Origin of the sequence: Microbacterium sp. CGR1, assembly GCF_051062835.1 — a bacterium.
Classification (GTDB): domain Bacteria; phylum Actinomycetota; class Actinomycetes; order Actinomycetales; family Microbacteriaceae; genus Microbacterium.
The window spans coordinates 2,208,880-2,264,585 of record NZ_JAOTPG010000001.1 but is presented as its reverse complement, the minus strand read 5'-3'; the positions used below and the strand labels follow the sequence as shown (position 1 = coordinate 2,264,585).

Below are 55,706 nucleotides of genomic sequence, written 5' to 3'. Positions count from 1 at the left end.
CGATCGCCGAGTTCACCTGCCCCAGCAGCATCCGGATGGCGGCCTTGCGGTGCCGCCGGCCCTTCCAGCCGAGCGAGTCCGTGACGGGGATCCACTGCTGGGGGTCGGCGTCGGCTGTCAGTCGCATGCCTCCACGCTAGGGGGTGAGCCTGAGGGATGCCGGTATGCCTCGGCGGCTCGATCAGGGCCCTCGGGTAGAGTGGCCAGCGCCCGATCGGGCTCTTTGGCCGCCGTACCGTAAGGCAGAATGTCCTCCTCTACCTCCGATCCGACGAGTGCTCCCGACGTCGCCCCCGACCCCGGGCAGCGTCCCCTGCGCATCCTGATCGGATGCGACACCTTCGCGCCCGACATCAACGGCGCCGCCCGCTTCGCGGAGCGCCTCGCAGCAGGTCTCGTGCAGCGGGGAGAAGACGTGCACGTGGTCGCCCCGAACGTGGCCTACCGCCGCACCCCCGCGCAGACCGAGGTGATCGAGGGCGAGCCGATGACCATGCATCGCCTTCCGTCGGTGCGCTGGGCGCCCCACGACTGGCTGCGCTTCGTGTGGCCGTGGCGCGTGAAGCACTACGCCCGGAAGATCTTCGACAGCGTGCAGCCCGACGTCGTGCATATCCAGTCGCACATCGTGATCGGTCGTGGCCTCGCCCGGATCGCGCACGAGCGCGGCATCCCCGTGATCGCCACGAACCACGTGATGGCCGAGAACATCCTCGACCACACGACCATGCCCAAGTGGGTCGACGACCTCGTGCTGCGCTGGGCCTGGGGCGATGCGAAGCGCACATTCGCCCTGACTCGCGCGATCACCACCCCGACACGTCGCGCCGCCGACTTCCTCGAGCGCACCGTCGCCGTCGAGAACGTGATCCCCGTCAGCTGCGGCATCGACCGTACGCAGTACACCCCGGTGATCGCTCCTCGCGAGAAGAACCGCATCATCTTCGTCGGACGCCTGACCGCCGAGAAGCAGGTCGAGGTGATCCTCGAGGCCATGACGAAGCTCGACCCGGCGCTCGATGCGACCTTCGACATCGTCGGCGGCGGCGACCAGCGCAAGCAGCTCGAGAGCCTCGCGACCCAGCTGGGTCTCGCCGATCGGGTGACCTTCCACGGCCGCACGACCGACGAGGACCTGCGGGCGCTGCTGTCGCGCGCATCCGTCTTCACGATCGCCTCGATCGCCGAGCTGCAGTCGATCGCCACCATGGAGGCCATGGCCTCGGCACTGCCGATCGTCGCAGCGGATGCCGTCGCCCTGCCGCATCTCGTGCACGACGGCGAGAACGGCTACCTGTTCGAGCCCGGCAACGCCGACGCTCTCGCCGCACGACTGACCGATGTGCTCACCGCATCGCCGGGAGAGTACGCGCGGATGCAGCAGGCATCGCTCGACGGCGTCGCCATCCACGACATCAACCGCACGCTCGACACGTTCGAGGCGCTGTACCGCGACGAGCCGCTGCCCGAGTGACGGCCCGCGCCATGCACATCGTCTTCTTCGGCGATCAGCACCTGGACTCCCTCGGCGGGGCGCAGGTGTCGATGCGGCTGCAGCGCGAGTTCCTCGAGCGCGCAGGCCACACGGTGACCGTCGTCGCCCCGAAGATGCACGGGTCGCGTGCTTCGGACGTCACGGACCCCTCGAACCTCGATCTGCCGTCGGTGCCGATCACCGTCGACCGCGAGTACTCGATGAGCTGGCCGGGGCGGGCGACCGATCGCTTCCTCGATCGCGCGATGACGCGTCGTCCGCCGGTCGACCTCGTACACGTGCAGGCCGACTTCTGGGGCGCGTTCATCGGGCACCGGTACGCCGCGCGCCACGGCATCCCGGTCGTGCACACCCTGCACAATCGGGTCGACGTCGGCATCGCTGCGGTCACTCCTCTGCACCGCCCCGTGCTCGGTGTGTTGAACCTCTGGCGGCGCCGAGCGCTGCGTGATGTCGCGGCGCCGGTGGGTGGGGCCGACGGCTGGGCGTTCCTGCGCGGCATCGCCAGTGGCGCGTCAGCCGTGACCGCACCCTCGACCCATTTCGCTCGCCGCCTCGAAGAGCACGGGGTCTTCAGCCCGGTCGACGTCGTCTGGAACGGCATCGACGACGACGTGCGCGAGGCGACGCTCGCGGCGGCGCCGACAGATCGCGCGCCCGGTCGGCCCCGTTTCGTGTGGCTCGGACGGATGAGCCCCGAGAAGCGACTGCTGCCGTTCCTCGAGGCCTTCGTCGCCTCGGGTGTCGACGCGGATCTCGAGATCATCGGCGGCGGGGCGCAGCGGTCGGCAGCGGAGAAGATCGTCGCAGGCTCGGCGAACGTGCGGTTCGCCGGCAAGCTCAGCTACCCCGACACCCTCGCGCGCATCGCTGGCGCAGACGCTCTCGTGCAGACCTCGATCGGCTTCGAGACCCAGGGCATGACGCCGTTCGAGGCCGCGACCCTGGGCACGCCGTCGGTCATCAGCGATCCTGACATCGCGGCCGAGCTCGGCGGCGGGCTCTGGGCCGTCCCCGGGGCCGCAGGCACCGAGGCGCAGCGCAAGGCGGGTCTCGTCGAGACGCTGCGCCGCGCAGCATCCGACATCGCCGCTGGCACCGCACCGATGCCGATGCGCGAGGTCTCGGAGGCATTCCGCCAGTCGTCGCGCACGGCCGCGATGATCGAGGTCTACGAACGCGTGCTCGCCGGCTGAGGCGCCGCTCTCAGAGCCCGAGCGCTACCGGATTCTGCGCTGCCGACTCTCAGAATCCGAAGTAGTAGAACAGGTTCGACACCCACGAGACGAGCGTGCCGACGACCGTGCTGCCAGCCAGGCCGATCGCGATCGCGGCCAGCAGATGCGGCGCCGGACGGCGCAGGGCGATGATGCCGAGCACCAGTCCTGTTGCGGCGACCGCGAGGACGAGCAGGTTCACGAGGTTCGACAGGACATCGACGACTCCGAAGCCGATGCTCATGTACATGAGCGGGGTCACGAGCTGGAAGAGCAGGCCGATCGCCACCCCGATCACGGCGATGAGGAACGCCGTTCGTCCGAGGGCGCCCGTGCGGGCGGCTCCGCCTGGCGCGTTCGGCTGTGCGGGCGCCCCGTAGGGCTGGCCGGGCTGCGCGTAGGGCTGGGAGTAGGGCTGGCCGGGCTGGGAGTACGGCTGGCCGGGCTGGGAGTACGGCTGGCCCGGCTGGGCCGGATCGGGCTGCTGCGCGGGCTGCTGTGGTTCGCTCATGGAAGGCTCCGGCCGCTCAATAGGACAACGCGTAGAAGAGGTTCGAGACCCACGCGACGAGGATGCTGGTGATCTCGGCCGCGGAGATGCCGATCGCGATGCCTGCGAGCACCTGCTGTCCCGGTCGCCGCACCGACATGAGACCGAGGATGAGAGCCACGATCGCGACGACGAGCACCAGGCCGTTGCCGATCGCTCCGAAGGCGCCGATCGACGACGGGTCGGCGAGAGTGCGGATGATCACCGGGTAGGCGATCGTGACGATGAGCGCGATGCCGAGGGCGCCCAGCGCGACGATGAACGCGAGGCGGCCGAGCGGCGCGCCGGCGGTTGCCTGAGACGGAGAGGAGGAGCCTGGGTGCGGCTGCCCGGCGTACGGCTGTGCCGGGTGCTGCTGCCCCGGATACTGATTGCCCGACGGCTGCTGTGCCGGATAAGGCGAACGCGAGGGCGAACGCGAGGGCGAGGGCGAGGGCGAGGGCGAAGGCGAAGGCGAGGGTGGCGGTGGCGCGGGATGCCCCTGCCCTTGCGGGGGAGTTCCGTACGGCTGCGCGGGAGGCTGCTGCGGCTCGCTCATGGTGTCGAGCGTAGCCGCGGACCCGGCGGGCGGGAAAGCCTCGTACTGAACCCTCCGCCAGAGCTCAGCGGTACGTGTGCCCCGCCTCGGCGCGGTCGAGTGTGTCGTGGTCGGCGACGCGCGACCAGTCGGTGGGTACGTGACGGTATCCGTCGCGACGGAGTTCGACGATGGTGGCGATCAGCGCCCACGCGCCGAGTGCGAGGAGTGCGATGAGAAGGATCATGGCAGAAACGCTACGATCACTCTTGATCTGCCACGAGTGGCAGAATAGACTGCGAGCGTATGAAAACTGCCAACCCGGGGAGAGCGTCATTATGAAGACCGTCGCCTGCGTCGTGCAAGACGGATTCGCGCCGTTCGAGTTCGGCCTCGCCTGCGAGGCCTTCGGTCTCGACCGATCGAACGACGGGGTGCCGAACTTCGACTTCCGGGTCATCGCCCCGCATCCGGGTGTCGTGCAGTCGAAGCTCGGCTTCTCGATCAACGTCGAGCACGACCTGTCGTTCGCCTATGAGGCCGACCTCGTGGTGCTCTGCCCGGTGCCGCGGGAGTACTGGCCGAACATCGATCCGCTGCTCCTCGACGTCGCCCGTGACGCGGTGGCGAGAGGCGCGTGGCTGCTGACGATCTGCAGCGCCTCGTTCATCCTCGGTGCTGCGGGAGTGCTCGACGGTCGCCGTGCGACCACGCACTGGATGTACTCCGACATCATGGCCGAGATGTATCCGCAGATCGACATCGACCCCGATGTGCTCTTCGTGCAGGACGGTCGGATCATCACGAGCGCCGGCACAGCCGCCGGGATCGACGCCTGCCTGCATCTGCTGCGCCAGGAGCTCGGTGCCGAGCTGACTAACCGCATCGCTCGTCGCATGGTGGTGCCTCCGCAGCGCGACGGCGGTCAGGCGCAGTTCATCGACCGCCCGATCCCGGTGGTTCCGAGCGATTCGCTCGCCGGGGTCGCCGACTGGGCCGTCGAGCATCTGCGCGACGATCTGGGCGTCGATCAGCTCGCGGCCAGGGCGCTGATGTCACCCCGCACGTTCGCGCGCCGGTTCAAGGCCGAGTACGGCGCGACCCCCGCGGCTTGGCTCGCCAGGCAGCGGATTCTGCACGCCCAACGACTGCTCGAACGCAGCGACCTGTCGCTCGAGCAGATCGCCGACGAATGCGGCTTCGGGTCGGCGGCGGTGCTGAGGCAGAACTTCTCACGTGTGCTCGACACGACCCCGACCGCCTACCGGGCGCGCTTCTCATGCGTCGACGACGCGGAGACCACCGCGGCCTGATCGACCTGAGCGGCCTGAGGGGTCTCAGTGGTCCCAGTGCCCGGGGCTCGGGAGCGCGCGATAGTCGACGTCGACCCCGTCGGGTGTGACCGACGCGGTGCAGTACAACAGGGACTGGGTCGGATACCCGTGCGGACGGTTGTCGCGGATGATCGCCCGATCGTCCTCGGGGTCGAGTCGGGCGGACGAGGCGAGCAGCGATATCCACTCGCCGGTCCAGTCCGCGCTGGCGGCGGCCGGGCCCAGCGCGCGGAATTCCGGCAGCCAGGCGGCGATCCGCGGGGTATCGGTGTCGTCGAGATCGTCGTGCGCGATCATGTGGACGCCGTCGCTGATCGGCGTCTCGCGCAGCTCGTCGCCGTCCCAGCTCAGCACGCGGGATCCCTCAGGGCGCACCTCGAGCAGATTGAACCCGTGCATGGGCAGCGGCGCGATCGGGGATCTGCCCGCGACGGACTCGAGTGCGAGCGAGCCGCGCGACACAGCGACATCGTCGGCGAGGTCGAGCACGTCGGCGCGGTTGAGCAGCACGGCGAGACGTCGTTCCGCCGGGTTGACTGCGAGCCAGGCGCCGCCGGCTCGCCGGTCGCGGATCCCCGAGACCCCCGGGTGGGCGTCCGGCCACCATTCGCCGAGGGCATCCCACTCGCGTTGCGGATCTTCGTCGCGCACCGCGAGCAGACGCGCGGTGTCGGGGCCGGCCACATCGATCACCACGGTGCACACGCGTTTCAGTCTAGGAGCGGGTCGAGCAGTCTCGGGCCCGTGGCGTCGGATGCTGCGGCAGAATCGAACCGTGAACATCGTCGTCGGAGTTACGGGTGGCATCGCCGCATACAAGACAGTGCACCTGGTGCGGCTGCTGACCAAGGCGGGTCACGATGTGACCGTGGTGCCGACGGAGGACGCACTGCGCTTCGTCGGAACGCCCACGTGGGAGGCGCTCAGCAGGCATCCGGTCACGACGAGCGTGCACGACGACGTCGCCCGCGTCCGCCACGTGGCGCTCGGCCAGGGAGCCGACCTCGTCATCGTCGCGCCCGCGACCGCCAACTCGATCGCGAAGATCACCGCGGGCATCGCCGACGATCTGCTCGGCACCACACTCCTCGCCACGGAGGCGCCCGTCCTCCTCGCGCCCGCCATGCATGCCGAGATGTGGCGCAACGCGGCCACGCAGGCGAACGTCGCGACTCTCGTCTCCCGTGGCATCCACCTGGTCGGTCCCGCGGACGGCGAGCTCGCCGGAGGCGACAGCGGACCGGGGCGCATGTCCGAACCCGAGACGATCTTCGAGGCCGCCGTCGCGCTGCTCGCGCCTCGTGACCTCGATGGGCTGCGCGTCGTGATCTCGGCCGGCGGCACCCGTGAGCCGATCGACCCCGTGCGGTTCCTCGGCAACCGCTCGAGCGGGCGCCAGGGCATCGCGTTGGCCGCCGACGCGGCCGCGCGAGGCGCAGAGGTGACCGTGGTCGCGGCGAACGTCTCGGGTGACGTGCTGGCCGCTGCGCGGCATCCGTCGGTCCGGGTCGTCTCCGTGGGAACGGCCGCCGAGCTCTCGACGGCGATGAAGGATGCCGCCCGGTCGGCCGACATCGTGATCATGGCCGCGGCGGTCGCCGACTACCGACCGGCATCCGTCTCGGCCCAGAAGCTCACGAAGGAGCAGGGACTGCTCACGCATCTCGAGCTCGTCGAGAACGAGGATGTCGTCGCGGCCCTGGCCTCGGCCAGAGCCGATGGTGCAGCACCCGAGGGGCAGGCGATCGTCGCCTTCGCGGCGGAGACCTCGGAGAGTGTGGACGAGCGACGCGACCGCGCTCGCCGCAAGCGCGAGCGCAAGGGCGTCGACCTGCTCGCCGTCAACCTCGCGAACGCGGAGCAGGGTTTCGAGAGGCCCGACAACGCGGTCGAGATCGTCGGGGAGCGCGGCGAGGTCGTGGCCTCCGCCGCAGGTACCAAGCGCGAGGTTGCCCGGGTGATCCTGGACGCCGCGCTGACTCTGAGGTAAACTTGAGTCAAGTCCACTCAACTTTGCGGACTGCATCCACGAGAACGTGACCAGAAGGAGTCTCCCAGGAGGAACACATGCCAGGCCCACAGAGCGCACAGAACGACGACCAGCAGTCCGCCCTCGAGCAGTTCGGGATCAACCTCACCGACCGCGCCCGTCAGGGCAAGCTCGACCCCGTCATCGGACGGGACAGTGAGATCCGGCGCGTCAGCCAGGTGCTCACCCGCCGCACCAAGAACAACCCGGTGCTGATCGGCGAGCCCGGCGTCGGCAAGACCGCCGTCGTCGAAGGACTCGCCCAGCGCATCGTCGCGGGCGACGTCGCCGAGTCCCTCAAGGACAAGGAGCTGGTGTCGCTCGACATCTCGGCGCTCGTGGCCGGTGCGATGTACCGCGGCCAGTTCGAGGAGCGCCTGAAGAGCGTCCTGAAAGAGATCACCGAGTCCGACGGGCAGATCATCACCTTCATCGACGAGCTGCACGTGCTCATGGGTGCCGGTGGCGGCGAAGGCTCGGTGGCGGCGTCGAACATGCTCAAGCCCATGCTCGCCCGCGGCGAGCTGCGCCTGATCGGAGCCACGACGCTCAACGAGTACCGCGAGTTCATCGAGAAGGATGCCGCGCTCGAGCGCCGCTTCCAGCAGGTCTACGTCGGCGAGCCCACGGTCGAGGACACCATCGCGATCCTCCGCGGACTCAAGGGCCGGTATGAGGCGCACCACGGTGTGACGATCTCGGACAGCGCCCTGGTCGCCTCCGCTGCGCTCTCGAACCGCTACCTCCCCGCCCGGCAGCTCCCCGACAAGGCGATCGACCTGATCGACGAGTCGATGTCACGGCTCAAGATGGAGATCGACTCGTCCCCCGTCGAGATCGACCAGCTCAAGCGCCAGGTCGATCGCATGAAGCTCGAAGAGCTCGCCCTCAAGCGCGAGAAGGACGCAGCCTCCAAGGAGCGCCTCGCCGCGCTCCGAGAGCAGCTCGTGGGCATGGAGGCGCAGCTCGCCGACCTCGAGGCACGCTGGGCGCGCGAGCGTCAGGGTCTGAACCGGGTCGGCGACCTGAAGAAGAAGCTCGACGACGCGGTCACGCAGCGCGATCTCGCGATGCGCGAGGCCGACTACACCCGTGCCTCGAAGCTCGAGTACGAGACGATCAAGCGCCTCGAGCGCGAGATCGCCGAGGCCGAACAGGCCGAAGCCGCCGTCTCGAGCGAGGGGCGCATGGTCAACGAGCAGGTCACCGACGAGGACATCGCCGCCGTGATCGCGGCGTGGACCGGCATCCCGGTCGGCCGTCTGCTGCAGGGCGAGAGCGAACGGCTGCTGCACCTCGAGTCCGAGCTCGGCCGTCGTCTGATCGGCCAGAAGGATGCCGTCAAGGCGGTGTCAGACGCCGTGCGGCGTTCGCGTGCGGGCATCAGCGACCCAGGGCGCCCGACCGGCTCGTTCCTGTTCCTCGGGCCGACCGGCGTCGGAAAGACCGAGCTCGCGAAGGCCCTCGCGGACTTCCTGTTCGACGACGAGCGCGCCATGGTGCGCATCGACATGTCGGAGTACGGCGAGAAGCACTCCGTCTCCCGGCTCGTCGGCGCCCCTCCCGGGTACGTCGGCTACGAGCAGGGCGGTCAGCTCACCGAGGCGGTGCGGCGGCGTCCCTACAGCGTCGTGCTGCTCGACGAGGTCGAGAAGGCGCACCCCGAGGTGTTCGACGTGCTGCTCCAGGTGCTCGACGACGGTCGTCTGACCGACGGACAGGGCCGGACGGTCGACTTCTCGAACGTCATCCTGATCCTCACGTCGAACCTCGGCTCGCCGATCCTCATCGACCCGACCCTGTCTCCCGATGAGAAGCGCGAGCAGGTGATGGCGCTCGTGCACCAGGCGTTCCGTCCGGAGTTCCTCAACCGCCTCGACGACATCGTGATGTTCTCGGCGCTCAGCCAGGACGACCTCGCACAGATCGTAGAGCTCTCGATCGACCAGCTGCACAACCGGCTGCGCGATCGGCGGCTCACGCTCGCGGTCACGCCGGACGCGCGGTCGTGGCTCGCCGAGCGCGGATACGACCCGATGTTCGGTGCGCGTCCGCTGCGACGCCTCATCCAGACCGAGGTGCAGAACAAGCTGGCGACGGCTCTGCTCTCGGGTGGGGTGCACGACGGCGACCTGGTGCGCGTCGACGTGGCGGCCGACGGCACGGGCCTCGTGCTCACCTCGACCGCACCGGAGCCGGACTCGGGGACCGAGCCGGACGACGATGACGTGATCGAGGCAGAGCTCCTCGACTAGAGCGAGACGGCGGGTTCCGGCAGGCGAGTGGACACGAAGAGGGGCGGATGCCGCGGCATCCGCCCCTCTTCTCTGTGCGGGATCGTGTCAGCTTCCGGTCGGTCGCCGGATGCCCTTCAGCGCATCGGCTTCGAGTTCGCGGCCGATGATCGAGTGTCGCCGCGAGTACGCGAAGTAGATGATCAGGCCGAGCGCGAGCCAGATCGCGAAGCGCAGCCAGGTCTCGGTGCTCAGGTTGAGCATGAGCCAGAAGCAGGCGAGCGCCGAGATCCACGGCAGCCACGGCGACAACGGCACCGTGAACGGACGCTCGAGGTCGGGGCGGCTCTTGCGCAGGATCGGCACGCCGATGCTCACGAGCACGAACGCCGACAGGGTGCCGATGTTGATCATGTCGCCGAGCACCTGCACATCGGTGAACCCGGCGATGATCGCGATGATCACGCCGACGATCAGCTGGATGCGGATCGGCGTGCCGCGCTTGGCGTCGGTGACGCTCAGTGAACGGGGCAGCAGGCCGTCACGGCTCATCGCGAACACGACGCGGGCGAGGCCCATGAGAAGCACCATGACGACGGTGGTGAGGCCGACGAGGCTGCCGATCGCGATGACCTGGGCAGCCCAGGTGGCCCCGACCAGCTCGAAGGCGCTCGCGAGCGACGGCTCGTCGAGTTTCGCGAGTTCGGTGTACGAGACCATGCCGGTGATGACGATCGCGACCATCACGTAGAGCACGGTGACGATGATCAGACCGAGGATGATGCCGCGGGGCACCGTGCGCTTGGGGTCCTTGGTCTCCTCGGCGCTGGTCGCGACGACGTCGAAGCCGATGAACGCGAAGAACACCAGCGCAGCACCGCTGAGGATGCCGAAGACGCCGTACATCGTCGGGTCGGAGCCCGTCATGAACGAGAAGAGGGACTGCGTCCACGCGCTCTCGGAGGCGGCGCCCGATTCGGCAGGCGGCACGAACGGGGTGTAGTTGGCGCCGTTCACGAAGAAGAAGCCGACCACGATGACGAACAGCACGATCGCGACCTTGATGACCGTGAACACGCTGTTCACACGGCTCGACAGCTGGGTGCCGAGAGCGAGCAGCACCGTGAAGATCGCGACGATGACGACGGGGCCCCAGTCGAACGAGAGGGGCCCGAGCTGCAGGGTCATCGGGATCTCGAGGTCGAACAGCGACACGGCGTCGCCCAGGTACACGCCCCAGTACTTCGCGATCACGGCCGACGCCATCAGCATCTCGAGGATGAGGTCCCAGCCGATGATCCACGCGAGGAACTCGCCGAGCGTCGAGTAGGTGAAGGTGTACGCGGAGCCCGCGACCGGGATGGAGGACGCGAACTCGGCGTAGCAGAGGATCGCGAGGCCGCAGACGGCCGCGGCGATGATGAACGAGATGATCACCGCGGGGCCCGCGTGGCGGGCAGACGCCTCGGCGCCGACCGAGAAGATGCCGGCGCCGACGGCGACCGCGACGCCCATGACCGCGAGGTCCCAGACCCCGAGGGAGCGCTTCAGCGAGCGTTTCTCGTCGTGCGTCTCGGCCATCGACTGCTCGACCGATTTGATCCTTCGCTGAATCGCCATGCGCACGAGTCTAGGTCTGGGCGGCGCACGCACGAAGGGCGCCACCCGGTATATCGGATGGCGCCCTTCGGCGGTGCGGCTGAGCGTCAGGCGCTGAGGATGACCGTCTCGTCGATCGGACGACGCACGCGCGGTGCGGTCTCGCCCTGCTGCAGGCCCTCGGGAAGGCCGGCGGCATCGCCGTACTCGCCGACGGCGATCACGGTGAGGGCCGAGAATCGCGGCGACAGGTCGGCGAACTCGCGGATGACCTCGGGGTCGAAGCCGCTCATCTGGTGCACGAGGAGACCCTCGTGGTGGGCCTGCACCGAGAAGTGCGCGACGGCCTGGCCGAGGTCGTAGACCGCGTGGCTGATGGCCTTGCCCTCTTCGGACTCGGTCTCGGCGATCGCGACGATGAGCGCCGACGCCTTCGAGGCCCAGAGCTGGTTGAACTCGACCAGCGAGTCGACGACCTGGTCGAACAGGGCGGTGCCGCGACGCGCGACGATGAAGCGCCAGGGCTGCAGGTTGTAGGCGGAGGGCGACCAGCGCGCGGCCTCGAGGGCGGCGTTCAGCTTGGCGTCGTCGATCGTGTTCTCCGCGTCGTAGGCGCGGGGGCTCCAGCGCCCGGCGAGGACGTCGAGGACGGGGTGCTCGGTGGGGGCGGTGCGGTCGATCACGGGAGTGCTCACGGAAGTGCCTTTCGGAAAGGAGTCGAATCGGACTCCTTCGTCCGCGTACACGCGTATCAACGGATGTATGTGCGCGCATATTCCCGATGACGCGAGATGACGTCACCCGAACGTTCGTGACGCAGGGGCTGGAGCAGGAGCAGGGGGCTGGCGTCAGTCGAGCAGGTTGCGGGAGGCGGCAGACGCGAGCGCTCGCCGCACCGCGCGAATCGACGGAGCCGCCGCCGACACGCGCCTGGCCGATGAGAAGATCTCCCGCCGCGGCTCGTCGGGGAGCGGGGTGAGTGCGACGGTCGGCGCCTCGCCGGCCCAGACGAGCTCGGGGAGCAGACCGACCGCGAGACCGGCGCGGATCAGGCGCACGTGAGCGGTGAGATCGGCGACCTCGAAGCGCACGTCGGGTTCGAAGCCCGCGGTGCGGCAGAGCTGCTCCGCCCACGCACGGGACGCGGTGCCTGCGGGTTCGAGCACCCATGGCTCATCCCTGGTCGACAACAGTGCGGCTGTGGCGTCGGCGGCCGTGGCATCCGTCGCCTCTTCCGCCCCGGGCTGTCGTGCCAATGCGATCGAGTCGTGCACGAGCACCACGCGGTCGAGGTCGGCGTGGATCGGACGGGTGCGGCCCGGGTACTGTTCGGCGAGGATCAGATCGAAGTCGCGGCTCGAGACGCCCACGAGCCCGGTCTCGGGATCGCTCTCGGTGACCTCGACGCGCAGAGCCGGATGCTGCTCGCGCAGTGTGTTGAGCGCCCCGGGAAGCAGGGAATGCGCCGTCGACTGGAACACGGCGATGTGCACCGTGCCGGTGACCTCGGTGAGCGACTCGGCGACCGCGACCTCGGCGTGCTCGAGCTGATCGAGGATGCCGATCGCCTCGGCCACGAGCACATTCCCCTGCGGCGTGAACTGCACGCCTCGGCCTACGCGGCGCAGCAGCGCGACGCCCACCTCGCGTTCGAGCGCGCTGAGCTGCTGAGACACGGATGCCTTGCTGTACGAGAGTGCGTCGGCGACCGCCGAGAGGGTGCCCCGACGGGACAGTTCGACCAGCATCCGCAGTCGATTGACGTCGAGCATCCGCACTTCTTTCGCACCGGCGAAATCGTTCATCGAAACTGAACAGAAATCACTCGAATCGGTTGATAGACGTAGCCTACTCGCGCGTCTGACAATGATCGAGCCGCACACGTACCCGGGTGTGCGATCCCCTGGAAGGTTCACCCTGATGACTGTCGTCGCCGACACCACCACTCCTGCCGCCGCACCGCGCACCGAAGAGGTCGCGGCCCTCGTGCAGCGCTGGCTCGCCGAGAGCGAGACCCACCCCGTCGAGCCCGCCGCCCAGCGCCTCTCCGAAGTCCTCAAGGACCCGAACGGCCTCGCCTTCACCGTCGGCTTCGTCGACGGAGTGATGCGTCCCGAAGACCTCAGCGTCGCCGGGCGCACCCTCGCCGAGCTGTCGGAGATCACCCCGTCACTGCTTCCCGGCTACCTCCGCGCCGCGATCAGGACCGGTGGGTTCTGGGCTCCCAGGCTGCCCGGCGTCGTCGTGCCGATCTCCCGCCGCGTGCTGCGCGCCATGGTCGGTCACCTCGTGCTCGACGCGACGCCGTCGAAGCTGGGCCCCGCGATCGCCAAGCTGCGCAAGAGCGGCAACCGACTCAACCTCAACCTCCTCGGCGAGGCCGTGCTCGGTGAGCGCGAGGCAGGTCGTCGTCTGCAGGGCACGTACGACTTCCTCGCCCGCAAGGACGTGGACTACGTCTCGATCAAGGTCTCGAGCGTCGTCAGTCAGCTGTCGATGTGGTCGTTCGACGAGGCCGTGGCCGACGTCGTCACCAAGCTCACTCCGCTGTACGAGCTCGCCGCAGCCTCCGAGGCCGCAGGCAAGACCAAGTTCATCAACCTCGACATGGAGGAGTTCCGCGACCTCGACCTCACGATCGCGGCGTTCACCAGCATCCTCGACCAGCCGGGGTTCGAGAATCTCGAAGCCGGCATCGTGCTGCAGGCCTACCTGCCCGACGCGCTCGGCGCGATGCAGCAGCTGCAGGAGTGGGCGACCGCCCGCCGGGCGAAGGGCGGAGCGCCCATCAAGGTGCGCGTCGTCAAGGGCGCCAACCTCGCCATGGAAGAGGTCGACTCGAAGGTGCACGGCTGGCCTCTCGCGACCTACGGCACCAAACAGGACTCCGACACGAACTACAAGCGCGTGCTCGACTGGTCGATGACGCCGGAGCGACTGGATGCCGTGCGCATCGGCGTCGCGGGACACAACCTGTTCGACATCGCCTACACGTGGCTGCTCGCCAAGGCCCGGAACGTGACGGATGCCGTGGAGTACGAGATGCTCCTCGGCATGGCGACCGGCCAGGCCGAGGCCGTCCGCAAGGACGTCGGCCAGCTGCTGCTGTACACACCCGTGGTGAACCCTGCCGAGTTCGACGTCGCGATCGCCTACCTCGTGCGCCGCCTCGAAGAGAACGCCAGCCCCGAGAACTTCATGTCGGCCGTGTTCGAGCTGGCCTCCGACCCCGCGCTCCTGACCCGCGAGCGTGAGCGCTTCGAGCGTTCTCTCGCCGGCCTCGAGGCCGACCGCTCGGTGCCGTCGTCGAACCGCGTGCAGGACCGCGCCGCGGAGGCGGCAGCACAGTCGGATGCCGTGACCACCGGTTTCGAGAACAAGCCGGACAGCGATCCGGCGATCGCCGCGAACCGCGCCTGGGGTCGCGAGATACTGGCGCGCTCGGTGGACTCGACGCTCGGTCTCGACTCGATCGCCCTCGCCAAGGTCGAGACGACCGACGAGCTCGACGGCATCTTCGCCGCCGCATCCGCCGCCGCGTCGACCTGGGCAGCCCTTCCTGCGGCCGAGCGCGCCGCCGTGCTGCACCGCGCGGGAGACGAGCTCGCCGCCCGCCGCGGTCAGCTGATCGAGATCATGGCCCACGAGGCGGGCAAGACGATCGCCGAGGCCGACCCCGAGGTCTCGGAGGCGATCGACTTCGCGCACTACTATGCCGAGCGCGCGCTCGACCTCGAGACCGTCGACGGCGCCGAGTTCGTGCCCTCGAAGGTGACCGTGGTGACGCCGCCGTGGAACTTCCCCGTCGCGATCCCCGCGGGTGGAGTGCTCGCCGGTCTCGCCTCCGGCTCGGGGGTCGTCATCAAGCCCGCCAAGCTGACCCAGCGCTGCGGCGCCGTGATGGTCGAGGCGCTGTGGGCCGCGGGCGTGCCGCGCGACCTGCTCGCGCTCGTCGACCTCGCGAACCGCGACCTCGGCACCCGTCTGGTCGCGAGCCCCGAGGTCGACCGCGTGATCCTCACCGGCGCCTACGAGACGGCGCAGCTGTTCCGGTCGTTCCGCTCCGACCTGCCGCTGCTGGCCGAGACCAGCGGCAAGAACGCGATCATCGTCACGCCGTCGGCCGACCTCGACCTCGCGGCCGCCGACGTCGCCCGCAGCGCCTTCGGTCACGCCGGCCAGAAGTGCTCGGCGGCATCGCTCGCGATCCTGGTCGGCTCCGTGGCCGACTCGAAGCGGTTCGAGCGCCAGTTGGTCGACGCCGTCACCTCGATGCGCGTCGGTCTGCCCGAAGACCCGGCGACGCAGATGGGACCGATCATCGAGCCGGCGAACGGCAAGCTGCTGACCGCGCTGACGACCCTCGAGCGAGGTGAGCGCTGGCTCGTCGAGCCGAAGAAGCTCGATGACGAGGGAAAGCAGTGGACGCCCGGCGTCAAGATCGGCGTCGCACCCGGCTCGACCACCCACCTGACCGAGTTCTTCGGTCCCGTGCTCGGCATCATGCACGCGAAGGACCTCGACGAGGCGATCCGTCTGCAGAACGCGGTGGACTACGGCCTCACCGCCGGCATCCACTCGCTCGACTCCGATGAGGTCGCCACGTGGCTCGAACGGGTCGAGGCCGGCAACCTCTACGTCAACCGCGGCATCACCGGCGCGATCGTGCAGCGCCAGCCGTTCGGCGGCTGGAAGCGGTCGGCCGTGGGAGCGGGCGCGAAGGCCGGTGGACCGAACTACCTGTTCGGCCTCGGCGACTGGGCCCCCGCAGAGCTCCCCGCCTCGGCCCCCGGCGCTGCCGTGATCCCCGCCGTCGACGCCCTGCTCGCCGCCGCCGGCTCCGACCTCGGCGCCGTCGAGATCGAGTGGCTGCACCGTGCGGCCGCCGCGGATGAGCGTGCATGGACCACCGAGTTCGGCACCGTCAGCGACAAGTCCGGTCTCGGCGTCGAGCGCAACGTGTTCCGGTATCGTCCCGTCGCCGCCGACGTGCGCATCGGGGAGACCGCGGCTCTGGCCGACGGCATCCGCGTGATCGCCGCAGCACTGCGCAGCGGCAGCCCGTTCACCGTCTCGGCTCCTGCTCTGCCCTCGCGCGTCGAGAAGGCGCTGCGTGCGCAAGGCATCACGGTGACGCACGAGAAGGATGCGGCGTGGGTCAAGCGCTTCACCAAGGCTGCGGCGAAGGCCGAGCACAGCTGGCAGCGGGTGCGCCTCGTGGGCGGCGACGCCTCCGCTCTGTTCGAGGCCCTCGGCGGAACTCCCGATGTCGCGGTCTGGTCGCACGCCGTCACGGGTGCAGGCCGCGTCGAGATGCTGCCGTTCCTGCACGAGCAGGCCGTGTCGATCACGAACCACCGCTTCGGAAACCCCACGACCCTGTCGGACGGCCTGATCTGACCCTGGACCGATCCCGGGACGACGAGGCCCCGTCCCGCAGATCTCTGCAGGACGGGGCCTCGTCGATGGAGGGTCTCGGCGGTCAGCCGCGCAGCGCCTCGCCGAGCTTCACACGCGAGCCCATGCGCAGCAGCGAGTTCTCGTAGATCTTCGCGCCGACCACGATCGCGGCGACGCAGCTCGCGAGCAGGATCACCAGGCTCAGCAACGGCTCCCACCACTGCGCCTCGCCCACGAACAGCCGCATCGGCATCCCGACCGGAGCCGAGAACGGCACGTACGACATGATCGTCAGCACCAGCGGGTTGTCGTTGAAGATGATCACGAGCACGTACGGCGCCATGATCAGCATCGTGATCGGGGTCGTCGTCGAGCCGATGTCCTCCTGGCGGGAGACCATCGACGCCGCTGCGGCGAAGAGCGCCGCGAGCAGGATGAACCCGAAGAGGAAGAACACCGCGAACCAGATGATCGGGGCTCCGAGCGTCGACAGCACCTCGCGTTGGCCGGTGGCTATCAGCCCGATCGTGGCGACCGCGGCGAGAGCCAGGATCTGACCCATCGCGAGGATCGTATTGCCGATCACCTTGCCCGCGAGCAGCGTGCGCGCCGAGATGGTCGACAGCAGGATCTCAACTACGCGAGTCTGCTTCTCCTCGACAATGCTCTGGGCGATCGTGCCGCCGAAGGTCGCCGCGGCTCCCATGAACACGATGCCGAAGGCGATCGCGATGAAGTACCGCAGCAGCGGGTTGGTCGTCGCAGGTTCCAGGATCTCGACCGTCGGGGCCTGCGACAGCGCCGACACGAGAGAGGTCGGGGCGTCCTTGAGCGCCACGACGGTGACGCCGGTCGGACCGTCGCCCGGCAGGACCGCCGCATCGACCTTCTCATCGCGCAGCAGCTGCTCGGCGGCAGCCTGATCCGACACCTCGGTGATCTCGGTGTCGGGCAGCGCCGACACGAGGGATGCGGTCTCGGAGGTCACGGCCACCGGCATCGCATCGGTGTTCTTGCTCGCGAAGCCACCGATCACGATGCCGGCGAGCGCGATGAGCAGCAGGACGCCGGTCGAGATCAGGAAAGCCTTGCTGCGCAGCTTCGAGCCGATCTCACGCTCGGCGACGAGCCAGATCATCGAGGCCTGCGAGCTCGTGCCGGCGTTTCCGGTGGTGTTCGAGGTGCTCACTGGATGACCTCCTTGAAGATCTGGGCGAGAGAGGGATGCTTGGGGGCGAAGCTCGCCACGTCGCCGCGGTCGACGGCGGTGCGCAGCACGCGCTGGGCGACCTCGGCATCGTCGGCGTCGAACAGGGCGTAGCCGCCCTCGAAGTCGAGCACGGTGACACCCGGTTCGGCGCGCAGCCACCCGGCGTCTCCCGCCGAGACGAGTTCGTAGCGGCTGCCCGCGTGCTGGGCGCGGAGCGCGTCACGGGAGCCCGACGCGCGGATGGTCCCCGCGGCGAGGATCACCAGGTCGTCGCACAGCCGCTCGACGACGTCGAGCTGATGCGAGGAGAAGAGGATCGATGCGCCCTTCGCGGCCGAGGCCTGGAGTACCGACGCGACCACGTCGACCGCGAGCGGGTCGAGGCCCGAGAACGGCTCGTCGAGGATCAGCACCTCGGGGTCGTGCACGAGGGCCGCCGCGATCTGCGCGCGCTGCTGGTTGCCGAGCGAGAGCGACTCGATCGTGTCGCCCAGGCGCTCCTCGAGTCCGAGCTCGGTGAGCAGCGCGGTCGCGCGGGTGGCGGCATCCGTCTTGCTGAAGCCGTGCAGACGGGCGAGGTACACGATCTGCTCGAGCACCTTCATCTTGGGGTACAGGCCCCGCTCCTCCGGCATGTACCCGAAGAGCCGCCGGTCGGCGGAGGTGAGGGTCTTGCCGTCGAGTTCGACGGTTCCGCCGTCGGACCCGAGCAGCCCGAGGACGATCCGCATGGTCGTGGTCTTGCCTGCGCCGTTGCCGCCGACGAACCCGGTGAGACGCCCGGGGGCCACCTCGAACGAGACGTCGTCGAGCACACGCCGCGAGCCGTAGCTCTTGGTGATGCCGCTCAGTACGAGCTTTCCTGTGGTCATGCCCTCACGCTATGGCGGGGCGCGGCACCGCGGCATCCCCCCTGTGGTGGATCTGCACGGATGATCTGCACCGCGCCCGTCTCGCCCGATGGCACGGTCATCCACCGTGCGGGGGAGACCGGTGCCCCAGCGCAGGACCAGGAAAGATCAGTGCCGGAACAGGAAAGGTCAGCGCAGGAACAGGAACGAGAAGATGCCGAGCGCGAACGGGGCCATCGTCACCACGAGCATGACCCCGACGATGATGCCGACGATCACCCACGGGCTTCGGCGCTTGAGGCGCTGACCCGGAGGGGCGACACCGGGAGGAGGAGGGGTGAGCAGACCCTGCGGTGCCGCGAACGGCAGTGCCGGGGCTCCCGCGGGCCCCGGAGCTGCGGTCCCATAGGCGGGGAGAGACGGATGCTGCGCGACCGGCGTCGCGAGCCGCAGCCGGTCGTCGCGCCATCGGGCCCACTGATCGAGCTTCGTCAGCAGAGCGCCGACCGCGCCGAACAGCCACGCCCAGGTCGCCGGGTCGAGCGTCGACACCTCGCGACGTGCGTAGAGGAAGAGCCAGTCGTCGACGATCTCGACATCGAGCTGTGCGGCGTGATCGATGAAGCGCGCCATGACGTCGGGTGTGAAGAGGTAGAGGGCGTCGACCTCGTAGCCCGCAGGGCAGTACAGCGAGAAGTAGCGGTCGAAGTCGCCCTCGAGCGAGAGCCGCTGGTCGCCGCTGAACGCACCGGCGACGGTGCTTCCGAGGGTGTTGTTGCCGAGCGCGTCGAGCACGATGTTCGGCAGCGGGACGTCGAGCTTGACGGCGACGTAGCCCCAGCGGTGCGTCTGCGACTGCTTGCCGTTGCTCGTCGTGTACTGGTAGTTGCCGAACTCGACGAATCGGGGTTTGACCCCGCGGAGCACGTCGGTCGACATCCGGCTCGACCCGCTCGAGAAGATCATCCCCGGCAGCGGCGGGTCGTCGATGCGCTCGAAGTAGCTCATCGCGTTCGCCCCCGCGAAGCGCGCGAGGCGGAAGCGGGTCAGATTGCGCGTGCGGATGCCTCGACGCACGAGCATCACGATTCCCACGATGAGACCCGCGAACAGCAGCAGGGCGAGGAGTCCGGCGACCGCGACCCCGGTGCCGCGCCCGATCGTGTACCCGAGGCCGAGGATCATGATCCCGACGACGGGCACGACGCACAGCACCGCGAATCCCGCGGCCACCCACGCGACGATCTGTCCCGCGGAGGAGCGGTTGCCGGCGCGCTGGGCGCGGGCGAACGCGTCGACCTCGGCGGGGTTCACCGGGTCGAGCAGTGCACGGGCGTCGAAATGACCGGCGGGCGTGCCGGCGGACGGGACGGGCGCTGAAGCGGGAACGGTCACGCCCCCACGCTAGCCGAGCGGATTCTCCGAGTCCTCAGCGGCGCCCGGCATGCAGGGCCGTGCGCACGACGAGCCCGGCGACCAGCGCCCAGAACGCGGCGCTCACGCCCAGCAGTGAGATGCCGGATGCCGCCACCAGGAAGGTGACGACCGCGGGGATGCGCTCGCCCGGGTCGTCGATCGCCTGCTGCACGGACGCCCCGAACGCCCCGAACAGCGCGAGTCCGGCGACGGCGGGGATCACGGCCTCGGGTGCGAGGAGCACGAGCGCGGCGAACGCAGCCGAGAACCCGCCGAGCACGAGGTAGGAGGCCCCGGTCGACACGCCGGCCACCCAGCGCCGCTTCGGATCGGGATCGGCGTCGGGGGATGCCGCGAGCGCGGCGCTGATCGCCGCGAGGTTGATCGCGTGGCCGCCGGCCGTGGCGCCGAGCGCGGTGCCGAGGCCGGTGACGAGCATGGCGGGTCGCCAGGGCACCTCGTAGCCGAAGCTGCGCATGATGGCGATGCCCGGAACGTTCTGCGACGCCATCGTGACGATGAACAGCGGCAGCGCGACACCGATCATGGCGCCGAGCGTGAAGGTGGGCGCCGTGAGTTCGAGGCGGGGGACCAGCAGTCCGGCGTCGACCGGGGCGCCCGCCTGGATGAGCGAGACGGTGACCACGACCGCCGCCGCGAGGAAGGCCAGCGGAACCGCCCACCGCGGTGCGAGACGAGAGAAGACCAGCCAGGTCAGCACGACCGGCACCACGCCCCAGGGGTTGGCGACGAGACCGGTGATCGGCGCGAGGCACAGGGGCAGCAGGACGCCGGCGAGCATCGCCTGCGCGATGGAGGGAGGGATGCGCGCGATCAGCGCGCCGAGGGCCGGCCAGAGCGCCGTGAGCAGGATCAGCGCCGCCGCGACGAGGAACGCGCCGACTGCGGCCGACCAGCCTCCCTCGATGACGCCGGTCGCGGCGAGCAGTGCAGCGCCGGGAGTCGACCAGGCCACGGTGATCGGCATCCGATACCGCCAGGCGAGGACGACGCACGCGAGTCCCATCGTGAGACTGACCGCGAGCAGTCCGCTGGCCGCCTGGGCCGGAGTCGCGCCGACCGCGCTGAGGCCCGTGAGTACGACGGCGAACGAGCTCGTGAACCCGACCAGTGCGGTGACGATCCCCGCCAGGACAGGTCGGGAGAGGGGTGCGGCGGTCGGCATCCTCCGAGCGTATCGGGGCCGCGGTCGGGGTTGAGGTCGCGGGCGCAGCCGCGGTTACGCGAGTCCCATGCGGTGCGCGAGCACGACAGCCTGCACACGGTCGCGGGCGCCGAGCTTCTGCAGCACGCGTGAGACGTGGGTCTTCACGGTCGCCTCGCCGATGAACAGCGCGCTCGCGATCTCGGCGTTGCTGCGGGCATCCGCGAGCAGCATGAGAACCTCCGCCTCGCGGTCGGTGAGCGGGTCGGCGAGCACCACAGGGGCTGCGGGGCTGACGATGGGGGCGGATGCCGGAGCTGCCTCCGGCGCGGGAACGTGGGCGAACCGGGCGAGCACCCGGCGGGTGACCTCGGGCGCCAGCATCCCGTCTCCCGCGGCGAGTGCGCGGACCGCGCTGATGAGGTCCTCGGCTCCGGCGTTCTTGAGGAGGAAGCCGCTCGCTCCCGCATCCAGCGCCTGATAGAGGTAGTCGTCGCGGTCGAACGTCGTGACGATCGCGATGGCCGCGGCGATCGCGGGGTCGGCGATGATCCGCCTGGTCGCCTCGATGCCGTCCATGTCGGGCATCTGCACGTCCATCGTGATCACGTCGGGATGCAGAGCGGATGCCTGCGTCAGCGCCTCGGCGCCGGTCGCCGCCTCGCCCACGACCGTGATGTCGGGCTGCGTGTCGAGGATCGTCCGGAACCCGGCACGCAGCATCGCGTGGTCGTCGACGAGAAGAACGCGGATCGGAGGGGCTGGCGTGGTCATGAGGAGGGGCTCGTCTCGGTCAGCCGGTCGGTCTGCGAGGGGTGAGGAATGGCGGGCGCTCTGCCGGCCGATGAGGCCGTGCCGGCCAGTGACGTCGGACCGGCCAGTGACGTCGTACCGGCCAGCGGCACCCGCGCCCGCACGCGCAGCCCGCCCGAGGGGCGCGGGGTCACTTCGAGGCTGCCGCCCGATGCCGCAGCCCGCTCGCGCATGCCGAGTTGACCCAGACCCGGTCGCAGCACGGCGACCGCTCGACCGGTGTTGACGACCTCGACCTCGACGCCCTCGTCGTCGTAGCGGACGCGCACGTCGGCGGTGGCACCGACCCCGGCGTGACGCCGGGCGTTGGTCAGCGACTCCTGCGTGATCCGGTACAGGTTGACGGCGACGACCGACGGCACGGCGACCGGCTCGCCGATCACCGCGTAGTCGGTGGGGAGCCCGGCCTCGACCGACGCCTCGACCAGCGAGCGGATGTCGTCGAGGGTCACGGTCGACCCGGCATCCGGTGTCTCGCTGCCGGGCGAGCGCAGAGTCTCGAGCAGCTGACGCAGCTCGTGGATGGCATCGCGCGCCGACCCTTCGATGCCCGTCAGGATGCTCTTGGACTTCTCCGGGTCCTGGTCGATCACGAGACGAGCGGCACCCGCCTGAACGCCCATGACCGAGACGTGATGGGCGACCACGTCATGCAGCTCGCGGGCGATTCGCACGCGGTCGAGGGCGACGGCTTGAGCTGCGGTCACCTCGCGCTCCCTCTCGAGCTCGGCCGTGCGCTGTTCGAGCACCTGACGCTCCTGCGCGGCATGCCACGAGCGCTCGCCGAAGTAGTACGCACCGCCGAAGTAGAGCACGTTCAGCAGCAGCTGGATGAGCATGAAGGCCAGATAGGGCGAGAGCAGGCCGGCTGCGACCTCGGCCTTGTCAGCCTCCTCGATCGCCTGGCGGTACATCGTGATGATGAGCCAGACGAACATGCCGACGATGATCGAGACGCGCACGATCATCGCGGCTCTGCGGTTGTTCATCCACGCGCCCACCGTGTACAGCGACACGAACATGGCGATGTTGCCGACGTAGATCTCGGGCACCTGGAACGAGATCGCGAGGAAGTAGGCGACGCACACCGCCACCGCGACGGGGCCGGGCCACCGACGCCGCACGCCGAGCGGCACGGTGACGGCGACCGCGTAGACGAGTGCGGTCCAGGGCTCAGCCCTGGTGTCGCCGTAGATCTCGGCGACCGTAGAGAGGGCGGCGCTCAGCACCGCGCCCACGAACATCACGGCGGCGAGAATGAGGTCGCTGCGCTGCTCGCGGACACTGGGCGTGCGGGTGAACGGCGCTGCGGGCATTCCCCCACCGTAGATCGAAGGCGGATGCTGCGGCATCCCCCGCACGGGGGATCACGCCGTGACCGCGCCCGCCTTGCCCAGGTGCGCCACGGGAAGGTGGGGGTGGATCTCCTCGGCGATCCGCACGAAGCTCTCGCGGTACTCGGGGCGGTCGTATCCGAGCGGGATGCTGAACAGGTAATCGGTCGAGGATGCGACGGTGGGATCGTAGAGGAGCGCGTCGACGATCTGCGCCGGTGACCCGTAGAGGATCGACGAGGCGCGCAGCACCTCCTCGGCCGATCCACTCGTGTCGACGCCGGGGAGTGCCCGAGGGCTCTCGGTCAGGTGCTGAGTGAAGAGCCTGATCGCCTCGGCCTCGTCGCGGGCGGGAAGGATCGACCGTGAGACTCCGATCCTCGGCGTCGCCGCGGGGTCGAGTGCGTCGAGGTAGGCGTCGACGAGTGGTCTCTGAGCCTGCCCGGTGTCGGCACCGCGAACGAGGCGGTGCAGCTGCAACCCGTCTCCGGACACCCCGGCCGCGCGGGCGGTGCGCACGTTCGCCGTGGCCTGCCAGATCCGACCAGGCAGCGTGCCGGAGGGCGGATACAGGTCGTACTCGCTCCCGTCCGAGCCGGTCTCCGTGTGGAGGAAAGCCGCACGCAGGCGATCGAGGGTCTGCGCATAGAGGCCTTCGCGTTCCGTTTCGTCGAGACCGAACGCGTGGTACGCGGCGGTCGAGAAGCCTCCGGGGTTGCCCTTGCCCACCCCGAGCTCGAGACGGTCGCCGCTGAGGGTGTTCACCAGCGCCGCCGTCTCCGCGACCCGAAGCGGGTTGTCGAGCGCGAGCGGCACGACGGCGGTGCCGAGACGCAGACGGGTCGTCCGCTGACTGAGCGCGGCGAGCAGCGTGAGGGCCGATGGGGATCCGATCGCTGAGAAGTGGCCTTCGGCGAGCCAATAGGACTCGAACCCCAGCTGCTCGACTCGCTGGGCGTTCTCGAACAGCGTCGCGTACATGTGCGTGGCATCCGCGGAGCGTGGCGGAACCTCGAACAGTGAGAGGCCCGGCCTCGTCTCGGTGATGGTCATGTCTCTCCCGTGCTCGTCTCGGCATCCGATGGGGGCGTCACTCGCCGATCGTCACGCCGGTCCAGTTCAGTCGTCCCTGCCCGTTGTCGAAGTTCGACGAGATGCTCGGGTCCTTCACCCAGGTGATCGGGGCGGAGCTCAACGGGATGACGGAGCCGTCGAGGAACCCGATCTCGTTGGCCGCCTTGACGCGGTCGACGAACGCGGGGTCGTCGATCGGTGTGGCCCGCAGCTCGGCGATCGCGCTCTGGAACGCCTCCGTCGTGTACGGCGAGCTGAGGTTGAGCACGCCGTTCACGTCGAAGTGCTCGGTCAGCAGCTGCGTCGGCGAGTTGCGGCCCACCCAGCCGTACAGCGAGAAGGCGGTCTCCTTGCCGAAGTACCCCTGTGCCCAGTTCGGGTCGCTGTCGATCGTCACGGTGACGCCCACATCGGCCAGCTGGGCCTGGACGAGCTCCGCGAAGGCGACGTTCTGGAAGGGTGACGTGCTCAGGGTGACCTCGAGACCGTCGGGGTGGCCTGCCTCCTCGAGCAGGGTCTTGGCCCGCTCCGGGTCGTGCTCGAAGGCCGTCTCGAGCTCGGGGTTGGACGCGAGATGCGTGGGCGGGACGATCTGATGCGTCACCTCTCCTTCGCCGAGCAGGACGCGGTCGACGAATGCCTGCTGGTCGAGCGCGAGACGGAACGCCTCGACGACCTTGTCGTCGTCGAACGGGGCCACCTTGCGGTTCACATTGAGGAACTGCACGACCCAGTTCGTGGAGATGTCCGAGACGAGGTCGAGATTCGCATCCTTCGCCTGCTGGATCTGCGCGCCGCCGATCTGCGCGAAGTTGTAGACGCCCGTCTGGATCCCCGACACGACCGAGGCGGCGTCGACACCGTACGAAATCTCGATGCGGTCGATCTTGATCTCATCCGCGTTCCAGTAGCCGTCGAACTTCTCGAGGTAGATGTGCGACTCGGGCACGTACTCGACGACCTGGAACGGGCCGGCGCCGATCGGGAGCTGCGAATTGAGAGCGACGGCATCCTCCGGGGTCGCCGTGGCCTCCTCGCTGGTGAGGAATCCGGCGCGGACGCTCAGGAGGTAGGGCACCTGGTAGTCGACGCTCTTGAGATGGACGGTGAAGTTCAGCTCGTCATCGGCCGTCACCGTGCCGATGTTCGAGTACGAGCCGAGCAGGGCCGAGTTCTCCTGGGTCTTGGCGCGGGTGAAGTAGAACGCCACGGCTTCGGCATCGACCGTCGAGCCGTCGTGGAAGGTGAGGCCGTCCCGCAGAGTGAAGGTCACGGCCGTGCCGTCGTCGTTGTACTCCCATGACTCGACGAGGCCTGGCGCCGGCTCGCCGTCCTTCTCGGTGAGCAGCGGCTCGTAGATCGCGCCGAGCTGGATGGACACCCCGGTCGCTCCGGTGACCACCGGATCCCAGTTGGCAGGAGCGCTCGAATCCGCCCATCGGATGACCGCAGGCTGCGTGTCGTCGCCGGCGGTCGTGCCGGATGACGGTGCGGTGGAGCAGGCGGCCAGGACGGAGGTCGTCGCGACGAGGGTCGCGAGTGCGGCGAGCAGCACGCGCTTCGGTCGCTGGATCAGGCGGTTCACGGGGGAGTCTCTCCTCGGATGAGTCGTGCGGTGGGGCCTTGTCCTGAGCGATTGTGGCGGAGGTCGGAACGACCGAGAGCGGGCGTGTCCTCCCGTGACCCGCGGTGTCGGCGCGTGCCGTAATGAGACGGCGCGGGACGCTTCACGGATGCTCTTGACGAAGCACTTGCATTTTGCAAGTATCAACCCATGAGCCTTTTCATCACCTGCCCCGTCGAGAGCGTCGACCGGGCCACCGCGTTCTACACCGCCCTCGGCTGGACCCTCAATGCCGAGATGTCCGATCACAACGTGTCGTGCTTCGCGATCGCGCCCGAGCAGTACGTCATGCTCGGCAGTCGCGAGATGTACGCGAGCGTCGGCGGCACCGAGGACATCATCGGCGGGCCTGACACCCCGTCGAAGGTCACGGTCTCGTTCGACCTCGACAGCCGGGAGGCGGTCGACGCTCTCGTCGAGCGCGCCGCTGCCGCCGGTGGACGCGTCGGCGACACCGACGACTACCCGTTCATGTACCAGCGCCAGTTCGACGACCCCGACGGCTACCACTACTCACCGTTCTGGATGAAGCCGGACTCCGACCAGAACACGTGAGCGACCTCGCCGCAGCCCTCGACGTCGTCGGGGCCCGGTGGGCGCTGCTCATCGTGGAACGGCTCCTCGACGGGCCGCAGAGGTACGGCGACCTGCAGCGGGGTCTGGGGGTGCCGACGAACATGCTCGCGACTCGTCTGCGAGAACTCGAAGCGGCGGGAGTGCTGAGCAGGCTGCCCCTCCGGCACAACACCCGCGCCTACGCGCTCACCGAGCGAGGCGTCGCGCTGCGCGAGGCGATCGACGCGCTCGCCCGGTGGGGCGAGGAACGATCGGATACCGCCGACCGGACACCCTCCCGCGACCCCGAATGAGCGAATAGTGTGAGCCGTGTCATCGTGCAGGATCTCTCGTGCAAAGGAGCACTCTGATGGCCGGACGCATTCTGATCGACCTCTTCATGACCCTCGACGGCGTCGCCCAGGGGCCGGGCGGCACTGACGAGGACACCTCGGGAGGGTTCCGGTTCAGCGGCTGGCAGGCCGGATACCCCTCGTCGAGCATGGGGGAGACCGTCTCACAGGGGATGCAGGGGCTCGACGCGCTGCTGCTCGGGCGCCGGACGTACGACATCTTCGCCGGATACTGGCCCCATCACACCGAGGGCCCGTCCGGTGAGATCGGCAGGCTGTTCGACCGGGTGCCGAAGTATGTTGCGACGCGGAACGACGACCTGGCGCTCGACTGGCAGAACAGTCACCGAGTGGGCGAGGACCTCGCTGCAGAGATCGCCGAGCTGCGGGCGCAGCACCACGAGGTGCACGTGATCGGCAGCATCGACTTCGTGCACTCGCTGCTCGCCGAGGGCCTGTTCGATGAGCTGAATCTGTGGGTGTACCCGATCCTGCTCGGGGCAGGCAAGACGGTGTTCGACGACGGTGCCCTGCCGTCGGTGCTGCGGCTGCTCGAACCTCCGGTCGTCGACGACAGCGGTGTGATGCTGCTGCGCTACGGCCGCACGGACCGCGTGCCCGAGGTCGGCACCTTCGAGGACTGATCGACTCGGCGAGTCAGCCGAGCATCCGCTCGATGACCCGTGCGACACCGTCGTCGTCGTTCGAGGTCGTGGTCTCATCCGCGGCATCCTGCACGACGTCGTCGGCGTCGGCCATCGCGACCCCGAGGCGCGCCCAGCGGAGCATCTCGACATCGTTGAGAGCATCGCCGAAGGCGATCACGTCGCGGCGGTCGATCTCGAGATGCTCGCAGAGGCGGGCGAGGCCGGTGGCCTTGGTGACGCCCTCGGCCATGACCTCGACGAACGGCGCCCCCGACAGCGTGGCCTCGAAGCCGGTGAGCCCGAGATCGCACAGCGCCTCGAACAGCGCGGACGGCGCAAGCTCCGGATGCCGGATCACGAGTTTCAGACTGGGAGCGGCGAGTACCTGGTCGAGTCCCACCCCACCCATCGTGCGCGGGTCGCGCTTGTGGTCCGACAGATCGGCGATCTCGGCGTAGCCGTGCTGGGCGACGAACGTTTCGCCGCCCTCGCGCACGCTCGCGAACAGCAGCCCGGGGATGCTGGCGCGCAGCGCCTCGGCCAGGACCCGGATCGTCTCGGACGGAAGCTCCTCGGCGAACAGCATCCGTCCGTCCGTGAGGTGCGTCGCATAGGCGCCGTTGCTGCACAGCGCCCAGCCGTCGAAGCCCGCGCCGTCGGCGATCGCGCGCAGTCCGATCGGCTGCCGGGCGGTCACGGGCACGACATGGATGCCGCGGGCCCGCGCCCGATCGAGCGCCGCCCGTGTGCGCCGCGTGACCGTGGACGACGAATCGAGCAGGGTCCCGTCGAGATCGGTGGCGATCAGGCGGAGAGACACAGCACTCAGGAGAAGATCATGGGCAGGTCGTCGTCTTCGTCAGCGCCGCCCAGGTCGAACTCGACGACCACGGGGACGTGGTCGCTCGGCTGCTCGCCCTTGCGCTCGTCGCGGTGGATCGAGGCGCTGGTGACCGCATCCGCGAGCGCCTTCGATCCGAGGACGAAGTCGATGCGCACGCCCTCGTTGCGGGGGAACTTCAGGCGCTGGTAGTCCCAGTAGGTGAAGCCCTCGGGGATCAGCGGTCGCACCACGTCGGTGAGGCCCGCATCGGCGAACGCGAAGAACGCCTGACGCTCCTCGGGGGACACGTGCGTGGAGACGCCCTCGACGATGTCGGGGTCGCCGTTGTCCTTGTCGAACGGGATGATGTTGAAGTCGCCGACCAGCGCGAGGGGCAGATCGGGGTTCGCCGACAGTTCGGCGGCGGTCGCCTTCTTCAGCTCTTCGAGCCAGTGCAGCTTGTAGGTGTAGTGCGGGTCCTCGAGCGAGCGACCGTTCGGCACATAGAGGCTCCACACGCGCACGCCGTCGACGAGCACGCCCAGCGCGCGTGCCTCGAGCGGAGCATCCGGCCCCTCATGCCCCTTGGCGAAGCCCGGCATGCCGTCGAACGACGTGCGCACGTCGGTGATCGGCAGGCGGCTCGCGATGGCGACGCCGTTCCACTGATTGAGGCCGTGCACCTCGACGTGGTAGCCGGCCTCTTCGAACGGCCCGTACGGGAACTGCTCGGGCTTGCACTTGATCTCCTGCATCGCGAGCACATCGATGTCCTCTCGGACGGCGAACTCGACGGTGCGGGTGACACGGGTGCGGATGGAGTTGACGTTCCAGGTGGCCAAGCGCATGCGTCAAGCCTAGGGCCCACCTCCTACACTGGATGCCGTGACCGCACTCGACGCAGACCGCCAGACCCTCCTCGACCTGATCAAGGACGAGGCCGTGTTCCACGGAGACTTCACCCTCTCGAGCGGCAAGAAGGCGACGTACTACGTCGACATGCGCAAGCTCACCCTCGACCACCGCGCGGCTCCCGCGATCGGGCGCATCATGCTCGACCTGATCGGCGACCTCGACGTCGTGGCGGTCGGTGGCCTGACGCTCGGCGCCGACCCGATCGCGAACTCGGTGCTGCACGCCTCGGTCGCCACGGACCGCCCGCTCGACGCCTTCGTGGTGCGCAAGGAGCCGAAGGACCACGGACGAGGCCGCCAGATCGAGGGCGCGGACGTCAAGGGCAAGCGTGTCGTCGTGCTCGAAGACACCTCGACCACTGGCCAGTCGGCACTCAAGGCCGTCGAGGCGCTGCGCAAGGAGGGTGCCGAGATCGTCGCCGTCGCCGTGATCGTCGACCGCAAGACCGGCGCTCAGGCCGCGATCGAAGCCGAGGGCCTCGAATGGCGCGCCGCCTTCGACCTCGACGACCTCGGACTCGACCCCCAGTGACCCGCTACGCCCTGGCCGTCGACGTCGGCGGCACCAAGATGGAGGCCGCGCTCGTGAGCGAGCACGGCACTCTGCTCGACGGCAGCCGTTCGCGCCACGCGACCGGTCGCGAGGCGACGCTCGAGTCGCTGAACCTCGCCGTGGTCGCGATCGTGACGCACGCGCTCGCCGCGCTTCCCGCGGATGCCGAGCTCGTCGGCGCGGGGGCAGGCAGTGCCGGCCCGATCGACCGCGGAACGGGATCGATCCTGCCGGTGAACATGCCGCTCGCCCGGGGGTTCGGACTCGAGGAGTCCGTGCGCGCTGCAGCATCCGCCGCTCTGGGGCGCGAGGTTCCGACGGTGCTCGGCCACGACGGGGGCGCTCTCGCTCTGGCCGAGTCGTGGCTCGGCGCCACTCAGGACGCTGGCGCCTCGCTGTCGATCGTCGTCTCGACCGGCGTCGGCGGAGGCTTCGTCGCGAACGGCGCCTACATCCCCGGCGCCACCGGCAACGCCGGGCATCTCGGACAGGTGCGTCGCGAAGGCGGGCTCACCCTCGAGGAGATCGCCTCGGGGCCCGCGAGTGCCGCCTGGGCGCAGCAGCAGGGCTGGACCGGCGCGACCGGAGAAGACCTCGCGCGGGATGCTGCCGCGGGCGACGCCGTCGCGCGCGCCGCGATCGAGCGGTCGGCGAAGGCCGTGGGCGAGGCGCTGGCCGATGCCGCGACCCTCGTGGACCTCGACATGGTCGCGATCGGCGGAGGCTTCTCACGGGTCTCGGCCGACTACATCGACCTCGTGCAGCAGGCGCTCACGGCGAGTGCCGCGCACGAGTACTCGCGTCGTACCAGGGTCGTGCGCTCGGGGCTCGGCGACGAGGGTCCGCTCATCGGCGCCGCGGCACTCGTCCTGCGCTGACGCCGGAGCCGCGCTTCACCGATCTGTCGAGGGCAGCCCCGATATTCGCCTCCAGTGCGTCCAGGCGCCTGCCGAGCTTTCGGAAACCGACAAGCAACCCCGTTCCGAGTATCGCGACGATGGCGATGTCGGAGATGATGAGGGCGAGGATGAAGTCCGGGTCGGGCATGGTTCGATGCTGCACTCCCGCCAAGCATTCTGCAGTATGACGGGTTCGCGACTCCGTCCGTTCGCCTCCCTAACAAAAGCGGCCTACGCTCGTAGCAGGCGACGGAAGGATCACGCATGCGCGTACTCGGACTGCTCTCGGGCACCTCACACGACGGCATCGACGTCACGGTCGTGGACTTCGAGGAGAGTGACGGAGAGCTGCGCGGCACCGTCCTGCACGAGGACAGCGTTCCGTACGCCCCCGAGCTGCGGGCTCGTCTCGTGGCTGCACTGCCGCCCGCGCCCACGACGTTCGCCGAGGTCTGCGAGCTCGACACCCTGATCGGCCAGGCCTTCGCCGAGGTCGCCGCCTCGGCATCCGCCGCGGCCGGGGGAGTGGACGCGGTGTGCACGCACGGCCAGACGGTCTTCCACTGGGTCGACGAGGGGCACGCGCTCGGCACTCTGCAGATCGGCCAGCCCGCCTGGATCGCCGAGCGGGTAGGCGCCCCTGTCGTCTCCGATGTGCGGATCCGCGACATCACCGCGGGTGGTCACGGTGCACCGCTCGTGTCGTTTCTCGACGAGCTGCTGCTGCGCGGCCGCGCGGGAGTCTCCGCTGCGGTGAATCTCGGGGGCATCGCCAACATGACGGTGGTGGGCCCCGACGGCCTGTCGGCCTACGACATCGGCCCGGCCAACGCTCTGGTCGACGCGGTCGTGGTGGCCGAGGGCCTGAACGAGCGCGGCTACGACGCGGATGCCGCCATCGCACGCACCGGCACGGTCGACGACGGTCTCCTCGCAGCTCTCCTCGCCGACCCGTACTACGCACTCGCGGCGCCCAAGAGCACCGGCAAGGAGCACTTCCACCTCGATTACGTGCGCGCGCACGTCGACCGCCTCACGGGCTCGGGGCGCGCGCTCTCCGTCCCCGACCTCGTGCGCACCCTCACCGAGCTGACGGTGCGCACCGTCGCTCAGGACGTCACGTCGGCCGGCATCCGCTTCCTCGCGGTCTCGGGCGGCGGATGTCACAACCCGCTGATCATGCAGGGGCTTCGGGACGCGCTCCCCGAGGTCGAGGTCGTGCTGGCCGACGAGCTCGGTGCGTCCGTCGACAGCAAGGAGGCGATCCTGTTCGCCCTCATCGGCTGGTGCACGATGCACGGCGTCGCCGCCGTGACGCCCGGGGGCACCGGAGCGCGGGAGCCGCGCATCCTCGGCACGATCACCCCGGGCACAGGACCGCTGCGGATGCCGGAGCCGGTCGAGCGTGTGCGCAGCCTCACCCTGGGCTGACGGGGAGTCGAAGAGCGGCCACGCTCAGCGCTTGCGGTCGTCGTCGTCCCAGGGGCCTTCCCACCAACCGGCGCGTCCGTCGCCCTCGCCGCCTCCGCCCCGGCGGCGGGAGCGCCAGAACTGCACGACGAACACCGTCAGCGTGCTGAGAAGGATCAGGAAGACCACCAGGAAGAGCAGGTCCGACTGGTTCATGGGCGTTTCCCCTCCGCGGCATCCGCCACGATCTTCGCGATCCGCGCCGCACGCGTCTCTGCGCGCTTCGCCATCGCGATGTGTGTGAGGCCGAACTTCTTGACCGACTTCGGGAACGCGTCCCAGTTCGCGCGGGCGGCGGGCACGGCGTCCAGCGCCTCGCTCAGCTCGGCGGGCTCGGTGCCCGCCTCGGGGCCGTCGAGCATGGTCCAGGACCCGTCGGCCTTCGCGGCCTCGAGCACGCGGATGCCGGCCGGTGCGAGCGCTCCGGCGGCCTCGAGGTCGACCAGGCGCGCCTTGTTGGTCGCCGCCCATCCGCTGCCGCGGCGGCGGGGGGAGAACCACTGCCCTACGGTCTGATCGTCGAAGGTGCGTACCGGGCCGTCGATCCACCCGAAGCACAACGCCTGGCGCACGGCATCCTCGTATCCGACGCCGTCCGCGCGGGTGCCGCGAACGCTCAGCAGCCAGACGCCGGCGGTGCGCTCGTGATGCTCCTCGAGCCAGGCGCGCCAGACGGCAGCATCCGCTGCCGCGAACCGCTCTCCTTCGTCGAGCGCCCCCATGTCAGTCCTCGTCGAGTGTCGGGATCGACTCGGTGACGGTGGGCAGCAGATCGGCGACGGAGTCGACGATCTCGTCGGGGCGGAACGGGTACTTCTCGACCTCGGCCTGGTCGCTGATCCCCGTCATCACGAGCACGGTGTGCAGGCCCGCCTCGATGCCGGCGATGATGTCGGTGTCCATGCGGTCGCCGATCATGCCGGTCTTCTTCGAGTGCGCGCCGATCTTGTTCAGAGCCGAGCGGAACATCATCGGGTTCGGCTTGCCCACCACGTACGGCTCCTTGCCGGTGGCCTTGGTGATGAGGGCGGCGATCGCACCGGTCGCCGGCATCACTCCGTCGGCGGACGGGCCCGTGGCATCCGGGTTCGTGACGATGAAGCGCGCGCCCCTGATGATGAGGCGGATCGCCTTGGTGATCGCCTCGAACGAGTAGTTGCGGGTCTCGCCGACGACCACGAAATCGGGGTTCGTCTCGGTCATGATGAACCCCGCCTCGTGCAGGGCGGTGAGGATGCCGGCCTCGCCGATCACGAAGGCCGAGCCCCCCGGCAGCTGCTGCGCGAGGAAGTCGGCGGTCGCGAGGGCCGAGGTCCAGATGCGCTCCTCGGGCACGGTCAGGCCGCTGGCTCGCAGACGGGCCGAGAGGTCGCGCGCGGTGAAGATCGAGTTGTTCGTCAGGACCAGGTACGGGATCTCGTTCTGCTCCCACCCGGCGAGAAGCTCGGCAGCTCCGGGGATGGCGTCGTTCTCATGGACGAGCACGCCGTCCATGTCGGTGAGCCAGCATTCGATGTCATCACGGTGTGCCATGTGCACAGCCTATTGGCCCGCGGTTACGGGCAGGTGTCAGGTTCGAGCGATCGAGGCGGAACCGCTCAGGCGCTGAGCCAGACGACGCCGGGCGCCCCCTCGGGGAGGGCTGTCGGCGCGCCGTCGAGCTCGATTCCGGAGGCCGTGATCGTGACGGTCGCGGCGACCGAGACCCCCGCCGCCTCCAGAGCGCGCAGAAGCTCGGGGTCGCGGTCGTCGACGCGCAGCACCCGCCCGGTGTGGCCGGTCGGTGCATCGGCGAGCAGCACGAACGGCTCTCGGTCGACCGCGCCGTTCGCATCGGGGATCGCGTCGCCGTGCGGGTCGAAACGCGGGCGTCCTAGGCGTGCGTCGATGCCCTCGAGCAGTCGGTCGCTGATCGTGTGCTCGAGCACCTCGGCCTCGTCGTGCACCTCATCCCACCCGTAGTCGAACTCCTGAACGAGCCAGGTCTCGATCAGTCGGTGGCGGCGCACCATCGCCAGCGCGCGCTGCGTGCCGGCGTCTGTGAGTCGCACCGCACCGTAGGGGACGTGCGAGACGAGCCCGGCGGCGGCGAGCTTCTTCACCATCTCGGTCACTGAGGACGGGGCGATGCCGAGCTTCGCCGCGAGCACAGACGGGGTGATCGGCGCGTCCTGCCATTCGGTATGCGCGTAGACGGTCTTGAGGTAGTCGTCTGCTGCCGGGGATGCCACGTGTCCAGCCTAGATCAGGGCTGCGCTGGGCTCAGGGGTTGGCGACGTCGACGAGGATGCCGAAGGCGACCTGGCCGGCGAAGAAGATGATGAGGAATCCGAGCAGCGCGGCGAAGAGCGACATCCGCCCGTCGAATCCCTCGATCTCGGCGATCCCGATCTTGCGGGCGCGGAAGGCGAGGATGAGCGTCGCGATTCCCAGGGCGAGCTGCACCCACGGACCGCCGACGGGCAGCACGGTCGGGAAGGCCACGAGGAGTCCGCCGATCACGCCGGTCGCGATTCCGATCCAGGTGAGGATGCGGACGGAGCGGCGCGCGGTTTCGGCAGACATGGCATCGAGCCTAATCGCCGACGGGAGCTGTGAATCGTCTCAATCCGCCGGGATTCCTTGACTGGTCCCGGCGGGGCGGGTAGCTTCGAGCGGGCACGGGAAAACGCTATCCGAACGAGCTTCACGCTCAGAGAAGGATTTCGACGATGAATATCCGACACCATTCGTTCCGCGCCGTCGTGGCGGTGGCCGCCGCCGGCTGCCTCCTCGCCGGGGGTGCGCAGAGTGCAGGAGCCGTCAGCTCAGACGGTCCCGTCACCGGCCGCCACGGTCCTGGATCCGCCGGGCCGCAGCTCGAGGCACTCGACCGCGGTCTCGTCGCGGTCTCGACCGCCGACGGCGTCTTCCTCAGCTGGCGGCTGCTGGCGACCGAGGCGACCGGCGCGACCGCCACCGGCCTCGCCGGCCCCGACTTCGCGGTCTACCGCGACGGCGCTCGGGTGGCGACCGTCACCGACAGCACGAACTATGCGGATGCCGACGGAGCTGCGACCTCGGAGTACTCCGTGGTCCCGATCGTGAACGGCGTCGAGCTGACGGCATCCGCCTCGGCATCCGTCACCGCCTGGGCCGAGGGGCACCACGACCTGCCGCTCCAGAAGCCCGCCGACGGCGTCACCCCGAAGGGGGAGGCGTACACGTACTCGGCGAACGATGTCTCGGTCGGCGACGTCGACGGAGACGGGCAGTACGAGTACGTCGTGAAGTGGGACCCCTCGAACTCGAAGGACGTCTCGCAGCGCGGCTACACGGGCCCGGTCTATCTCGACACGTACGAGCTCGACGGCACCCTGCTGAACCGGCTCGACCTCGGCGTGAACATCCGCGCCGGCGCGCACTACACGCAGTTCCTCGTCTACGACTTCGACGGTGACGGACGATCCGAGACGATGCTGAAGACGGCGCCGGGTACCAAGTCGGTGCAGTTCGCCGCGGACGGGTCGGTCGCGAGCGAGTCGTACATCACGCTGCCCAAGGACGACCGCAAGGCCGGCTACTCGAACGATGACGACTACCGCCTCAGCGCCGCCGACTACGAGGCGCACCTGGTCGAGATGTTCCTCGGCTGGAGCGAGCGCGACGAGGTCGTGTCCGGTCAGTGGCCGGCCACTCTCGAAGAGGCATGGGGCATGCCCGTCACCCACGAGTACCCCCTCTCGCAGGAGAGCGCGCAAGAATTGGCGACCACCTTCATCGACGTGTACGCCCCGAGCCGCAGCGCGCGCAACCTGCTGCGCGAGTTCGAGGGGTTCATCGTCGACGGACCCGAGTATCTGACGGTCTTCGACAGCGCGACCGGCAAGGAGCTGCAGACCATCCCGTATCCGACCGAGCGGGGAGACGACGGACTGCTGTGGGGCGACTACGCGATGTCGCGCATCGAGCCGGCCAACCGCGTCGACCGCTTCCTCTCGGGTGTCGGATACCTCGACGGTCAGCATCCCTCCGCCGTGTTCGCCCGCGGGTACTACACACGCACGACCGTCACGGCCTTCGACTGGGACGGCAAGCGGCTGAAGGAGCGCTGGGATGTCGACAGCGGCCACGTACCCCTGACGAACCCGTTCAACGACTCCCCGCACGGCCGTGACGGCACCGACCCCGAGTTCGGCACGATCACGACGCAGGGCGATCACTCGCTGAGCTTCGCCGACGTGGATGCCGACGGAAAGCAGGAGCTCGTCTACGGATCGGCGACGATCGACGATGACGGCAGCCTGCTGTACAGCTCGTTCGACGTGCTGCCTGCGGGAAGTGCCGACCCCGGCGCGACGGTGCGACTCGGTCACGGAGACGCGATGCACGTGACCGACATCGACCCGAGCCGCCCCGGGCTCGAGATCTGGACCGCGCACGAGGGAGCCACGTCCGCTCCGTACGGGTCTGTGCTGCGCGACGCCGCGACGGGGGAATCGCTGTTCGGTGCCTACTCCGGCCGTGACACCGGTCGAGCGATGATCGGCGACGTGCGACCCGACGTGCCGGGGATCGAAGTGTGGTCGAGCATGCCGGGCGGCACCGAGGGCAGCGGTCTGCTCAGTGCGACGGGTGAGGTGCTGCAGCCCGAGACGCCGGGCACGAACATGTCGATCCGCTGGGCGGGCGACATGACCACCCAGCTCGTGAACGGCAGCGGCGACCAGACGCCCACGATCGACGACTGGACGCGTGGCACCGTGCTGACCGCCGCGGGCACGCTGACCAACAACGGCACGAAGGGCAACCCCTCGCTCGTCGCCGACGTGCTGGGCGACTGGCGGGAAGAGCTGCTCGTGCGCACGGCTGATTCGAGCGCACTGCGGTTCTACACGACTACCGAGCCCACCGCGCACAAGCTCACGACCCTCATGCACGACGTGCAGTACCGGGTCGAGACCGCTCGCCAGCAGACGACGTACAACCAGCCCGCGTACACCTCGTTCTACCTCGCGAGCGACCTCGACTGGGCGAACGTCCCGGTGCTGACCACACCGACGACGCCGAAGGCGCCGACGTTCACCGACAAGCCGGGCACGTCTCGCGACGAGGTGAAGGTGCCGACGAACGTGAAGGGTGTCAGCTATTACGTGAACGGCGAGAAGGTCGAGGCCCGAAACGGCAAGGTGCGCGTCACGGGTGAGGTGACCGTCGTCGCGGTGCCGGATGCCGGCTACCGGATCGCCGACGGCGCGGTCTCGCAGTGGACGGAGACCCTCCGAAAGCGCTGACCCGCGGTGACAGACCGCCGCCCCGAGCCGACTCTTCCCGTGCCGGCTCGGGGCGGTTCTGCGCGTGCGTCCGCGTGCCTCTGCATGCCGCCTCAGGCGCCGGTCAGCACCAACCAGAGCAGGGCGCCGTTGAGGGCGATGAGCAGTACCGACGCCACGACGCCCGCGGCCGTCGTCCACACCCGGTTCACCCACGGGCCGAGTGTGCGGCGCTGGGCGGTGAGCGCGACGAGCGGGATCAGGGCGAACGGGATGCCGAACGACAGCACGACCTGGCTGAGCACGAGGGCCAGCGTCGGGTCCACTCCGACCCCGAGGATCACCAGCGCCGGGATCAGCGTCACCAGGCGCCGTGCGAGCAGCGGGATGCGCACGTGCAGCAGGCCGTGCATGATCTCCGCTCCTGCATACGCGCCGACGGACGTCGAGGCGAGGCCCGAGGCGAGCAGGCCGACCGCGAAGAACGTGGCCACGACGGGGCCGAGCCCGGCAGCCAGCGCGGCATGGGCGCCCTCGAGCGAGTCGGTGCCCTCGACGCCGGCGAGGTTCGCGGCTGCCAGCAGCAGGATGCCGAGGTTCACGGTGCCCGCGATCACCATCGCGATCGAGACATCCCAGCGGGTCGCGGTGAGCAGGCGGCGGATGCGTGAGGTCTCGGTGCGCGCGGCTTCGGTCGGGGCGTGCGCTGCCGCCGAGCCGAATCGGTCTCGGGTCAGCGACGAGTGGGCGTAGATCGCGTGCGGCATGATGGTCGCGCCGAGGATCGAGGCCGCGAGCAGCACCGATCCCGTGTCCTCGAAGCGGGGAACGAGTCCGCCGACGACACTCGCGGCGTCCGGCGGCGCGACGAAGAGGCCCGCGACGAAGCCGACCGTGATGATCACCATGAGCCCGATGATCACGAACTCGAAGGGTCGAGCGCCCCGCCGACTCTGCACCGTGAGAAGGATCATCGACACGGCCCCGGTGATGACCCCGCCGAGCAGTAGCGGGATGTCGAAGAGCAGGTACAGCGCGACCGCGCCGCCGATCACCTCGGCCAGGTCGGTCGCCATCGCGACGAGCTCGGCCTGCAGCCAGTACGCCCGTCGAGCCCACGGCTTGGTGAGTCGCATACCGAGCACCTCGGGGAGGCTCTGCCCGGTGACCACCCCGAGCTTCGCCGAGAGGTACTGGATCAGCCAGGCCATGACGTTCCCGGCGACGACGACCCAGACCAGCAGGTAGCCGTACTGGGCGCCGGCGGTCATGTTGCTCGCGACGTTGCCCGGGTCGAGGTAGGCGACGCCGGCGACCAGTGCGGGGCCGAGCAGCCACAGACTGCGGGGTGCGGTGGCGCGAGCGGTCGGCGTGACCTCGTCGAGCGCGGCATTTTTAGGCATGCCGAAATCGTAGCGGAATTTTAGGCACGCCGAAATATGCCGTCTGTCGTGCGGCGGATAGCCTGACGGAATGGAAGAGCAGGCGCCCGCGGCAGCAGCGGAGACAGGCGGATCGTCGGCGCAGCCCGGATACGGGGTGGGACCGTGGCCCGGCGGAGAGTCGGAATGGCCGGAGGGGGAGCAGTACGACCCCGAGCTGCTCGCGACGGGTGACACGCGCAACGTGATCGATCGCTATCGCTATTGGCGGATGGAGGCGATCGTCGCCGACCTCGACACGCAGCGGCATCCGTTCCACGTCGCGATCGAGAACTGGCAGCACGACATGAACATCGGCTCGATCGTGCGCAGCGCCAACGCGTTCCTCGCCGATACCGTGCACATCATCGGCCGCCGCCGCTGGAACAAGCGCGGTGCCATGGTCACCGACCGGTACCAGCACGTCGTGCACCACGAGGACGTCGAGACGTTCGCGGCGTGGGCGGCGGCCGAAGGCATCCCGATCATCGCCGTCGACAACGTCGACGGCGCCGTGCCCGTGGATCGCGCCGAGCTGCCGCAGACCTGCGTGCTGCTGTTCGGGCAGGAGGGGCCTGGGCTCTCGGATGCCGCGCTCGCCGCGGCATCCGCCCATATCGAGATCACCCAGTACGGCTCGACGCGGTCGATCAACGCGAGCGCGGCCGCCGCCGTGATCATGTACGAGTGGTGCCGGAGGTACGCGGGCTGACTCCGGAGCATCCCCTCGACACGGTGCCGACGCGGGCGTAGCGTGAGTGCCGATCCGAGGAGGCCGCCATGGCAGAGATCAGTCCCATCCGCCCGTTCCTCTGGTTCGACGGTCAGGCGCAGGAGGCGATGGAGTACTACGTCTCGGTGTTCCCGAACTCGTCGATCGACCAGGTGGTGCTCTACCCCGATGAATCGCTCGATCGACATTTCGAGGGCATGAGCGGCAAGGTGCTCAACGGGGAGTTCACCCTGAACGGCACACCGTTCGGCTGCCTCGACGGCGGACCCGAGTTCGCCTTCAACGAGTCCATCTCGTTCGTGATCGGCTGTGCGGATCAGGACGAGATCGATCGCTATTGGGCGGCGCTCTCCGCCGTGCCCGAATCCGAGGCCTGTGGCTGGTGCAAGGACAGGTTCGGGGTCAGCTGGCAGGTCGTGCCGGCGGGCCTCGATCTGCTGCAGCAGCGGCCGGAGCAGATCCAGGCGCTCATGAACATGAAGAAGATCGTGATCGCCGAGCTCGAGAACGCCTGATCTTCTGACAGGTCAGTCTCTGTCGATGCCGAACGTGTTGCGGTAGAGCGCCGTCACGTCGCGGTCGAGAGCGCGGATCTCGCCGAGAACCTCGATACGAAGGCCTCCGATCTCCGCCTTGACGACGTGGATGAAGAGTGTCGACACGACAGTGATCATGCCGAACATCGATGCGGCGAAGACGCCGATCAGCACCCACACCTGCGGTTCGTTCATGGTCAGCACGCTCCGATTCTCGTTCGCTCGTGATGAGAATGCCAGGGCCGGAGCGCGGGAGTTGGCGAGATTCCGGGATACGTGCAGAACTCCGGATCTGCGACGATCGTGCAGGCCTAGGCCCCCGCAGTCATCCAGCGTCCGGATCGCACGCGCCAGCCGAGAGTGCCGAGTCGCGCGAGCAGGTAGACGCCGAAGAACGCGACGGCGAGCCAGATGAGGCCGGCCGCGCCGTCGACCCCGGTCGCGGCGATGATCCAGAGCGCGGGCAGGAAGGGCAGGAGGTTGAGTGCGCCCGCGAGCGCCAGGTAGCGGGCATCGTTCGCGCCCATGAGCACTCCGTCGAGCACGAAGACGACGCCCGCGATCGGCTGGGCGACGGCGAGAACGAGGAGCGCCGGCTGCACGAGCGTTGCGATCGACGGGTCGCCCGTGAACACGATGCCGAGCACACCCGAAAGTGCCGCGATGAGCGCCCCGACCGCGACGCCGAACCACGCGCCCCAGGCGACCGTGCGTCTGAGCACCCGGTGCACCTGCCGTTCGTCGCCCGCGCCGAGCTCCTTGCCGATCAGTGCCTGCGCGGCGATAGCCAGGGCATCGAGCGCGAAGGCCGCCGCCGAGAAGATCGTGAACACGATCTGCCAGCCGGCGAGCTCGTCCGTTCCGATGCCCGTGGCCACGGCGACGGTCACGAGGAGAGCCGCCCGCAGGCTCACCGTGCGCAGGAACAGCCAGCCTCCTGACCGTGCGGTGCTGCCCATGCCCTCTCTGCGTGCGTGCAGCGAGGCGTCGTGCTTCGCGGCGAGACGGCGGATCACCAGCACGTAGGCGCCGACCATCCCCCACTGCGCGACGACGGTGCCGGCTGCGGAACCGGCGATACCCCAGTCGAGGCCGTAGATGAACACGACGTTGAGCAGTGCGTTCGCGCCGAAACCGAGACCGGCGATCCACAGCGGTGTCATGGTGTCCTGCATCCCGCGCAGCAGTCCGGTCGCCGCGAAGACGATCAGCATGGCGGGGAGGCCCCACATCGAGACGACGAGGTAGTCGTTCGCCTGGGCGGCCACGGCCTCGCTCGCACCGAACAGCGACACGAGCCAGGGGGAGGATGCTGCGCCCGCCGCGGCGAGCACGGCTCCGAGCGCGAGCGCGAGCCACATGCCGTTGATGCCGACCGAGACGGCTTCACCCGGTCTTCCGGCGCCGAAGAGTCGAGCCACCGCGGGGGTGGTCGAGTAGGCGAGGAAGACCATGAGGCCGACGATCGTCTGCAGCACGGCGCCGGCGATGCCGAGGCCGGCGAGCGGGGTCGTGCCGAGGTGCCCGACGAGAGCGGCGTCGACGATGAGGAAAGCGGGCTCTGCGATCAGAGCGCCGAGCGCGGGGACGGCGAGGCGCAGGATCTCGCGATTGAGGGTGCGCTCGGTCATCCTCCGAGCCTATGGGCTGGTGCCGACAGTGCCCGCTGCGCCGTTCCGGTCGTACGCTGGGAGCACCCGGATGGCACGGGAGGTGCACCATGACGGATCCACGCGAGGCCGCGGCGCGATATCGCGCGCGACAGCAGAGCGAGAGCTCGGAGGAGGATGCCGAGTCCGGCACCGCTCCCGGGATCGCCGCCGCGACCGATCGGGCCGCGTTCATCGAGACGGCGATCCAGGTCGCGATCCGCCGGGGCGACTTCGATGATCTGCCCGGTGCGGGCAAGCCCCTCGAAGGACTCGGCACGCACCACGATCCGGACTGGTGGATCCGGCGCAAGATCGAGCAGGAGAATCTCACGGGGCTCGGCCCGCCGGCCATCCTGCTGCGCACCGAGGACCGCGAGCTCGACGAGCAGCTCGACCTGCTGGGTCGCGAGGCCGACGTGCGCGACGTGCTCGTGGACTTTAACAGGCGCGTCATCGAGGCTCGCCGTCAACTGCAGGGCGGCCCGCCCGTGGTCACGGAGACGCGCGACATCGACGTCGAGGTCGCGGCCTGGGCCGACAGGCGGGCGGCGAGACTCGACGCCCGCGCCGCGGGCGCCGCGGAGGCGCCGGAGCGGCCGCGGCGTCGGCGGTTCGGCATCCGTCGCGGGGCGTGACCGATTCCGCCCGAATGTCGGAGCGACGCATAGGCTGTTCGCATGACCGACGTGCTTCCCTCTGGCCTTGAGACCTCCGAGTTCAGCTCCGACATCCGCCCGCAGGACGACCTCTATCGTCACGTCAACGGTGCGTGGCTCGCGCGCACAGAGATCCCCGGCGACAAAGCGCGCTGGGGGTCGTTCCACCTGCTCGCGGAGCAGGCCGAGAAAGACGTCCGGGCGATCATCGAAGAGTCGCAGGATGCTGAGGACGGCACTCTCGCCCGCAAGATCGGCGACCTGTTCGCCAGCTTCATGGACACCGACCGCATCGCCGCCGCCGGTGTCACGCCGCTCGCCGAGACGCTCGCAGAGATCGACTCCATCGACAGCGTTCCGGCCTTCCTCCGCACGGTCGGCGCCTACGACCGCGACGGCCGAGCGCACCTGATCGGCTTCTACGTCGACGGCGACCCCGGGAATCCCGAGCGCTACCTCCCCGTCGTCGTGCAGTCGGGCCTCTCGCTCCCCGACGAGAGCTACTTCCGCCTCGACACGTTCGCCGAGACGCGTGCTGCCTACCGCGCCCACCTCGAGCGCCTGCTGTCCCTCGCCGGCATCTCGGATGCAGCGGCCACCGCCGACCGTGCGATCGCGCTCGAGACCGAGCTCGCCGGTCATCACTGGGACAACGTGAAGAGCCGCGACGCCGTCGCCACGTACAACCTCAAGTCCTGGGCCGAGCTCCAGGAGCTCGCGGGCGTCGACCTCGAGCCGTGGCGCGACGCCGTCGCCCCCGAGCACCCCGAGGCGTTCTCCGAGATCGTCGTGTCGCAGCCGAGCTTCCTCGAGGGCCTCGGCACGCTGCTCGTCGCCGAGCGCCTCGACGACTGGAAGGCGTGGCTCCGCGCGCAGGTCGTGCACGCCGCAGCTCCCTACCTCACCGACGACTTCGTTCAGGAGAACTTCTCCTTCTACGGCACCGAACTCACCGGCGTCCCGACGATCCGCGAGCGCTGGAAGCGCGGCGTCTCGGTCACCGAGAGCGCGCTGAGCGAGGCGATCGGCAAGGTCTACGTCGAGCGTCACTACCCGCCGACGGCGAAGGCCGCGATGGACGAGCTCGTCGACAACCTCATCGAGGCGTATCGCCGGAGCATCACCGACCTCGAGTGGATGACGGCCGAGACCCGCGAGCGCGCGCTCGCGAAGCTCGACTCGTTCACGCCGAAGATCGGTCACCCCACGGTCTGGCGCGACTACTCGAGCCTCGTGATCGACCGCGACGACCTGTTCGGCAATGTGCGACGCGCGGCGATCTTCGAGCACGACCGCAACGTCGCGAAGGTCGGCACACCGATCGACCGTGACGAGTGGCACATGCCTCCGCAGATGGTCAACGCCTACTACAACCCGTCGATGAACGAGATCGTCTTCCCGGCGGCGATCCTGCAGTACCCGTTCTTCGATGTCTCGCGCGATGCCGCCGCGAACTACGGCGGCATCGGCGCGGTCATCGGGCACGAGATCGGCCACGGCTTCGACGACCAGGGCAGCCGCTACGACGGCGCGGGCAAGCTCGAGGACTGGTGGACGGATGCCGACCGTTCGGCGTTCGAGGAGCGCACGAAGGCCCTCATCGCGCAGTACGACGAGCTGGTCCCCGAGGGGCTCGACGCCGCGCACCACGTCAACGGCGCCCTCACGATCGGTGAGAACATCGGCGACCTCGGCGGGCTCGGCATCGCTCTGAAGGCCTACGAGCTCTCGCTCGACGGGGCAGAGGCTCCGGTCATCGACGGATACACGGGCGTGCAGCGACTGCTGCTGTCGTGGGCGCAGGTGTGGCAGCAGAAGAGCCGCGACGCCGAGACGCTGCGACTCCTGACGATCGACCCGCACTCGCCCAACGAGTTCCGTTGCAATCAGATCGTCCGCAACATCGACGCCTTCTACGAGGCCTTCGACGTCGCGGAGTCCGACGCGCTCTGGCTGCCCCAGGACTCGCGCGTCACGATCTGGTGAGTCGTCCGTCGTAGCCGAATCGGGTCCCGAGGATGCTCTGCTTTCTCCTGCATGACGATCTGATGACCAAACGTCGGAGTCTGTAGGGCATCCTCACCTGAGGGGGTTACGATATCGATGCTGCGGGGGATGAACCCTGCAGCATCCCGCCAATCCAACCCCCCTTTTAAGGATCACGCGTGGGTGCTCCCGAGCCTGTCGAAGGGCCGTCACTGGCCTCGCTGCGCCGCTCTCAGCGGACCAGCCGCCGCTTGCCGCGTCGTGCCGCCGCCGGGCGGCGCTCGTTCACCTCGACATTGCAGGCGCTCGAGCAGCTGGCCGATTCCGGCGCGCAGGTTTCGGTGCACGTCGTCGATCTCGACAGTCACGTGCACGTGCTCTCGGGCGACGACCATGTCACGATGCCGATCGCAGGCCTCGGCGTAGTCCCCCTGCTGATCGAGGTCGCCTCGGCGTTCGAGGCGGGAACCCTCGACCCGCTCGAGATCGTCGAACGCAGCGCCGTGGAGTCCGTCTCGAGTTCGGGGCTGTGGCGGCACCTGCACGCTCCGGCGCTCCCGCTCGAAGACCTCGCCGTGCTCGCGGCGACGGCCGGAGATCCGATCGCGGTCAACGCGCTGCTGCAGCGGGTCGGCCACGACCGTGTGCGCGAGCGCATCGAGACCCTGGGGCTTCGCCGCACGGCACTGCTCGACCGGTTCCGCGATGAGCGCGGCCCCGATGACGCGCCTCAGGTGGCCGTCGGATCCGCGCGCGAGCTCGCGGGACTCTTCTCGGCACTCGTGAACTCGCAGGTGGTCGGCGCCTCGGTGAGCGCTCAGGTGTCGGAGTGGCTCAGCCTGAATCAGGATCTCAGCCTCGTCGCTGCGTCGACGGGGCTCGACCCGTTCGCACACGACCACGACGCCCACGGACTGCTGTTCATCAACAAGACCGGGCGCGACCGCGGCGTGCGGGCCGAGGCCGGCGTGCTCGCCGGTCCTCGCGCAGGTGTCGCCTACTCGCTGATCGTGTGCTTCGATGACCTGTCGATCACGCATCGGCTGCGCGCCCACGATGCCTTCCGTGTGCTCGGTGTCGAACTCATGGAGTACACGCACTGAGTCCGCCCCGACTATCGGATGCGACGCCGCGCTCGCTAGCCTCGAAGCATGCCCCGCCCCGACTGGACCCCGCATCGCCGCGACGATCGCGAGCTGCTCGGTTGGATCCACCCGGAGGGCGACGAATGGGTGGCGGTCGACGTGCTCGGTCGCCCGGCATCCGCTCCCACGGAGTGGCTCGATGCCGAGGCCGCGCTCGAGGCACGTGGGATCGCGTGGCTCGCGGACCCGTGGATGCTCGAGGGCGAGGCGGAGCGCCCGCTTCGCGTGCGCATCCTCGAGGTCACTCCCGATGAAGACGGCGCTCCCGGGCGCATCGTGGTGAAGATCGACGACTTCGGCGACGTCACCCGTCCACCGGCGCACCAGTACGTGCTCGAATGGCCGATCCCGGCGCGGTTGCGACCGCCGACGGACACCGATCCCGATCCGCGCGTGATCTGATCACGGTCAGCCCGACGCCTATCCGGGGAACGACGGATGCTGCTCGGAAGCGCGCTGGCGCGGGATGAAGAGCGACAGCACCAGCGCGACGATGCCGGCGGCGATCGCCAGCCAGAAGCACACGTCGAACGCGGCCCTGCTCGGGACGGAGACACCTCCGACGTCGATGCTCATGGCCGCGAGCACTCCGCCCATCACGGCCGAGGCGCTGGAGGTGCCGACCGAGCGGAAGAGCGCATTCAAGCCGTTCGAGGCACCTGTCTCGTTCGCCGGCACCGATCGCATGATGATCATCGGCATGGCGGCGAAGGTGAACCCGATGCCGACGCCGATCAGCAGGTTGCCGACCAGGATGTGCCAGACCTCGCTCGACCACAGCAGCACGAACACGTAGGCGAGCACGATCGCCCCGGCGCCGACCGTGAACAGGGGACGGGGTCCGACGGCGCGCTCGAGCCAGCCCGACAGCGGCGAGATGACCATCATCACGAGCCCCGCGGGCATGATGATGAGCGAGGCCGACACCATGTCGAGTCCGAAGCCGGCGCCTGAGGCGGCGGGACCCTCGAGCAGCTGCGGGAACGTCACGTTCGAGGCGAACAGGGCGAACCCCATGCCGATCGCGGCGATGTTCGTGAACAGCACGGCAGGTCGCGCGGCGACGCGCAGGTCGAGCAGCGGATCCTTCGTGCGCAGCTGGTACCAGCCCCAGATCAGCAGCACGCCGACTCCGCCGATGATGCACGTGAGCGTCAGCGGAGCGGTCCAGCCCCACTCGGCTCCCCGCGAGACGAACAGCAGGATGCCGGTGAGGCCGATCGCGAGACCGATCGCGCCGAGCACGTCGAGGCGGCCGGGGAAGCGCAGCACGTCCTCGGGGACCACGAGGAGCACGAGCGCGAGGCCGACGACACCGAGCCCGGCGGCGAGCCAGAACAGCCAGTGCCAGTCGGCGTTCTCGGCGAGGAGGGCGGCCACCGGCATCCCGATTGCACCGCCGACGCCCATCGTGGCGCTCATCAGGGCGACCGCCGTGCCGAGACGTTCAGGAGGGAGCACGTCGCGCATGATCGCGATCCCGAGCGGGACCACGCCGGTGACGGCGCCCTGCAGCGCGCGCCCGATGATGACGCCCACGATCGAGCCGGAGAGTGCGGCGATCAGGGAGCCGACGATGAGCAGTCCGAGCAGCACGATCACCACCCGGCGCTTGCCGTACATGTCACCGAGGCGGCCCGAGATCGGCGTGGCGACGGCCGCGACCAGCAGCGTGATCGTGACGACCCAGGTGGTGTCCTCGCGGGACGCGTTCAGAAGCCTCGGCAGTTCGGCCTGCAGCGGCACGACCAGCGTGAACATGAACGACGAGCAGAGTCCGGCGAACGCCAGGACCGCGACGATCGCCCACTTCGGAGGTGTTCGGGAGAGTCTTCTGCGCGCGCGATCTTCGTTCTCTCCCATCCCTTCAGGCTATCGGCGTCCCGGACACCCGAGGCGCGGGGCGCCCGCATCGCGTGACCCGAACAGCGTCGCCAGAACCGGAACGCCCTTCAGCCCCGCAGTCCCCTCAGTGCACGCCCTTCATGAGCCGCAGCACCGGCTTCACGGCGAAGAGCAGCCCCAGGCCGACCACGATCGCGATGCCGCCGAGGATCGAGAAGTAGGGGACCTCGTTCTTCGGATCGTAGAACCGCACGAGCCAGCCTGAGATCGCGGTGCCGAGGGCGATCGACAGGAAGAACAGAGCGACCATCTGCGTGTGGAACACCTTGGGTGCGAGTTTCGTCGTCACCGACAGGCCGACCGGAGAGATCAGCAGCTCGGCGACCGTGAACACGAACAGGATGCCGACGATCGCGAGCAGCGGAGTGGAGTTCGCGCCACCACCGGCGAACGGCAGGAAGAGCAGGAAGGCTGCGCCCATGATGATCGCGCCGAGCGCGAACTTCACCGGGGTCGACGGCTGGCGGGTTCCGAGGCGCGTCCAGATCGCCGCGAAGACGCCCGACAGGATGATGATGAACACCGGGTTGATCGACTGCACCCATGAGACCGGCATCTCGAATCCGAAGATGTTGCGGTCGAGGCGCTCGTCCGAATAGACCGTGAGCACGGTGAACTGCTGCTGGTACAGCGACCAGAACGCGACGCTCGTGATGAACAGCGGCAGGAAGCCCCACACCCGCGAGCGCTCGGTGCCGTCGATGCGACGGCTGCTGAGGATCACCGCGAAGTAGGCGACGGCGGCGACGATCGTGCCGATGATCACGATGGTCGACAGGTTGTCCGCCTTGATGACGCCGACGAGCACGAGCACGACGATCAGGGCGATCGCGGCCAGCGCGACGATCGCCACCAGCGGGTACCGCGAGGAGGGGAGCGGGTTGGGCACACGCCGGGCCTCGTCTGGCAGGGCGCGGCGACCGAACGAGTACTGCACGAGTCCGAGCGTCATGCCGATCGCGGCGAGCCCGAAGCCGTAGTGGAATCCGAGGGACGACTGCAGGATGCCGGTCAGGATCGGGCCGAGGAAGGCGCCGAGGTTGATGCCGAGGTAGAAGAGGGAGAAGCCGGCATCGCGGCGGGTGTCGTCTGCGCTGTAGAGCGTGCCGACCACCGAGGTCGCGTTCGCCTTGAGGCCGCCGGAGCCGAGGGCGACCAGCACGAGGCCGACGCCCACGCCGATGAAGCCGGGAAGGAGTGCCAGAGCCACATGCCCGGCGACGATCACGATGGCGCTGAGGAACAGCACGCGCTCCGAGCCCAGCATCCGGTCGGCGATCCAGGCGCCGAGGATGGTGGAGAGGTAGACCGACCCGCCGTAGGCGCCGACGATGCCACCGGCGACGGCCTGCGACAGGCCGAGGCCGCCCTCGCTGACCGAGAAGTACAGGTAGATGAGCAGGATGCCCTGCATGCCGTAGAAGCTGAAGCGCTCCCACATCTCGACGCCGAAGATGTGGACGAGTGCCCAGGGCTGCCCGAAGAACCGGGTGTCGGACTTCTCGGCTGTGGTGTCGCTGGATGCCATCCCCCCACGGTACGCCCCGTCAGCGCGCGCATCCCAGACCATTCGCGTCGCGCGATTCCGAAAACAGCGACCGGAGGGGCAGACTGGTGGCGTGCGAACCATCCGTGATCTGGACACCGTAGAACTCATCATCGACGCGCAGAGCCTGCTCGACTCCATCCGTGGACCCGAGCGAGTCATCGACGCGGGAACCCTGCGCGCCCTGCAGCAGTCGGGCAACTACGTCGTCGGACTCTTCGACGTCGAGGGTGGGGAGGAGCGCATGGTCGGTGCATCGATCGCCTTCTTCGGCGCTCCGGGCCGGAGGGCGATGCACTCCCACATCACGGCGCTGCTGCCCGAGTACCGCGGACGCGGGTGGGGGCGGGAGCTCAAGGAGCACCAGCGCCAGTGGGCGTTCTCGCGGGACGTCGGCCGCATCACCTGGACATTCGATCCGCTGGTCGCACGCAACGCGCACTTCTTCCTCACCGTTCTCGGTGCACGCGTGACCGGGTACTCGGTCAACCGCTACGGCATCTTCGGCGGCGGGGATGCCGGAGACGAGAGCGACCGGCTCGACGTCGAATGGGCGCTCGCCGACATCGCGAAGTCCCCGGAATCCGATGCGGTGGTGGAGACGCTCGAGATCCCGTCTGACATCGAGACGATCCGTGTGGAGGATCCGGATGCCGCACATGAGTGGCGCACCCGCCTTCGCGCGCAGATGGAGGGCCTGCTGGGCAGCGGCCTGACGCTCGCGGGATTCGACGTCGACAAGGGCTACCTCTTCACGGCGTGAGGGGCCGAGGCCCGGTGCTGCAGCGAACCGGTCGCGGATAGGATTGATGTGCCCGTGATCACGGGCTTTCCCACCGCCGACCATTGGAGCCACCGTGGCCGAACAGTCCCGTCTTGACAAGGTCATCGCCCTTGCCCGCCACCGCGGGTTCGTCTTCCAGGCGGGTGAGATCTACGGCGGTTCGCGGTCCGCGTGGGACTACGGGCCCCTCGGCACGGAGCTCAAGGAGAACATCCGCCGCCAGTGGTGGCAGACGTTCGTGCGCGGCCGCGGCGACATGGTGGGCCTCGACTCCAGCATCATCCTGCCCAAGCGCGTGTGGGAGGCGTCGGGTCACGTCGCCACCTTCACCGACCCTCTGGTCGAGTGCCTGAGCTGTCACAAGCGCTTCCGTGCCGACAACCTCATCGAGGACTTCGAGGCCCGCAAGGGCCGCAAGGCTGAGAACGGCCTCGCCGACGTGCCGTGCCCCAACTGCGGCACCAAGGGCCAGTACACCGAGCCGAAGTCCTTCTCCGGCCTCGTCAAGACCTATCTCGGAGTCGTCGACGACGAGTCCGGCCTGCACTTCCTGCGTCCCGAGACGGCGCAGGGCATCTTCGTGAACTTCTCGAACGTCCTCACCGCCAGCCGCAAGAAGCCGCCGTTCGGCATCGGACAGGTCGGCAAGGCGTTCCGCAACGAGATCACCCCCGGTAACTTCATCTTCCGCACGCGCGAGTTCGAGCAGATGGAGATCGAGTTCTTCACGCCGCCCGCCGAGGCGCAGGAGTGGTTCGAGCACTGGGTCGAGGCGTGCTGGAACTGGTTCATCGATCTGGGGATCGATCCCGAGAACATGCGTCAGTTCGACGTGCCCGAAGACGACCGGGCGCACTACTCCGCCGGCACCATCGACGTCGAGTACCGTTTCGGCTTCACTGGCAAGGAGTGGGGCGAGCTCATGGGCGTCGCCAACCGCACGGACTACGACCTGTCGAGCCACAGCGAGGCCTCCGGCCAGAGCCTGACCTACTTCGACCAGGCGACGGGCGACCGCTACACGCCGTACGTGATCGAGCCGTCGTTCGGCCTCACACGCGCCATGATGGCGTTCCTCGTCGACGCGTACCGCGAAGAGGAGGTGCCCAACGCCAAGGGCGGCACCGACGTCCGCACGGTGCTCAAGCTCGACCCGCGTCTCGCACCGGTCAAGGCCGCCGTGCTGCCGCTGAGCCGCAACGAGCGACTGTCGCCGCTGGCACGCGAGGTCGCGGACACGCTGCGCAGCTCGTGGGCCGTCGACTTCGACGACGCGGGTGCGATCGGTCGCCGCTACCGTCGACAGGACGAGATCGGCACGCCGTTCTGCGTCACGATCGACTTCGACTCGCTCGACGATCGCGCCGTCACCGTGCGCGACCGCGACACCATGGCGCAGGAGCGCGTCTCGATCGACGAACTGCACCAGTACCTCGCCGATCGCCTCAAGGGCGCGTGAGGAGTCAGCTGCCGGATCCCCGTGATCCGGCAGCTGAGCCCTGTAGGCGGCGATCGAGTTCTTCTATGCTGACCCCATGATCGAAGACTGGAGCGAGTTCAACGTAGCGATGGCGGGCGCGACGGCTGCTCTCGCCGGTCTCGTGATCGTGGCCGCGAGCGTCAACATCGGCGAGATCGTGAAGTCGCGTACCCTCACCGCGCGGCTGCTCGCGGGGATCGCGGCGCTCCTGCTCGCGGTATCGGCGCTGGGTCTCGTGCCCGGCATCGACGGGCTCTGGCTCGGCAGTGTGACGCTCGTGGCAGCTCTGCTCGCGATCGTGTCGGCGATCGTGGTCTCGTGGGTGGCGCTGGTCGAGGTGCTCCGCTGACGGGCCCCGCGAACGGATCAGCCTGTGACGGTGAGCTGTACCTGATCCGTGCCGCCCGCTTCGACCCAGGCGAGCGAGCGCTCGAGGATGCCGCGGAGCACGTCGAGATCGACCTGTTCCAGGTCCTTGATGTACAGGCATCCGACGCCGGTGGTGTGCGGACCGAGAGCCGCGAGCGCATCTGCGTGGGCGTCGACGCCGTCGAACAGGTAGATCGTGGTCGACGCCTTGCGGGGCGCGAAGCCGAGCAGTCCGCTGTCGCCCTCGGTGCCCGTCGGGTACCGGTAGTGGCAGCTGCCGAAGCCGATGATCGTGCCCCACGTCTGCGGGTCGCGACCGGTGATCTCCTGCATCAGCGCGGTCAGCGTCTCGGCATCCCGACGACGGATCGCGGGGCTGGAACGGGCGATGAGTCCTGCGACGTCATCGCCGGTGGGCTTCATGCCTTCGCCTTCGCCGCTGCCTTCATGGCCTTCTTGTGCTCGCGCACCTTGGTCAGCGACTCGGGCGACACGATGTCGGCGACGCTGCGGTACGAGCCCTCGACGCCGTAGTCGCCGGCGGCCTCCCGCCAGCCGGCGCCCGTGAAACCGTACTGCTTGCCGAGCAGCGCGAGGAAGATCTTGGCCTTCTGCTCGCCGAACCCCGGGAGGGCCTTGAGCCGCTTCAGGACCTCTGTACCGGAGGGGTCCCCGTCCGTCCAGATCGCCGACGCGTCTCCGCCCCACTGATCGACGAGATCCTGACACAGCGTCTGCACCCGGGCGGCCATCGACCCAGGGAACCGGTGGACCGCGGGGGTGGTCTTGAACGCCTCGAGGAACTCGTCGGGGTCCATGCCGGCGATGGTGGATGCATCCGTGGCTCCGGTGCGCTGCTCGATCTTGAGCGGACCGGCGAACGCGGTCTCCATCGGAACCTGCTGATCCAGAAGCATCCCGACCAGCAGGGCGAGCGGGTTGTCTGTCAGCAGGGCGTCTGCGGCGGTGTCTCCGGTGATGTGAAGGGCCATGTCTCCAGTCTGGCATCCCGGTCGGTACCGCGCCCCGCCCCGGCACGTGGAGTCAGATGCGCTGCAGTTTCGGAAGAGGGCCTTCGAGACGTGCGATCGACACCCGAACGTCGGCGATGTCGGTCTTGAGCTCCGTCTTGACGCCCGCGATCTCCGTCTTGAGTTCGACCCGGAGCTCGGCGATGTCGCCCTTGAGTTCGGTGCGGAGCTCGGCGATGTCGCCCTTGAGTTCGACCCGGAGCTCGGCGATGTCGCCCTTGAGTTCGGTGCGGAGCTCGGCGATGTCGCCTTCGACCTTCGCGAACCGTTCATCGATCCTGTCGAATCGCACGTCGAGGCCGCGCGATTGCTTGGCGAGCATCCTGGAGACGCCGCCGAGCACGGTCGCGCTGAAGGCGAAGAGGGCGATGATGATGCTGATCACATCGGGATCCACGAGCATCCTCCCAGTCTGCGTCCGGGGATGGGCTTTGTCATGGTTCGACGATATGAAGCACGCGCGACGCGGCGGAGGAATCTGAGGGGAGAGTGCCAGCGTCGGGGGAGATATCTCCGTCGAGACTGGTTGTGCAGAAGGGGTCGCGACTCAGGCGGTCGCGGCGGTGTCCGCGTCGGACGACTGCGCAGGCTCGACCGGCTGGATGCCGTAGAGCGTCGAGAGCGCGGCGGCGAACTCGTCGGCCTGTCCGGCGGCCGCGAGCTCGTGCGCGCGCGTGGTCGGCGTGTGCAGCAGAACGCCGGTGAGGTGGCGAAGCGCCTGCTCGACCTTGCCGTCTTCATCGCCGCGCGCGCGGGCGCGGCCGATCTCGGCCTCCAGCAGCGCGAACATGTGCGAGCGCAGGGCGACGACCGAGGGGGTGACGCTCTGGCGGCTGCCGACGACGTGGAAGGTGTCGGCGGCTTCGCGCACGACGGTGCGGGCGGCATCCGTCGCCTGCAGCTCTTCGAGCGGGGCGTGCAGGCTGATGGTCTCGAGGTCGAGCAGCGCGACGCCTTCGAGTGCCGCGACCGCGGGGTCGACGTTGCGGGGCATGCCGAGGTCGACGACCATCTGGCTGTGCGACGCGACGGGGCATCCCTCGGGGGCGATGCCGGTCGGCGCCTGCAGGTGCTCAGGGGTCAGCACCGGTTCGGTGGCGGCTGTGCAGGTGATCAGCAGGCTCGAGCGTGAGGCGACGCGGGCGTAGTCCTCGGCGGCGACCGGGCGGATGCCGTGTTTCGCGGCGAACTTCTCGGCGCGGCCAGAGGGTGAGTAGACCGAGATGTTGACGGCCCCGCGCTCGCGGAGCGTCGCGAGCGTGACCGCGGCGTAGGCGCCGGTGCCGACGAGCAGCACGCGCTCGGTCGACCAGTCGGCGATACGGCTGTCGGCGAGTTCGAGGGCGAGGCGCACGAGAGACCGCCCGGCACGGCCGAGGGCCGTGACGTTCTTGACCTTGCGCTGCGCCTGGCTCGCGCGCTGGAAGAGGCGCTCGAGCTCGGGTGAGGTGGTGCCCTCCTTGCGAGCGGACTTCAGCGCGCGGCGCACCTGCCCTGCGATCTCGCCTTCGCCGGAGACGACGGATTCGAGGCCCGAGGCGACCGAGAAGAGATGCTCCGCGACCCGGCGACCGGAGTGCACCTCGTAGGCGCCGTCGAGTTCCGCCGTGCTGATGCCGGTCGAGGATTCGACGGCTTCGAGCACCGCCTCGACACCGATCGCACCCGCGGCGGTGACCGGCTCGTCCATCTCGACGTAGGCCTCGAAGCGGTTGCAGGTAGCAAGAACGACCGCACCCTGCACGCAGGACGCCATGTCCACCACAGTGGAGGCGACGTCGTCGGGGGTGCGGCTCAGGCGTTCGAGCAATTCGAAGGAGGCGGTCTTGTGACTCGCCGTGACAACCAGCAGCACGCATCGATTCTACCTGAGGCTTCATGCAGGTCGGCCCAGGAGCGGATGGGAGGATGGATGCATGGCCCTCTCCGATGCTCCGCTGCTGCGCGCCCTCACCGGCCCCCGACCCGAGCACGCCCCCGTCTGGTTCATGCGGCAGGCGGGCAGGTCACTTCCCGAGTACCGCGAGCTGAGGGTCGGAACGCGCATGCTCGACGCCTGCCTCACCCCCGACCTCGCCGCTGAGATCACCCTCCAGCCCGTGCGGCGTCACGGGGTGGATGCCGCGGTGTTCTTCAGCGACATCGTCATCCCGCTGCGTCTCGCGGGGGTGGAGGTAGAGATCGAAGCCGGCCGCGGGCCCGTCTTCGCGAACCCCGTGCGCACGGCGGCGGACGTCGACCGCATCACGGCCATCGATCCACTCTCGCTCGACGGCACCGCGATCGCCGAGGCCGTGGGAATCGTGACGGCAGAACTCGGCGACACCCCGCTGATCGGCTTCGCGGGTGCACCGTTCACCCTCGCCGCCTATCTCGTCGAGGGCGGCCCGTCGAAGGAGCATCTGCGCGCTCGGGCGATGATGCACTCGGATCCCGACTCGTGGAACCGCCTCGCCGGCTGGCTGGCGCAGATCTCGCGTCGCTTCCTCGAGATCCAGCGCGACGCCGGAGCATCCGTCGTGCAGCTGTTCGACTCGTGGGCGGGGTCGCTGAGCACCGCCGACTATCGCGCCTTCGTCGCCCCGCACTCCCACGTGGCGCTCGAGGGCATCGGCGTGCCGAGCATCCACTTCGGTGTGGGCACGGGGCCGTTCCTCGCCGACATGCGTCTGGGCGGCATCGCCGACGGCGTCGGCGTCGACTGGCGACTGCCTCTTGATGAGGCCGCGGCGATCCTCGGGCCGGATGTCTCGGTGCAGGGCAACATCGACCCGGCCCTGCTGTCGGCCCCGTGGCCGGTGTTGGAGGCTCACGTGCGCGACGTGGTCGAGCGCGGCCGCGCCGCCCGGGGCCACATCGTCAACCTCGGACACGGCGTGCCGCCCGAGACGGACCCCGACCAGCTCACCCGCATCGTCGAGCTGGTCCACTCGATCTAATCTCCGTCGCCCCGACCTATATAGCTCGGGTGCTATATTGCACACATGGCAGATAGCGCGTCAGAGATCTTCGCCGCGTTGGCCCACCCGACCCGGCGTCAGATCCTCCAGGACCTCAAGGAGGGGGAGCTCGCGGCGGGGGAGATCGCCTCGCGATTCTCCTCGAGCGGGCCGACCATCTCGCGACACCTCAGC

Annotated in this window: 57 protein-coding genes (2 of these 57 only partly in view); 24 read left to right on the top strand and 33 right to left on the bottom strand. The window is 69.0% G+C overall.

The annotated features are described in order from the left end of the window. Nucleotides 1–127, bottom strand: partial view of a hypothetical protein gene (locus tag OD997_RS11220; protein WP_056311474.1) — the start only. The gene continues 464 nt to the left of window position 1, outside the view; only the first 127 of its 591 coding nucleotides appear in the window; it begins with the start codon at nt 125–127; the stop codon falls past the left edge of the window. 120 nt (nt 128–247) lie between these two features. Here OD997_RS11220 and OD997_RS11215 point away from each other — a divergent pair, with 120 nt between their 5' ends. Together OD997_RS11215 and OD997_RS11210 are read left to right on the top strand one after the other, a co-directional pair. Continuing rightward, a complete protein-coding gene (locus OD997_RS11215; protein WP_434331641.1) occupies nt 248–1,474 on the top strand; it encodes a glycosyltransferase in 1,227 nt (408 codons plus the stop codon). Further along, nucleotides 1,471–2,691, top strand: a complete 1,221-nt coding sequence (locus OD997_RS11210) for a glycosyltransferase (protein ID WP_434331640.1) — start codon at nt 1,471–1,473, stop codon at nt 2,689–2,691. Before OD997_RS11215 ends, OD997_RS11210 begins: the two co-directional genes overlap by 4 nt. A 49-nt stretch (nt 2,692–2,740) precedes the next feature. Here the strand turns inward: OD997_RS11210 and OD997_RS11205 are convergent, their stop codons facing one another. The 3 genes from OD997_RS11205 to OD997_RS11195 form a co-directional block, all read right to left on the bottom strand. After that, nucleotides 2,741–3,223 carry a hypothetical protein gene (locus OD997_RS11205; protein WP_434331639.1) on the bottom strand — a complete coding sequence of 161 codons (483 nt, stop codon included), beginning with the start codon at nt 3,221–3,223 and terminating at the stop codon, nt 2,741–2,743. Nucleotides 3,224–3,239: 16 nt separating this feature from the next. Next, the gene (locus tag OD997_RS11200) at nt 3,240–3,800 is read right to left on the bottom strand and encodes a hypothetical protein (RefSeq protein WP_434331638.1); all 561 of its coding nucleotides are present in this window, start codon (nt 3,798–3,800) and stop codon (nt 3,240–3,242) included. 64 nt (nt 3,801–3,864) lie between these two features. Beyond that, nucleotides 3,865–4,026 (bottom strand): hypothetical protein, encoded by a 162-nt coding sequence (locus OD997_RS11195; RefSeq protein ID WP_164481744.1) that lies wholly within the window; start codon nt 4,024–4,026, stop codon nt 3,865–3,867. Between the two features lie 91 nt (nt 4,027–4,117). Between OD997_RS11195 and OD997_RS11190 the strand changes: the two genes are divergently transcribed. After that, nucleotides 4,118–5,092 carry a GlxA family transcriptional regulator gene (locus OD997_RS11190; protein ID WP_434331637.1) on the top strand — a complete coding sequence of 325 codons (975 nt, stop codon included), beginning with the start codon at nt 4,118–4,120 and terminating at the stop codon, nt 5,090–5,092. Nucleotides 5,093–5,116: 24 nt separating this feature from the next. Here OD997_RS11190 and OD997_RS11185 read toward each other — a convergent pair whose 3' ends face one another. Continuing rightward, nucleotides 5,117–5,818 carry an NRDE family protein gene (locus OD997_RS11185; protein WP_434331636.1) on the bottom strand — a complete coding sequence of 234 codons (702 nt, stop codon included), beginning with the start codon at nt 5,816–5,818 and terminating at the stop codon, nt 5,117–5,119. A gap of 70 nt (nt 5,819–5,888) precedes the next feature. On the opposite strand from OD997_RS11185, the gene coaBC reads away from it, so the two are divergent. Together coaBC and OD997_RS11175 are read left to right on the top strand one after the other, a co-directional pair. After that, nucleotides 5,889–7,103 carry a bifunctional phosphopantothenoylcysteine decarboxylase/phosphopantothenate--cysteine ligase CoaBC gene (coaBC, locus tag OD997_RS11180; protein ID WP_434331635.1) on the top strand — a complete coding sequence of 405 codons (1,215 nt, stop codon included), beginning with the start codon at nt 5,889–5,891 and terminating at the stop codon, nt 7,101–7,103. Nucleotides 7,104–7,180: 77 nt separating this feature from the next. Continuing rightward, on the top strand, nt 7,181–9,397 hold the full coding sequence (locus OD997_RS11175; RefSeq protein WP_434331634.1) for an ATP-dependent Clp protease ATP-binding subunit: 2,217 nt from the start codon (nt 7,181–7,183) through the stop codon (nt 9,395–9,397). Nucleotides 9,398–9,484: 87 nt separating this feature from the next. On the opposite strand, the gene OD997_RS11170 is transcribed toward OD997_RS11175, so the two are convergent. The 3 genes from OD997_RS11170 to OD997_RS11160 all read right to left on the bottom strand — a co-directional run bounded on the left by OD997_RS11170 (nt 9,485) and on the right by OD997_RS11160 (nt 12,747). Continuing rightward, nucleotides 9,485–10,996, bottom strand: coding sequence for an APC family permease (locus OD997_RS11170; RefSeq protein WP_434331633.1), 1,512 nt, complete (start codon nt 10,994–10,996; stop codon nt 9,485–9,487). 86 nt (nt 10,997–11,082) lie between these two features. Beyond that, nucleotides 11,083–11,670, bottom strand: a complete 588-nt coding sequence (locus OD997_RS11165) for a nitroreductase family protein (RefSeq protein ID WP_434331632.1) — start codon at nt 11,668–11,670, stop codon at nt 11,083–11,085. Nucleotides 11,671–11,823: 153 nt separating this feature from the next. Further along, on the bottom strand, nt 11,824–12,747 hold the full coding sequence (locus OD997_RS11160; protein ID WP_434332375.1) for a LysR substrate-binding domain-containing protein: 924 nt from the start codon (nt 12,745–12,747) through the stop codon (nt 11,824–11,826). A gap of 148 nt (nt 12,748–12,895) precedes the next feature. Here OD997_RS11160 and OD997_RS11155 point away from each other — a divergent pair, with 148 nt between their 5' ends. Further along, nucleotides 12,896–16,375, top strand: a complete 3,480-nt coding sequence (locus OD997_RS11155; protein ID WP_434331631.1) for a bifunctional proline dehydrogenase/L-glutamate gamma-semialdehyde dehydrogenase — start codon at nt 12,896–12,898, stop codon at nt 16,373–16,375. Between the two features lie 82 nt (nt 16,376–16,457). Here OD997_RS11155 and OD997_RS11150 read toward each other — a convergent pair whose 3' ends face one another. From OD997_RS11150 to OD997_RS11115, 8 genes are all read right to left on the bottom strand, one after another. Beyond that, the gene (locus tag OD997_RS11150) at nt 16,458–17,513 is read right to left on the bottom strand and encodes an ABC transporter permease (RefSeq protein WP_434332374.1); all 1,056 of its coding nucleotides are present in this window, start codon (nt 17,511–17,513) and stop codon (nt 16,458–16,460) included. Between the two features lie 47 nt (nt 17,514–17,560). Next, on the bottom strand, nt 17,561–18,457 hold the full coding sequence (locus tag OD997_RS11145) for an ABC transporter ATP-binding protein (RefSeq protein WP_434331630.1): 897 nt from the start codon (nt 18,455–18,457) through the stop codon (nt 17,561–17,563). A gap of 168 nt (nt 18,458–18,625) precedes the next feature. Further along, the gene (locus OD997_RS11140) at nt 18,626–19,831 is read right to left on the bottom strand and encodes a hypothetical protein (RefSeq protein ID WP_434331629.1); all 1,206 of its coding nucleotides are present in this window, start codon (nt 19,829–19,831) and stop codon (nt 18,626–18,628) included. A gap of 34 nt (nt 19,832–19,865) precedes the next feature. Further along, on the bottom strand, nt 19,866–21,038 hold the full coding sequence (locus OD997_RS11135) for a benzoate/H(+) symporter BenE family transporter (RefSeq protein ID WP_434331628.1): 1,173 nt from the start codon (nt 21,036–21,038) through the stop codon (nt 19,866–19,868). Between the two features lie 54 nt (nt 21,039–21,092). Further along, the gene (locus OD997_RS11130; RefSeq protein ID WP_434331627.1) at nt 21,093–21,791 is read right to left on the bottom strand and encodes a response regulator; all 699 of its coding nucleotides are present in this window, start codon (nt 21,789–21,791) and stop codon (nt 21,093–21,095) included. Continuing rightward, nucleotides 21,788–23,146, bottom strand: a complete 1,359-nt coding sequence (locus OD997_RS11125; protein WP_434331626.1) for a sensor histidine kinase — start codon at nt 23,144–23,146, stop codon at nt 21,788–21,790. The genes OD997_RS11130 and OD997_RS11125 overlap by 4 nt, the downstream gene beginning before the upstream one ends. 51 nt (nt 23,147–23,197) lie before the next feature. Continuing rightward, nucleotides 23,198–24,217 carry an LLM class flavin-dependent oxidoreductase gene (locus OD997_RS11120; protein ID WP_434331625.1) on the bottom strand — a complete coding sequence of 340 codons (1,020 nt, stop codon included), beginning with the start codon at nt 24,215–24,217 and terminating at the stop codon, nt 23,198–23,200. Between the two features lie 37 nt (nt 24,218–24,254). Continuing rightward, nucleotides 24,255–25,823, bottom strand: a complete 1,569-nt coding sequence (locus tag OD997_RS11115) for an ABC transporter substrate-binding protein (protein ID WP_434331624.1) — start codon at nt 25,821–25,823, stop codon at nt 24,255–24,257. Between the two features lie 189 nt (nt 25,824–26,012). Between OD997_RS11115 and OD997_RS11110 the strand changes: the two genes are divergently transcribed. Genes OD997_RS11110 through OD997_RS11100 form a run of 3 tightly spaced genes read left to right on the top strand, consistent with a single transcriptional unit; the run spans nt 26,013 to nt 27,414 of the window. After that, nucleotides 26,013–26,417: a VOC family protein gene (locus tag OD997_RS11110; protein WP_434331623.1), complete on the top strand. Its 405-nt coding sequence runs from the start codon at nt 26,013–26,015 to the stop codon at nt 26,415–26,417. Continuing rightward, complete coding sequence (locus OD997_RS11105) at nt 26,414–26,731, top strand: winged helix-turn-helix transcriptional regulator (protein ID WP_434331622.1); 318 nt, start codon at nt 26,414–26,416, stop codon at nt 26,729–26,731. Before OD997_RS11110 ends, OD997_RS11105 begins: the two co-directional genes overlap by 4 nt. Before the next feature lie 56 nt (nt 26,732–26,787). Next, nucleotides 26,788–27,414 carry a dihydrofolate reductase family protein gene (locus tag OD997_RS11100; protein ID WP_434331621.1) on the top strand — a complete coding sequence of 209 codons (627 nt, stop codon included), beginning with the start codon at nt 26,788–26,790 and terminating at the stop codon, nt 27,412–27,414. 13 nt (nt 27,415–27,427) lie between these two features. Here the strand turns inward: OD997_RS11100 and OD997_RS11095 are convergent, their stop codons facing one another. Then, nucleotides 27,428–28,237, bottom strand: coding sequence for a Cof-type HAD-IIB family hydrolase (locus tag OD997_RS11095; RefSeq protein ID WP_434331620.1), 810 nt, complete (start codon nt 28,235–28,237; stop codon nt 27,428–27,430). 5 nt (nt 28,238–28,242) lie between these two features. Continuing rightward, the gene (locus OD997_RS11090; RefSeq protein ID WP_434331619.1) at nt 28,243–29,088 is read right to left on the bottom strand and encodes an exodeoxyribonuclease III; all 846 of its coding nucleotides are present in this window, start codon (nt 29,086–29,088) and stop codon (nt 28,243–28,245) included. A gap of 37 nt (nt 29,089–29,125) precedes the next feature. Between OD997_RS11090 and pyrE the strand changes: the two genes are divergently transcribed. Then, nucleotides 29,126–29,686 carry an orotate phosphoribosyltransferase gene (gene pyrE, locus OD997_RS11085; protein ID WP_029262822.1) on the top strand — a complete coding sequence of 187 codons (561 nt, stop codon included), beginning with the start codon at nt 29,126–29,128 and terminating at the stop codon, nt 29,684–29,686. Next, nucleotides 29,683–30,585 (top strand): ROK family protein, encoded by a 903-nt coding sequence (locus tag OD997_RS11080; RefSeq protein ID WP_434331618.1) that lies wholly within the window; start codon nt 29,683–29,685, stop codon nt 30,583–30,585. Before pyrE ends, OD997_RS11080 begins: the two co-directional genes overlap by 4 nt. Here the strand turns inward: OD997_RS11080 and OD997_RS11075 are convergent. After that, nucleotides 30,554–30,754, bottom strand: coding sequence for a hypothetical protein (locus OD997_RS11075; protein WP_434331617.1), 201 nt, complete (start codon nt 30,752–30,754; stop codon nt 30,554–30,556). The two genes, OD997_RS11080 and OD997_RS11075, sit on opposite strands and share 32 nt — an antisense overlap. A 116-nt stretch (nt 30,755–30,870) precedes the next feature. On the opposite strand from OD997_RS11075, the gene OD997_RS11070 reads away from it, so the two are divergent. Beyond that, nucleotides 30,871–32,037 carry an anhydro-N-acetylmuramic acid kinase gene (locus OD997_RS11070; protein ID WP_434331616.1) on the top strand — a complete coding sequence of 389 codons (1,167 nt, stop codon included), beginning with the start codon at nt 30,871–30,873 and terminating at the stop codon, nt 32,035–32,037. Nucleotides 32,038–32,061: 24 nt separating this feature from the next. On the opposite strand, the gene OD997_RS11065 is transcribed toward OD997_RS11070, so the two are convergent. The 5 genes from OD997_RS11065 to OD997_RS11045 form a co-directional block, all read right to left on the bottom strand. Continuing rightward, nucleotides 32,062–32,232, bottom strand: coding sequence for a hypothetical protein (locus OD997_RS11065; RefSeq protein WP_434331615.1), 171 nt, complete (start codon nt 32,230–32,232; stop codon nt 32,062–32,064). Beyond that, nucleotides 32,229–32,798, bottom strand: a complete 570-nt coding sequence (locus OD997_RS11060) for a YdeI/OmpD-associated family protein (protein WP_434331614.1) — start codon at nt 32,796–32,798, stop codon at nt 32,229–32,231. Before OD997_RS11060 ends, OD997_RS11065 begins: the two co-directional genes overlap by 4 nt. A 1-nt stretch (nt 32,799) precedes the next feature. Continuing rightward, entirely contained in the window at nt 32,800–33,609 is an 810-nt protein-coding gene (locus OD997_RS11055) for an HAD-IIA family hydrolase (RefSeq protein ID WP_311245603.1), read from the bottom strand. A 65-nt stretch (nt 33,610–33,674) separates the two neighbouring features. After that, nucleotides 33,675–34,307: a metal-dependent transcriptional regulator gene (locus OD997_RS11050; RefSeq protein WP_434331613.1), complete on the bottom strand. Its 633-nt coding sequence runs from the start codon at nt 34,305–34,307 to the stop codon at nt 33,675–33,677. A gap of 31 nt (nt 34,308–34,338) precedes the next feature. Continuing rightward, nucleotides 34,339–34,641, bottom strand: a complete 303-nt coding sequence (locus tag OD997_RS11045; protein WP_434331612.1) for a hypothetical protein — start codon at nt 34,639–34,641, stop codon at nt 34,339–34,341. Nucleotides 34,642–34,787: 146 nt separating this feature from the next. Here OD997_RS11045 and OD997_RS11040 point away from each other — a divergent pair, with 146 nt between their 5' ends. Continuing rightward, nucleotides 34,788–37,349, top strand: a complete 2,562-nt coding sequence (locus OD997_RS11040) for a rhamnogalacturonan lyase (RefSeq protein ID WP_434331611.1) — start codon at nt 34,788–34,790, stop codon at nt 37,347–37,349. Nucleotides 37,350–37,441: 92 nt separating this feature from the next. Here OD997_RS11040 and OD997_RS11035 read toward each other — a convergent pair whose 3' ends face one another. Beyond that, complete coding sequence (locus OD997_RS11035; RefSeq protein ID WP_434331610.1) at nt 37,442–38,731, bottom strand: Nramp family divalent metal transporter; 1,290 nt, start codon at nt 38,729–38,731, stop codon at nt 37,442–37,444. A gap of 70 nt (nt 38,732–38,801) precedes the next feature. Here OD997_RS11035 and OD997_RS11030 point away from each other — a divergent pair, with 70 nt between their 5' ends. Next, nucleotides 38,802–39,461, top strand: a complete 660-nt coding sequence (locus OD997_RS11030) for a TrmH family RNA methyltransferase (protein ID WP_434331609.1) — start codon at nt 38,802–38,804, stop codon at nt 39,459–39,461. A gap of 68 nt (nt 39,462–39,529) precedes the next feature. After that, the gene (locus OD997_RS11025; RefSeq protein WP_434331608.1) at nt 39,530–39,997 is read left to right on the top strand and encodes a VOC family protein; all 468 of its coding nucleotides are present in this window, start codon (nt 39,530–39,532) and stop codon (nt 39,995–39,997) included. Nucleotides 39,998–40,009: 12 nt separating this feature from the next. Here the strand turns inward: OD997_RS11025 and OD997_RS11020 are convergent, their stop codons facing one another. Further along, nucleotides 40,010–40,213, bottom strand: a complete 204-nt coding sequence (locus OD997_RS11020) for a hypothetical protein (RefSeq protein ID WP_434331607.1) — start codon at nt 40,211–40,213, stop codon at nt 40,010–40,012. Nucleotides 40,214–40,329: 116 nt separating this feature from the next. Beyond that, a complete protein-coding gene (locus tag OD997_RS11015) occupies nt 40,330–41,649 on the bottom strand; it encodes an MATE family efflux transporter (protein WP_434331606.1) in 1,320 nt (439 codons plus the stop codon). Between the two features lie 89 nt (nt 41,650–41,738). Between OD997_RS11015 and OD997_RS11010 the strand changes: the two genes are divergently transcribed. The 4 genes from OD997_RS11010 to OD997_RS10995 all read left to right on the top strand — a co-directional run bounded on the left by OD997_RS11010 (nt 41,739) and on the right by OD997_RS10995 (nt 45,859). Then, nucleotides 41,739–42,305 (top strand): DUF1992 domain-containing protein, encoded by a 567-nt coding sequence (locus OD997_RS11010; RefSeq protein ID WP_434331605.1) that lies wholly within the window; start codon nt 41,739–41,741, stop codon nt 42,303–42,305. 42 nt (nt 42,306–42,347) lie between these two features. Next, entirely contained in the window at nt 42,348–44,312 is a 1,965-nt protein-coding gene (locus OD997_RS11005; RefSeq protein WP_434331604.1) for a M13 family metallopeptidase, read from the top strand. Between the two features lie 179 nt (nt 44,313–44,491). Beyond that, entirely contained in the window at nt 44,492–45,415 is a 924-nt protein-coding gene (locus tag OD997_RS11000; RefSeq protein ID WP_056311537.1) for a serine hydrolase, read from the top strand. Between the two features lie 48 nt (nt 45,416–45,463). Further along, the gene (locus OD997_RS10995) at nt 45,464–45,859 is read left to right on the top strand and encodes a hypothetical protein (protein ID WP_434331603.1); all 396 of its coding nucleotides are present in this window, start codon (nt 45,464–45,466) and stop codon (nt 45,857–45,859) included. Between the two features lie 18 nt (nt 45,860–45,877). On the opposite strand, the gene OD997_RS10990 is transcribed toward OD997_RS10995, so the two are convergent. Together OD997_RS10990 and OD997_RS10985 are read right to left on the bottom strand one after the other, a co-directional pair. Then, nucleotides 45,878–47,320 (bottom strand): MFS transporter, encoded by a 1,443-nt coding sequence (locus OD997_RS10990; protein ID WP_434331602.1) that lies wholly within the window; start codon nt 47,318–47,320, stop codon nt 45,878–45,880. 106 nt (nt 47,321–47,426) lie between these two features. Continuing rightward, the gene (locus OD997_RS10985) at nt 47,427–48,890 is read right to left on the bottom strand and encodes a peptide MFS transporter (RefSeq protein WP_434331601.1); all 1,464 of its coding nucleotides are present in this window, start codon (nt 48,888–48,890) and stop codon (nt 47,427–47,429) included. Nucleotides 48,891–48,981: 91 nt separating this feature from the next. On the opposite strand from OD997_RS10985, the gene OD997_RS10980 reads away from it, so the two are divergent. The 3 genes from OD997_RS10980 (at nt 48,982) to OD997_RS10970 (ending at nt 51,521) form a co-directional block, all read left to right on the top strand. Then, nucleotides 48,982–49,671, top strand: a complete 690-nt coding sequence (locus OD997_RS10980; RefSeq protein WP_434331600.1) for a GNAT family N-acetyltransferase — start codon at nt 48,982–48,984, stop codon at nt 49,669–49,671. Between the two features lie 94 nt (nt 49,672–49,765). Next, nucleotides 49,766–51,151: a glycine--tRNA ligase gene (locus OD997_RS10975; protein WP_056512334.1), complete on the top strand. Its 1,386-nt coding sequence runs from the start codon at nt 49,766–49,768 to the stop codon at nt 51,149–51,151. Between the two features lie 76 nt (nt 51,152–51,227). Beyond that, the gene (locus OD997_RS10970; protein ID WP_434331599.1) at nt 51,228–51,521 is read left to right on the top strand and encodes a hypothetical protein; all 294 of its coding nucleotides are present in this window, start codon (nt 51,228–51,230) and stop codon (nt 51,519–51,521) included. Between the two features lie 17 nt (nt 51,522–51,538). Here the strand turns inward: OD997_RS10970 and OD997_RS10965 are convergent, their stop codons facing one another. From OD997_RS10965 to OD997_RS10950, 4 genes are all read right to left on the bottom strand, one after another. Then, a complete protein-coding gene (locus OD997_RS10965) occupies nt 51,539–51,964 on the bottom strand; it encodes a DUF1801 domain-containing protein (RefSeq protein ID WP_434331598.1) in 426 nt (141 codons plus the stop codon). Beyond that, nucleotides 51,961–52,533 carry an HhH-GPD-type base excision DNA repair protein gene (locus tag OD997_RS10960; RefSeq protein WP_434331597.1) on the bottom strand — a complete coding sequence of 191 codons (573 nt, stop codon included), beginning with the start codon at nt 52,531–52,533 and terminating at the stop codon, nt 51,961–51,963. The genes OD997_RS10965 and OD997_RS10960 overlap by 4 nt, the downstream gene beginning before the upstream one ends. 52 nt (nt 52,534–52,585) lie before the next feature. Beyond that, the gene (locus OD997_RS10955; protein WP_434331596.1) at nt 52,586–52,975 is read right to left on the bottom strand and encodes a hypothetical protein; all 390 of its coding nucleotides are present in this window, start codon (nt 52,973–52,975) and stop codon (nt 52,586–52,588) included. 144 nt (nt 52,976–53,119) lie between these two features. Then, nucleotides 53,120–54,427, bottom strand: coding sequence for a glutamyl-tRNA reductase (locus tag OD997_RS10950; RefSeq protein ID WP_434331595.1), 1,308 nt, complete (start codon nt 54,425–54,427; stop codon nt 53,120–53,122). 61 nt (nt 54,428–54,488) lie between these two features. Between OD997_RS10950 and hemE the strand changes: the two genes are divergently transcribed. Beyond that, nucleotides 54,489–55,511 (top strand): uroporphyrinogen decarboxylase, encoded by a 1,023-nt coding sequence (gene hemE / locus OD997_RS10945; RefSeq protein ID WP_434331594.1) that lies wholly within the window; start codon nt 54,489–54,491, stop codon nt 55,509–55,511. 45 nt (nt 55,512–55,556) lie between these two features. After that, nucleotides 55,557–55,706, top strand: the start of a protein-coding gene (locus tag OD997_RS10940; protein WP_434331593.1) for a metalloregulator ArsR/SmtB family transcription factor. Its footprint extends 189 nt past the window's final position; only the first 150 of its 339 coding nucleotides appear in the window; its start codon is at nt 55,557–55,559; its stop codon lies beyond the right edge, outside the window.

Excerpts from the sequence above, each read along its gene's own strand:
- OD997_RS11215 (WP_434331641.1), top strand. The coding sequence starts at position 248 with ATGTCCTCCTCTACCTCCGATCCGACGAGTGCTCCCGACGTCGCCCCC.
- OD997_RS11205 (WP_434331639.1), bottom strand. The coding sequence starts at position 3,223 with ATGAGCGAACCACAGCAGCCCGCGCAGCAGCCCGATCCGGCCCAGCCG.
- OD997_RS11200 (WP_434331638.1), bottom strand. The coding sequence starts at position 3,800 with ATGAGCGAGCCGCAGCAGCCTCCCGCGCAGCCGTACGGAACTCCCCCG.
- OD997_RS11195 (WP_164481744.1), bottom strand. The coding sequence starts at position 4,026 with ATGATCCTTCTCATCGCACTCCTCGCACTCGGCGCGTGGGCGCTGATC.
- OD997_RS11190 (WP_434331637.1), top strand. The coding sequence starts at position 4,118 with ATGAAGACCGTCGCCTGCGTCGTGCAAGACGGATTCGCGCCGTTCGAG.
- OD997_RS11175 (WP_434331634.1), top strand. The coding sequence starts at position 7,181 with ATGCCAGGCCCACAGAGCGCACAGAACGACGACCAGCAGTCCGCCCTC.
- OD997_RS11170 (WP_434331633.1), bottom strand. The coding sequence starts at position 10,996 with ATGGCGATTCAGCGAAGGATCAAATCGGTCGAGCAGTCGATGGCCGAG.
- OD997_RS11160 (WP_434332375.1), bottom strand. The coding sequence starts at position 12,747 with ATGCTCGACGTCAATCGACTGCGGATGCTGGTCGAACTGTCCCGTCGG.
- OD997_RS11155 (WP_434331631.1), top strand. The coding sequence starts at position 12,896 with ATGACTGTCGTCGCCGACACCACCACTCCTGCCGCCGCACCGCGCACC.
- OD997_RS11150 (WP_434332374.1), bottom strand. The coding sequence starts at position 17,513 with ATGATCTGGCTCGTCGCCGAGCGTGAGATCGGCTCGAAGCTGCGCAGC.
- OD997_RS11145 (WP_434331630.1), bottom strand. The coding sequence starts at position 18,457 with ATGACCACAGGAAAGCTCGTACTGAGCGGCATCACCAAGAGCTACGGC.
- OD997_RS11135 (WP_434331628.1), bottom strand. The coding sequence starts at position 21,038 with ATGCCGACCGCCGCACCCCTCTCCCGACCTGTCCTGGCGGGGATCGTC.
- OD997_RS11130 (WP_434331627.1), bottom strand. The coding sequence starts at position 21,791 with ATGACCACGCCAGCCCCTCCGATCCGCGTTCTTCTCGTCGACGACCAC.
- OD997_RS11125 (WP_434331626.1), bottom strand. The coding sequence starts at position 23,146 with ATGCCCGCAGCGCCGTTCACCCGCACGCCCAGTGTCCGCGAGCAGCGC.
- OD997_RS11120 (WP_434331625.1), bottom strand. The coding sequence starts at position 24,217 with ATGACCATCACCGAGACGAGGCCGGGCCTCTCACTGTTCGAGGTTCCG.
- OD997_RS11110 (WP_434331623.1), top strand. The coding sequence starts at position 26,013 with ATGAGCCTTTTCATCACCTGCCCCGTCGAGAGCGTCGACCGGGCCACC.
- OD997_RS11100 (WP_434331621.1), top strand. The coding sequence starts at position 26,788 with ATGGCCGGACGCATTCTGATCGACCTCTTCATGACCCTCGACGGCGTC.
- OD997_RS11090 (WP_434331619.1), bottom strand. The coding sequence starts at position 29,088 with ATGCGCTTGGCCACCTGGAACGTCAACTCCATCCGCACCCGTGTCACC.
- OD997_RS11075 (WP_434331617.1), bottom strand. The coding sequence starts at position 30,754 with ATGCCCGACCCGGACTTCATCCTCGCCCTCATCATCTCCGACATCGCC.
- OD997_RS11070 (WP_434331616.1), top strand. The coding sequence starts at position 30,871 with ATGCGCGTACTCGGACTGCTCTCGGGCACCTCACACGACGGCATCGAC.
- OD997_RS11065 (WP_434331615.1), bottom strand. The coding sequence starts at position 32,232 with ATGAACCAGTCGGACCTGCTCTTCCTGGTGGTCTTCCTGATCCTTCTC.
- OD997_RS11060 (WP_434331614.1), bottom strand. The coding sequence starts at position 32,798 with ATGGGGGCGCTCGACGAAGGAGAGCGGTTCGCGGCAGCGGATGCTGCC.
- OD997_RS11055 (WP_311245603.1), bottom strand. The coding sequence starts at position 33,609 with ATGGCACACCGTGATGACATCGAATGCTGGCTCACCGACATGGACGGC.
- OD997_RS11045 (WP_434331612.1), bottom strand. The coding sequence starts at position 34,641 with ATGTCTGCCGAAACCGCGCGCCGCTCCGTCCGCATCCTCACCTGGATC.
- OD997_RS11040 (WP_434331611.1), top strand. The coding sequence starts at position 34,788 with ATGAATATCCGACACCATTCGTTCCGCGCCGTCGTGGCGGTGGCCGCC.
- OD997_RS11035 (WP_434331610.1), bottom strand. The coding sequence starts at position 38,731 with ATGCCTAAAAATGCCGCGCTCGACGAGGTCACGCCGACCGCTCGCGCC.
- OD997_RS11030 (WP_434331609.1), top strand. The coding sequence starts at position 38,802 with ATGGAAGAGCAGGCGCCCGCGGCAGCAGCGGAGACAGGCGGATCGTCG.
- OD997_RS11025 (WP_434331608.1), top strand. The coding sequence starts at position 39,530 with ATGGCAGAGATCAGTCCCATCCGCCCGTTCCTCTGGTTCGACGGTCAG.
- OD997_RS11020 (WP_434331607.1), bottom strand. The coding sequence starts at position 40,213 with ATGAACGAACCGCAGGTGTGGGTGCTGATCGGCGTCTTCGCCGCATCG.
- OD997_RS11015 (WP_434331606.1), bottom strand. The coding sequence starts at position 41,649 with ATGACCGAGCGCACCCTCAATCGCGAGATCCTGCGCCTCGCCGTCCCC.
- OD997_RS11010 (WP_434331605.1), top strand. The coding sequence starts at position 41,739 with ATGACGGATCCACGCGAGGCCGCGGCGCGATATCGCGCGCGACAGCAG.
- OD997_RS11005 (WP_434331604.1), top strand. The coding sequence starts at position 42,348 with ATGACCGACGTGCTTCCCTCTGGCCTTGAGACCTCCGAGTTCAGCTCC.
- OD997_RS10995 (WP_434331603.1), top strand. The coding sequence starts at position 45,464 with ATGCCCCGCCCCGACTGGACCCCGCATCGCCGCGACGATCGCGAGCTG.
- OD997_RS10990 (WP_434331602.1), bottom strand. The coding sequence starts at position 47,320 with ATGGGAGAGAACGAAGATCGCGCGCGCAGAAGACTCTCCCGAACACCT.
- OD997_RS10985 (WP_434331601.1), bottom strand. The coding sequence starts at position 48,890 with ATGGCATCCAGCGACACCACAGCCGAGAAGTCCGACACCCGGTTCTTC.
- OD997_RS10970 (WP_434331599.1), top strand. The coding sequence starts at position 51,228 with ATGATCGAAGACTGGAGCGAGTTCAACGTAGCGATGGCGGGCGCGACG.
- OD997_RS10965 (WP_434331598.1), bottom strand. The coding sequence starts at position 51,964 with ATGAAGCCCACCGGCGATGACGTCGCAGGACTCATCGCCCGTTCCAGC.
- OD997_RS10960 (WP_434331597.1), bottom strand. The coding sequence starts at position 52,533 with ATGGCCCTTCACATCACCGGAGACACCGCCGCAGACGCCCTGCTGACA.
- OD997_RS10955 (WP_434331596.1), bottom strand. The coding sequence starts at position 52,975 with ATGCTCGTGGATCCCGATGTGATCAGCATCATCATCGCCCTCTTCGCC.
- hemE (WP_434331594.1), top strand. The coding sequence starts at position 54,489 with ATGGCCCTCTCCGATGCTCCGCTGCTGCGCGCCCTCACCGGCCCCCGA.